Annotated in this window: 56 protein-coding genes (2 of these 56 running past the window's edge); 32 read left to right on the top strand and 24 right to left on the bottom strand. The window is 68.6% G+C overall.

Annotated elements, in window-relative coordinates; all coding sequences use genetic code 11:
• Window positions 1-961: the 3' portion of a M20 family metallopeptidase gene (locus tag Amac_RS28025; RefSeq protein ID WP_155357403.1), read on the top strand. 128 nt of this gene lie to the left of the window's left edge; 961 of the gene's 1,089 nt are visible here — the last part of the coding sequence; its start codon lies off the left edge, out of view; the stop codon is at window positions 959-961.
• Here the strand turns inward: Amac_RS28025 and Amac_RS28020 are convergent.
• Entirely contained in the window at window positions 902-1,666 is a 765-nt protein-coding gene (locus tag Amac_RS28020; protein ID WP_218041318.1) for a TetR/AcrR family transcriptional regulator, read from the bottom strand. The genes Amac_RS28025 and Amac_RS28020 overlap by 60 nt on opposite strands.
• A 294-nt stretch (window positions 1,667-1,960) precedes the next feature.
• On the opposite strand from Amac_RS28020, the gene Amac_RS28015 reads away from it, so the two are divergent.
• Genes Amac_RS28015 through Amac_RS27990 form a run of 6 tightly spaced genes read left to right on the top strand, consistent with a single transcriptional unit; the run spans window position 1,961 to window position 9,113 of the window.
• Complete coding sequence (locus Amac_RS28015) at window positions 1,961-3,526, top strand: peptide ABC transporter substrate-binding protein (RefSeq protein ID WP_155357401.1); 1,566 nt, start codon at window positions 1,961-1,963, stop codon at window positions 3,524-3,526.
• A gap of 6 nt (window positions 3,527-3,532) precedes the next feature.
• The gene (locus Amac_RS28010; RefSeq protein ID WP_155357400.1) at window positions 3,533-4,498 is read left to right on the top strand and encodes an ABC transporter permease; all 966 of its coding nucleotides are present in this window, start codon (window positions 3,533-3,535) and stop codon (window positions 4,496-4,498) included.
• Window positions 4,495-5,361 carry an ABC transporter permease gene (locus Amac_RS28005; RefSeq protein ID WP_155357399.1) on the top strand — a complete coding sequence of 289 codons (867 nt, stop codon included), beginning with the start codon at window positions 4,495-4,497 and terminating at the stop codon, window positions 5,359-5,361. Before Amac_RS28010 ends, Amac_RS28005 begins: the two co-directional genes overlap by 4 nt.
• A complete protein-coding gene (locus Amac_RS57735; protein ID WP_155357398.1) occupies window positions 5,358-6,329 on the top strand; it encodes an ABC transporter ATP-binding protein in 972 nt (323 codons plus the stop codon). The genes Amac_RS28005 and Amac_RS57735 overlap by 4 nt, the downstream gene beginning before the upstream one ends.
• Window positions 6,326-7,294: an ABC transporter ATP-binding protein gene (locus tag Amac_RS57730; protein WP_155357397.1), complete on the top strand. Its 969-nt coding sequence runs from the start codon at window positions 6,326-6,328 to the stop codon at window positions 7,292-7,294. Before Amac_RS57735 ends, Amac_RS57730 begins: the two co-directional genes overlap by 4 nt.
• Window positions 7,284-9,113, top strand: a complete 1,830-nt coding sequence (locus tag Amac_RS27990) for a S9 family peptidase (RefSeq protein WP_218041317.1) — start codon at window positions 7,284-7,286, stop codon at window positions 9,111-9,113. Before Amac_RS57730 ends, Amac_RS27990 begins: the two co-directional genes overlap by 11 nt.
• A gap of 2 nt (window positions 9,114-9,115) precedes the next feature.
• On the opposite strand, the gene Amac_RS27985 is transcribed toward Amac_RS27990, so the two are convergent.
• The 3 genes from Amac_RS27985 to Amac_RS27975 all read right to left on the bottom strand — a co-directional run bounded on the left by Amac_RS27985 (window position 9,116) and on the right by Amac_RS27975 (window position 11,991).
• Complete coding sequence (locus Amac_RS27985; protein WP_155357396.1) at window positions 9,116-10,003, bottom strand: alpha/beta fold hydrolase; 888 nt, start codon at window positions 10,001-10,003, stop codon at window positions 9,116-9,118.
• Between the two features lie 7 nt (window positions 10,004-10,010).
• Entirely contained in the window at window positions 10,011-11,039 is a 1,029-nt protein-coding gene (locus Amac_RS27980; protein WP_155357395.1) for a tartrate dehydrogenase, read from the bottom strand.
• Between the two features lie 70 nt (window positions 11,040-11,109).
• Complete coding sequence (locus Amac_RS27975) at window positions 11,110-11,991, bottom strand: LysR family transcriptional regulator (protein ID WP_155357394.1); 882 nt, start codon at window positions 11,989-11,991, stop codon at window positions 11,110-11,112.
• A 209-nt stretch (window positions 11,992-12,200) separates the two neighbouring features.
• Between Amac_RS27975 and Amac_RS27970 the strand changes: the two genes are divergently transcribed.
• The gene (locus tag Amac_RS27970) at window positions 12,201-12,965 is read left to right on the top strand and encodes a hypothetical protein (protein WP_155357393.1); all 765 of its coding nucleotides are present in this window, start codon (window positions 12,201-12,203) and stop codon (window positions 12,963-12,965) included.
• A gap of 185 nt (window positions 12,966-13,150) precedes the next feature.
• Complete coding sequence (locus tag Amac_RS27965; RefSeq protein ID WP_170322688.1) at window positions 13,151-13,939, top strand: relaxase domain-containing protein; 789 nt, start codon at window positions 13,151-13,153, stop codon at window positions 13,937-13,939.
• Here Amac_RS27965 and Amac_RS27960 read toward each other — a convergent pair.
• Window positions 13,917-14,159, bottom strand: coding sequence for a hypothetical protein (locus Amac_RS27960; RefSeq protein WP_155357391.1), 243 nt, complete (start codon window positions 14,157-14,159; stop codon window positions 13,917-13,919). The genes Amac_RS27965 and Amac_RS27960 overlap by 23 nt on opposite strands.
• Before the next feature lie 117 nt (window positions 14,160-14,276).
• The gene (locus tag Amac_RS27955; protein ID WP_155357390.1) at window positions 14,277-15,209 is read right to left on the bottom strand and encodes an oxidoreductase; all 933 of its coding nucleotides are present in this window, start codon (window positions 15,207-15,209) and stop codon (window positions 14,277-14,279) included.
• A gap of 82 nt (window positions 15,210-15,291) precedes the next feature.
• On the opposite strand from Amac_RS27955, the gene Amac_RS27950 reads away from it, so the two are divergent.
• Window positions 15,292-15,834, top strand: coding sequence for a TetR/AcrR family transcriptional regulator (locus tag Amac_RS27950; protein ID WP_155357389.1), 543 nt, complete (start codon window positions 15,292-15,294; stop codon window positions 15,832-15,834).
• A 425-nt stretch (window positions 15,835-16,259) separates the two neighbouring features.
• On the top strand, window positions 16,260-16,637 hold the full coding sequence (locus Amac_RS27945; protein WP_155357388.1) for a VOC family protein: 378 nt from the start codon (window positions 16,260-16,262) through the stop codon (window positions 16,635-16,637).
• Here the strand turns inward: Amac_RS27945 and Amac_RS57435 are convergent.
• Window positions 16,615-16,737, bottom strand: coding sequence for a hypothetical protein (locus Amac_RS57435; RefSeq protein ID WP_281356349.1), 123 nt, complete (start codon window positions 16,735-16,737; stop codon window positions 16,615-16,617). The genes Amac_RS27945 and Amac_RS57435 overlap by 23 nt on opposite strands.
• 255 nt (window positions 16,738-16,992) lie before the next feature.
• Between Amac_RS57435 and Amac_RS27940 the strand changes: the two genes are divergently transcribed.
• Together Amac_RS27940 and Amac_RS27935 are read left to right on the top strand one after the other, a co-directional pair.
• Window positions 16,993-17,568, top strand: coding sequence for a carbohydrate ABC transporter permease (locus tag Amac_RS27940; RefSeq protein ID WP_155357387.1), 576 nt, complete (start codon window positions 16,993-16,995; stop codon window positions 17,566-17,568).
• A 228-nt stretch (window positions 17,569-17,796) separates the two neighbouring features.
• Window positions 17,797-18,291: an HIT family protein gene (locus tag Amac_RS27935; protein WP_155357386.1), complete on the top strand. Its 495-nt coding sequence runs from the start codon at window positions 17,797-17,799 to the stop codon at window positions 18,289-18,291.
• Window positions 18,292-18,506: 215 nt separating this feature from the next.
• On the opposite strand, the gene Amac_RS27930 is transcribed toward Amac_RS27935, so the two are convergent.
• Window positions 18,507-18,680: a hypothetical protein gene (locus Amac_RS27930; RefSeq protein ID WP_155357385.1), complete on the bottom strand. Its 174-nt coding sequence runs from the start codon at window positions 18,678-18,680 to the stop codon at window positions 18,507-18,509.
• Window positions 18,681-19,594: 914 nt separating this feature from the next.
• Here Amac_RS27930 and Amac_RS27925 point away from each other — a divergent pair.
• Window positions 19,595-20,011 carry a DUF6461 domain-containing protein gene (locus tag Amac_RS27925; RefSeq protein WP_155357384.1) on the top strand — a complete coding sequence of 139 codons (417 nt, stop codon included), beginning with the start codon at window positions 19,595-19,597 and terminating at the stop codon, window positions 20,009-20,011.
• 91 nt (window positions 20,012-20,102) lie between these two features.
• Window positions 20,103-20,285, top strand: coding sequence for a hypothetical protein (locus tag Amac_RS27920; protein WP_155357383.1), 183 nt, complete (start codon window positions 20,103-20,105; stop codon window positions 20,283-20,285).
• A gap of 180 nt (window positions 20,286-20,465) precedes the next feature.
• Here Amac_RS27920 and Amac_RS27915 read toward each other — a convergent pair whose 3' ends face one another.
• Window positions 20,466-20,882 (bottom strand): hypothetical protein, encoded by a 417-nt coding sequence (locus tag Amac_RS27915; RefSeq protein WP_155357382.1) that lies wholly within the window; start codon window positions 20,880-20,882, stop codon window positions 20,466-20,468.
• Between the two features lie 281 nt (window positions 20,883-21,163).
• Here Amac_RS27915 and Amac_RS27910 point away from each other — a divergent pair, with 281 nt between their 5' ends.
• The 6 genes from Amac_RS27910 (at window position 21,164) to Amac_RS27885 (ending at window position 29,841) form a co-directional block, all read left to right on the top strand.
• A complete protein-coding gene (locus Amac_RS27910) occupies window positions 21,164-22,345 on the top strand; it encodes a sensor histidine kinase (protein ID WP_155357381.1) in 1,182 nt (393 codons plus the stop codon).
• A complete protein-coding gene (locus Amac_RS27905; protein WP_155357380.1) occupies window positions 22,342-23,001 on the top strand; it encodes a response regulator transcription factor in 660 nt (219 codons plus the stop codon). The genes Amac_RS27910 and Amac_RS27905 overlap by 4 nt, the downstream gene beginning before the upstream one ends.
• A gap of 107 nt (window positions 23,002-23,108) precedes the next feature.
• Window positions 23,109-25,328, top strand: a complete 2,220-nt coding sequence (locus Amac_RS27900; RefSeq protein ID WP_155357379.1) for an MMPL family transporter — start codon at window positions 23,109-23,111, stop codon at window positions 25,326-25,328.
• A gap of 180 nt (window positions 25,329-25,508) precedes the next feature.
• Complete coding sequence (locus tag Amac_RS27895) at window positions 25,509-26,099, top strand: DedA family protein (RefSeq protein ID WP_155357378.1); 591 nt, start codon at window positions 25,509-25,511, stop codon at window positions 26,097-26,099.
• 362 nt (window positions 26,100-26,461) lie between these two features.
• Window positions 26,462-26,644, top strand: a complete 183-nt coding sequence (locus Amac_RS56470) for an SWIM zinc finger family protein (protein ID WP_246268742.1) — start codon at window positions 26,462-26,464, stop codon at window positions 26,642-26,644.
• Window positions 26,641-29,841, top strand: a complete 3,201-nt coding sequence (locus Amac_RS27885) for a hypothetical protein (protein WP_155357377.1) — start codon at window positions 26,641-26,643, stop codon at window positions 29,839-29,841. Before Amac_RS56470 ends, Amac_RS27885 begins: the two co-directional genes overlap by 4 nt.
• A gap of 843 nt (window positions 29,842-30,684) precedes the next feature.
• On the opposite strand, the gene Amac_RS27880 is transcribed toward Amac_RS27885, so the two are convergent.
• The 5 genes from Amac_RS27880 to Amac_RS27855 form a co-directional block, all read right to left on the bottom strand.
• On the bottom strand, window positions 30,685-31,524 hold the full coding sequence (locus Amac_RS27880; protein WP_155357376.1) for a helix-turn-helix transcriptional regulator: 840 nt from the start codon (window positions 31,522-31,524) through the stop codon (window positions 30,685-30,687).
• A 370-nt stretch (window positions 31,525-31,894) separates the two neighbouring features.
• On the bottom strand, window positions 31,895-32,467 hold the full coding sequence (locus tag Amac_RS27870) for an SMI1/KNR4 family protein (protein WP_155357375.1): 573 nt from the start codon (window positions 32,465-32,467) through the stop codon (window positions 31,895-31,897).
• A gap of 155 nt (window positions 32,468-32,622) precedes the next feature.
• The gene (locus Amac_RS27865) at window positions 32,623-33,099 is read right to left on the bottom strand and encodes a hypothetical protein (RefSeq protein ID WP_155357374.1); all 477 of its coding nucleotides are present in this window, start codon (window positions 33,097-33,099) and stop codon (window positions 32,623-32,625) included.
• A 135-nt stretch (window positions 33,100-33,234) separates the two neighbouring features.
• Window positions 33,235-33,555, bottom strand: a complete 321-nt coding sequence (locus Amac_RS53850; RefSeq protein ID WP_170322687.1) for an AzlD domain-containing protein — start codon at window positions 33,553-33,555, stop codon at window positions 33,235-33,237.
• Entirely contained in the window at window positions 33,552-34,271 is a 720-nt protein-coding gene (locus Amac_RS27855; RefSeq protein ID WP_155357373.1) for an AzlC family ABC transporter permease, read from the bottom strand. Before Amac_RS27855 ends, Amac_RS53850 begins: the two co-directional genes overlap by 4 nt.
• A 120-nt stretch (window positions 34,272-34,391) precedes the next feature.
• Here Amac_RS27855 and Amac_RS27850 point away from each other — a divergent pair, with 120 nt between their 5' ends.
• The gene (locus Amac_RS27850) at window positions 34,392-35,591 is read left to right on the top strand and encodes an alpha/beta hydrolase (RefSeq protein ID WP_155357372.1); all 1,200 of its coding nucleotides are present in this window, start codon (window positions 34,392-34,394) and stop codon (window positions 35,589-35,591) included.
• Here Amac_RS27850 and Amac_RS27845 read toward each other — a convergent pair whose 3' ends face one another.
• From Amac_RS27845 to Amac_RS27840, 3 genes are all read right to left on the bottom strand, one after another.
• A complete protein-coding gene (locus tag Amac_RS27845) occupies window positions 35,592-37,136 on the bottom strand; it encodes a DUF2079 domain-containing protein (protein WP_155357371.1) in 1,545 nt (514 codons plus the stop codon).
• A gap of 311 nt (window positions 37,137-37,447) precedes the next feature.
• Complete coding sequence (locus Amac_RS57430) at window positions 37,448-37,576, bottom strand: hypothetical protein (protein WP_281356348.1); 129 nt, start codon at window positions 37,574-37,576, stop codon at window positions 37,448-37,450.
• A 392-nt stretch (window positions 37,577-37,968) separates the two neighbouring features.
• Window positions 37,969-38,709 (bottom strand): alpha/beta hydrolase, encoded by a 741-nt coding sequence (locus tag Amac_RS27840; RefSeq protein WP_155357370.1) that lies wholly within the window; start codon window positions 38,707-38,709, stop codon window positions 37,969-37,971.
• Window positions 38,710-38,783: 74 nt separating this feature from the next.
• Between Amac_RS27840 and Amac_RS27835 the strand changes: the two genes are divergently transcribed.
• Window positions 38,784-39,347: a PadR family transcriptional regulator gene (locus Amac_RS27835; protein WP_155357369.1), complete on the top strand. Its 564-nt coding sequence runs from the start codon at window positions 38,784-38,786 to the stop codon at window positions 39,345-39,347.
• Here the strand turns inward: Amac_RS27835 and Amac_RS27830 are convergent.
• Window positions 39,317-39,889, bottom strand: coding sequence for a 4-hydroxy-2-oxovalerate aldolase family protein (locus Amac_RS27830; RefSeq protein WP_155357368.1), 573 nt, complete (start codon window positions 39,887-39,889; stop codon window positions 39,317-39,319). The genes Amac_RS27835 and Amac_RS27830 overlap by 31 nt on opposite strands.
• A 10-nt stretch (window positions 39,890-39,899) precedes the next feature.
• Here Amac_RS27830 and Amac_RS27825 point away from each other — a divergent pair, with 10 nt between their 5' ends.
• A complete protein-coding gene (locus tag Amac_RS27825) occupies window positions 39,900-40,124 on the top strand; it encodes a hypothetical protein (RefSeq protein WP_218041316.1) in 225 nt (74 codons plus the stop codon).
• A 24-nt stretch (window positions 40,125-40,148) separates the two neighbouring features.
• Here the strand turns inward: Amac_RS27825 and Amac_RS27820 are convergent, their stop codons facing one another.
• On the bottom strand, window positions 40,149-41,867 hold the full coding sequence (locus Amac_RS27820) for a T6SS phospholipase effector Tle1-like catalytic domain-containing protein (protein WP_155357367.1): 1,719 nt from the start codon (window positions 41,865-41,867) through the stop codon (window positions 40,149-40,151).
• 162 nt (window positions 41,868-42,029) lie between these two features.
• The gene (locus tag Amac_RS27815; protein ID WP_155357366.1) at window positions 42,030-42,989 is read right to left on the bottom strand and encodes an NADP-dependent oxidoreductase; all 960 of its coding nucleotides are present in this window, start codon (window positions 42,987-42,989) and stop codon (window positions 42,030-42,032) included.
• A gap of 138 nt (window positions 42,990-43,127) precedes the next feature.
• Between Amac_RS27815 and Amac_RS27810 the strand changes: the two genes are divergently transcribed.
• Window positions 43,128-43,997, top strand: coding sequence for a LysR family transcriptional regulator (locus tag Amac_RS27810; protein WP_155357365.1), 870 nt, complete (start codon window positions 43,128-43,130; stop codon window positions 43,995-43,997).
• Between the two features lie 49 nt (window positions 43,998-44,046).
• Here the strand turns inward: Amac_RS27810 and Amac_RS27805 are convergent, their stop codons facing one another.
• From Amac_RS27805 to Amac_RS27795, 3 genes are all read right to left on the bottom strand, one after another.
• Window positions 44,047-44,535, bottom strand: coding sequence for a GNAT family N-acetyltransferase (locus Amac_RS27805; protein WP_155357364.1), 489 nt, complete (start codon window positions 44,533-44,535; stop codon window positions 44,047-44,049).
• 85 nt (window positions 44,536-44,620) lie between these two features.
• Window positions 44,621-45,271 (bottom strand): response regulator, encoded by a 651-nt coding sequence (locus Amac_RS27800; protein ID WP_155357363.1) that lies wholly within the window; start codon window positions 45,269-45,271, stop codon window positions 44,621-44,623.
• Window positions 45,268-46,527, bottom strand: a complete 1,260-nt coding sequence (locus Amac_RS27795; RefSeq protein ID WP_170322685.1) for a sensor histidine kinase — start codon at window positions 46,525-46,527, stop codon at window positions 45,268-45,270. Before Amac_RS27795 ends, Amac_RS27800 begins: the two co-directional genes overlap by 4 nt.
• Before the next feature lie 109 nt (window positions 46,528-46,636).
• Between Amac_RS27795 and Amac_RS27790 the strand changes: the two genes are divergently transcribed.
• From Amac_RS27790 to Amac_RS27770, 5 genes are all read left to right on the top strand, one after another.
• Window positions 46,637-47,161: a hypothetical protein gene (locus Amac_RS27790; protein WP_155357361.1), complete on the top strand. Its 525-nt coding sequence runs from the start codon at window positions 46,637-46,639 to the stop codon at window positions 47,159-47,161.
• Complete coding sequence (locus Amac_RS27785; RefSeq protein ID WP_155357360.1) at window positions 47,158-48,231, top strand: peptidoglycan-binding protein; 1,074 nt, start codon at window positions 47,158-47,160, stop codon at window positions 48,229-48,231. Before Amac_RS27790 ends, Amac_RS27785 begins: the two co-directional genes overlap by 4 nt.
• Complete coding sequence (locus Amac_RS27780; RefSeq protein WP_246268740.1) at window positions 48,228-48,917, top strand: ABC transporter ATP-binding protein; 690 nt, start codon at window positions 48,228-48,230, stop codon at window positions 48,915-48,917. The genes Amac_RS27785 and Amac_RS27780 overlap by 4 nt, the downstream gene beginning before the upstream one ends.
• Window positions 48,905-50,101 (top strand): ABC transporter permease, encoded by a 1,197-nt coding sequence (locus Amac_RS27775; protein WP_218041315.1) that lies wholly within the window; start codon window positions 48,905-48,907, stop codon window positions 50,099-50,101. Before Amac_RS27780 ends, Amac_RS27775 begins: the two co-directional genes overlap by 13 nt.
• A gap of 218 nt (window positions 50,102-50,319) precedes the next feature.
• A complete protein-coding gene (locus Amac_RS27770; protein ID WP_218041314.1) occupies window positions 50,320-52,200 on the top strand; it encodes a pectate lyase-like domain-containing protein in 1,881 nt (626 codons plus the stop codon).
• On the opposite strand, the gene Amac_RS27765 is transcribed toward Amac_RS27770, so the two are convergent.
• Complete coding sequence (locus Amac_RS27765; protein ID WP_155357359.1) at window positions 52,185-53,177, bottom strand: helix-turn-helix transcriptional regulator; 993 nt, start codon at window positions 53,175-53,177, stop codon at window positions 52,185-52,187. The genes Amac_RS27770 and Amac_RS27765 overlap by 16 nt on opposite strands.
• Before the next feature lie 63 nt (window positions 53,178-53,240).
• Between Amac_RS27765 and Amac_RS27760 the strand changes: the two genes are divergently transcribed.
• On the top strand, window positions 53,241-54,353 hold the full coding sequence (locus tag Amac_RS27760) for an epoxide hydrolase family protein (RefSeq protein WP_155357358.1): 1,113 nt from the start codon (window positions 53,241-53,243) through the stop codon (window positions 54,351-54,353).
• A gap of 229 nt (window positions 54,354-54,582) precedes the next feature.
• A protein-coding gene (locus Amac_RS27755; protein WP_246268738.1) for an FAD-binding oxidoreductase crosses the window boundary here: on the top strand, window positions 54,583-55,206 show its 5' portion. The gene runs 585 nt beyond the window's last position; 624 of the gene's 1,209 nt are visible here — the first part of the coding sequence; its start codon is at window positions 54,583-54,585; its stop codon lies beyond the right edge, outside the window.

Below are 55,206 nucleotides of genomic sequence, written 5' to 3'. Positions count from 1 at the left end.
GCCGGCGGAGATCGTCGAAGTACGCGGAACGCCGCACATGCTGTGGCGTGCGTCCGGCGAAGGTGGGGTGCTGCTGCTTGGTCATGTCGACACGGTGTGGCCACTCGGCACGACCGCCCGCCGTCCGTTCCGCATCGAGGGCGGCCGCGCGTACGGTCCGGGTGTCTTCGACATGAAGGCCGGGCTGGTGGCGGCATTCGCCGCGCTCGCCGAGTGTCGTGATCCTGCCGCGGTGAGTGTTCTGATCACCGGCGACGAGGAGGTCGGCTCTCCGACCTCGCGGGCACTCGTCGAAGACGTGGCCGGTTCCCGCGGTGCCGTACTCGTATTGGAGCCAAGTCAGGCAGGGGCGGTCAAGACGGCCCGCAAGGGTGGTTCGTTCTACAGCATCGACATCACCGGCAGGGCGGCCCACGCCGGGTTGGAGCCCGAACGCGGGGTGAACGCGTTGCTTGAGCTTGCGGCGCAGGTCTTGGCCGTATCGGCACTGGCCGACCCCGAGCGCGGCACCACGGTCACCCCGACCGTCGCGCGCGCGGGCACCACCACGAACACCGTGCCCGCGCAAGCGCACCTGCGCGTGGACGTCCGCGCCTGGGACCTGGCCGAGCTGACGCGGGTTGACGAGCGAATGCATGCGCTCTCCTCCAGCGTCCCGGGGACGGCGGTCCGGGTCGACGGCACGATCAACCGCCCGCCGCTGGAGCCCGCGGGCTCCCGGGAGCTGTACGCGACGGCCCGCAAGGTCGCGGCCGATCTCGGCCTGCCCGAACTCGACGAGGTGGCGGTCGGGGGAGCGTCGGACGCGAACTTCACGGGCGCGCTCGGAATCCCCACCCTCGATGGGCTCGGCCCGCTGGGCGACGGCGCGCACGCGGAGCACGAGTGGGCCGATATGGCCTCACTCGCCGAGCGAGCGCTCCTCGTCGCCGGACTGCTCGACGCGTTGACGCGCCCGTGACCGTTCGGCGCGCACCTCGATCGCGTCGAGCATCATCTCCAGGCCGATGTCGAAGGCGCCCGGGCCGCCGAGGCTCGGGAGCCGCTCCGCGTAGTGGGCGATCGTGGGGTACGAGTCCGGGTCGAGCTGGCGGTATTCCACCTGCCAGGCGAGCTCGTCCCTGCGCCGCACCTCGGGGTCGAGCGCGTGGACGGCCGCCTCCAGGCTCGCCACGGCGCGCACGAAGTTGCCGAGAGCGCGCTGCACGAGCGCCACCTCGTCGTCGTCGACTCCGGCACGCCGTACGGCGTCCAGAGTGAACTCGACGTTGGAGAACTCCACCGGACGTCGCGTGGTGCGCATGACCATCTGCTGCGCGAACGGCGCGTAGCGGAGGTAGTGCTCGCGCACCCGCTGGGAGATCGCCCGCAGATCGGCACGCCAGTCGTCGGTAGGTGTGAGGGTGCCACCGTATGACCGGGCCCTCAGGCCGTCGACCAGCTCAAGAAGCAGTTCGTCCTTGTCCTTGAAGTGGCGGTAGAGCGACGTCGGATGTGCCTCAAGCTCGGCTCCAAGCTCCTGGAAGGTCAACCCGTCCAAGCCATCCCTCAAGGCGATCTTCTCGGCGGCCGCGAGGATCATCTCCCTGTTGAGGCTGTCGCGGGCGCGGCGCGGCCGGGTCTCCCCCTTTGACCGATTCTCCTTTGACTGGCGTGCTGATGCCACCAAGAGCCTCCCTCGTCGACCAAAAGCCACCGCTGGTGCACGCATTTTCGCACCGGCTGACCGCCCTGCCGGACTTCAGCATAGTCAATGAGCATGACTAGAAACATGCCTAAGGCCCTTGCCTGGTGCCTGGCTTGCCCATACTCTCCCTTCATCACCTGCCAGAAAGGTCAGAGTATGAGCACTCGGATCAGACTCGGAGCCGCAGGGCTTACGGTCCTAGCTCTCACAGCCGCGTGCACGAGTGGGGGAGGCGGCCCGAGCCAGGGTTCCAGTGATCGCCCGTCCACGACCATGACGGTGCGTCAGGGCGGGAGCATCGTGATCGGCGCCGAACAGGAACCGGACTGCACCGACTGGATCGCGAGCTGTGCCGGCTCGATCTGGGGCACCTTCATCATGGACATCCCGACCATTCCACGGGTGTTCGAACCCAAGAAGGTCAATGGCGCGTGGACGCCGGTGGCCACGAACGTCATGGCATCGGAACCCGAGCTCACGGCAGGTCCGCCGCAGAAGATCACCTACCGGATCAACCCCGACGCGGTGTGGTCGGACGGGCAGCCGATCACGTCGGCGGATTTCGAGTACACCGCGCTGGCGATCCGCGACGGCAAGGATGTGCTGAACCGGACCGGGTACAGCCACATCGCCAAGGTCGACACACCTGATCCGAAGACCGCCGTCGTCACCTTCTCCACCCCCTACGCGAACTGGAAGGGCTTGTTCAGCGACAGCAGCGGGCTGCTTCCCAGCCACCTGCTCGCCGACAAGGACCGCAGCGCGCTGATGAAGGACGGCTATTCCTGGAGCGGCGGCCCCTGGAAAATCGAGTCTTGGACGAAGGGGGCCTCGGTCGTCCTGGTGCCGAACGAGAACTACTGGGGGGAGAAGCCAAAGCTGGACAAGGTCACCTTCCAGTTCACCGCCGACACCGCGGCGGCATTCCAGGCATTCAAGACCGGCCAGCTTGACGCCCTCTACCCCACACCGCAGCTCGACTCCATCGACCAGATCCTGAGCGGGCTGCCCAACGCCGACTCGATCGTCGATCCCGAGTCCGGCAACCTCGAAGCCGTCTGGTTCAACAACACCAAGCCCCCCTTCGACTCCGTGACGTTCCGCCAGGCCGTGTCGTACGCGCTGGACCGCAAGGCCATCGTCACCCGCCTGTACGGCGCGCTCGGCGTCACCGAACCCGCCCAGAGCGCGCACACCCCGCTCGTCGGCCGCTACGGGGCCACCGATTTCGCGCAGTACGCCCCCGACCTCGGCAAGGTCGGCACCCTGATGCAGGGCGACGGATGGGCCAAGGGATCCGACGGCATCTGGGCGAAGGCGGGAACCCGGGCGAAGTTCACCGTCAGCACGATGACCGGCAACAAGCGTCGCGAGCTGACCGAGCAAATCCTGCAGGAACAGCTGCGGACCGCCGGTTTCGAGCTCACCATCGACAACACCTCGGCCGGGGATCTGTTCGCCAGCAAACTCCCCAAGGGCGACTTCCAGATGGGCCTGTGGACCCTCGTCGACACCTTCCCCCAACCCTCGCTTGAGGCATCGTTCTCCTCAAGCGCGATCCCCACCGCCGCCAACGGCTACTCCGGGCTCAACATGTCGCGCATCGACGTGCCCGGTCTCGACCAGGTGCTCGACACCGCGGCGTCGACGCTTGAGGAGGACAAGCGGATCGAGGTGTCGCGGCAGGCCGACAAGCTCCTGGCCGACTCGGCCGCCTTGCTGCCGCTCGACGTGATCCCCAACATCCTGCTGTGGAACCGCAAGATCGGCGGGCCGTTGGCCATCGACCCGGCCCGTGGTCCGTTCTGGAACCTCGCCCAGTGGGGCCTGGTGGGCTAAGAGCCGATGTTCGCTTACGTGGCACGGCGGCTGCTCTACTCAGTCCCCGTCATACTCGTCGCCTCGTTCCTGCTCTTCTGGGCGGTGAGGGTCACGTTCGACCCGCTGTCGAAGCTGCGCGGTGGGCGGGACCCGGGCGCGCTCGCCCGCGCGGCGGAGCGCCTCGGGCTCGGCCAACCGATCCCCTACCAGTACTGGCGGTGGCTCACCCAGTTCGTCACCGGCGACTGGGGAGTCAGCTCACGTACGGCGGGCTCGGTCCAAGGGCTGATCCTGCCCGCCCTCGGCACCACTCTGCAGCTGATCGTCTGGGGTGTGCTCGCCGCCGCGGTGATCGCGCTCGCCGTCGGCGCCTACTCGGCGGTGCGGCAGTACTCCGCGGGTGACCTGGTCTTCACCGGGCTCTCCTACCTCGGTGTCGCGATGCCGCCGTTCTGGCTCGGGCTGATCCTGATCCAGATCCTGGCGGCCTGGCCCCAGGAGTTGCTCGGCCTGACCGATCCCCCGCTCTACTTCGTGGGTCTGCACTCGCCGGACGGCGGCGGTCCGCTCGATTACGCACGCCATCTCGTGCTGCCTGTGCTGACTCTCACCGTCGGTCTGGTGGCGAGCTGGAGCAGGTTCACCCGCGCGACGATGCTGGATGCGCTCACCAGCGAGTATGTGCGAACCGCACGGGCCAAGGGGGTGCCGAAAGGCCGGATCGTCGTACGGCACGCCCTGCGCACGTCGCTCGGCCCGTTTGTCAGCGTCACCGCCGTGGACGCCGGCCTGCTGTTCGGCGGGCTCGTCGTCACCGAGCAGATCTTCGCCATCCAGGGCATGGGCAGGTTGTTCCTCGACTCCCTGCTCACGGGGGACGTGTTCGTCCTCGTGCCGTGGACGCTCGTGATCGGGCTGGTCGTGATCGTGTTCAACCTGCTCGCCGACATCGTCTATGCCGTACTCGACCCGAGAGTGAGGCTCGGATGACGACCGTCACGCCCGAACGAACCCAGTGGCAGCGGGCCCGCCGGCGGTTCCTGCACCACCGGCTCGCCGTCGCCGGGATCACCGTGCTCACGGTCCTGCTGATCTGCTGCTTCGGAGCGGACGTGGTCGCCCCGTACGAGCGCGGCGTCCAGAACCTGATGCTCGGGCCGACGCCACCGTCGGCGGCGCACTGGTTCGGCACCGATGAGCTGGGGCGCGACTACCTCACCGAACTGCTGTTCGCCGGGCGGATCTCGCTCGCGATCGGCCTGTCGGTCGCCGTGCTCGCGACCGCCGTAGGCACCGCGCTCGGTGCGGCGGCCGGGTTCTTCGGCGGCTGGGTGGACGAGATCATCATGCGGGTCACGGACCTGTTCATCGTCCTCCCCGCGATCGTGGTCCTGGCGGTCGCGCTGCAGGGCGCCGGCCGCTCCCCGGCCGTGATCGTCCCGGTGCTCGCGGCCATCGGCTGGACCACCGTGGCCAGGGTCGTCCGCAGCCAGGTGCTCTCGCTCCGGGAGAAGGAGTACATCGCCGCGGCGACGGTGCTGGGCGTCACCCGGCGGCGCATCATCGTGCGGCACATCCTGCCCAACCTCACCGGCGTCATCGCCGTGAGCACCTCGCTGGGCGCGGCGAGCGCGGTGATCGTCGAGTCGACGCTCTCCTTCCTGGGGTACGGCGTGCAGCCTCCGGAATCGAGCTGGGGCAACATGCTGAGCCAGGCGTCCGGGCTGATCGGCACCGAGAAGGTCTACCTCCTGTACTTTCCCGGCCTGTTCATCCTCCTCACGGCGCTGGCCATCAACTTCCTCGGCGACGGCCTCCGCGACGCCTTCGACCCGAACGGAGCCCGATCATGAGCGCCCTCCTCGAAGTCGACAACCTCACCGTCGAGTTCCCGGGCCCTGTCATGGCCGTCTCCGGGCTGTCGTTCGCGGTCGAACCCGGCCAAACCCTCGGAATCGTCGGGGAGTCGGGGTCCGGCAAGAGCATCACGTCGATGGCGGTGCTGGGGATCCTGCCCAGCCGGGCCCGCGTCACGGGGTCGATCCGGTTCCGCGGCGAGGAGCTGCTGGGCCGGTCGGAGGCCGAGCTCCGCACCCTGCGGGGCCGCCGCATCGCGATGATCTTCCAGGACGCCTTGACCGCGCTCACCCCGGTGCACACCGTCGGTGCGCAGATCGCCGAGGCCATCAGCGTGCACGACCCGTCGATCTCGCGGTCGGCGCTGCGTGATCGGGTCGTCGAGCTGCTCGACCTGGTCGGCATCCCCTCGCCCGCCAAGCGCGCCGACCAGTACCCGCACGAGCTCTCCGGCGGCATGCGGCAACGTGTCATGATCGCGATGAGCATCGCCAACGAACCCGATCTGCTCATCGCCGACGAGCCGACGACCGCGCTCGACGTGACCGTGCAGGCGCAGATCCTCGAGGTCATCCGCAGGATCCAGCAGCGCACGGCGACGGCACTCATGCTGATCACACACGACCTCGGCGTGGTGGCCGGCATCGCCGACCGCGTGCTGGTGATGTATGCGGGCACGAAGGTGGAGGAAGCCGCTGTCGAGCCGATCTTCTACGAACCGGCTCACCCCTACACCAGGGGTCTGCTGGCCGCACTCCCACGGCTCGACGCGCGCCACGGTGAGCGGCTCTACCAGATCCCGGGCCACCCCTCGCGAGCACCGGGGTGTCCGTTTCACCCGCGCTGCGAACACGTCCTGGCCGGCCTGTGCGACGCCACCGTCCCCGCGCCGGTCCTGATCGCGGCCGGACACACCGCGTCGTGCCTGCGTGCGGCAGAGCTGAAGGAGGTGCGCCGGCGATGACGGCGTTGCAGGTCACCGACCTCGTCAAGACGTATCCGGTACGCCGTGGGGTCTTCGGTCGCCGAGTCGGCACCGTACAGGCCGTATCCGGGGTGACGCTGCGGGTGGAGCGGGGCACGACGCTCGGGCTCGTCGGAGAGAGCGGCTGCGGGAAGTCCACGCTGGCCGCATGCCTGGTGCGGCTCGTCGAACCGACCTCGGGCCAGGTGCTCCTCGACGGCACCGACTTCACCGCGCTGCCGGCCGCCCAGTTGCGTACGGCACGGCGGCGCATCCAGATGGTCTTCCAGGATCCGTACGCCTCGCTCAACCCTCGCATGACCGTCGCGGCGATTCTCAGCGAAGCGCTCGAAACCCACGGCCGTGACCTCGGGCGCGTCCCCGAACTGCTCGATCTGGTCGGGCTCGACCCCCAGCACGCCAGCCGGTTCCCGCACGAGTTCTCCGGTGGGCAGCGCCAGCGCATCGGCATCGCCCGCGCGCTCGCCGTCGAGCCTGACGTGATCGTGCTGGACGAGCCGGTCAGCGCGCTGGACGTCAGCGTCCAGGCGGGCGTGATCAACCTGCTGGAGGACCTCCAGGACCAGCTCGGGCTGACCTACCTGCTGATCGCCCACGACCTGTCTGTGGTACGGCATGCCAGCGACGAGGTGGCCGTCATGTATCTCGGCCGTATCGTCGAGCAGGGACCCCCGGACGAGCTCTACCAGCGTCCCCTGCACCCCTACACCCAGGCGCTGCTGTCCGCCGTGCCGATCCCCGACCCGCGGGCCGAACGCGCCCGCCGCCGGATCATCCTGACCGGCGACGTCCCGAGCCCCACAGACCCGCCGTCGGGCTGCCGGTTCCGGACGCTCTGCCCGAAGGCAAGCTCGATCTGCGCCGCTGAGGTCCCGCCGCTCGTCACGGATGCGCAGGGCCACAGCGTCGCCTGTCACAAACCGGAGTTGATCAATGTCCTCTGAAGCTTGGCGCGACCGCTTCCGCACCTCGATCGTCGAAGACATCCGTCCTTGTCCCGGCGCCCTCAACCTCGAAATGGTCTACGCGGCGGGCCTCAGCGATGCCGAGGTGTCCATCTGGAATCCGGCCACCGGGGAAAACCTGCGGCTGCCAGACCTGCCGCCACACGTCGCGAACCCGCTGCCCGCCGCGGACGGCAGCTCCGTGCTGGTGCTGCACGACGAGGACGGCGGTGAGGTCGGCCATCTGTGGTCCTACCCGGTCGACGGCAAACCCGTCGACCTCACCCCCGAACTGCCTCCTTACACGCTGCGCGGAATCGACGTCGCGCGCAACGGATCGGCCATCGTCATCTCCACGGTCACCGACGAGGGATTCACGCTCTACCACCTGGCCGACGGAGCCGCCCACCGTCTGTTCCGCAGCCGGAACGAGGCGTGGAACAGCCGGATCTCCGCCGATGGAGCACTGGCGAGCATCGACACCACAGACCACAACCCCGGCATCCGCCGCTTCGCCGTAACGGTGCTCGACACCTCCGACGGCGCGGTAATCGCGTCGGTCTCGGATGGGCCCCTCGCGCCGGTGCGCGGGGTCCGGTTCTCGCCGGTCTCGGGGGACCCCCGGCTGCTGGTGAGCACCGAACGCACGGGGTTCGCGCGGCCGGCCGTGTGGAATCCCCGCACCGGTGAGCGGGTCGATGTCGACGCGCCCGAACTCTCGGGTGAACTCGTCCCGCTCGACTGGTCGGACGACGGCGCCCGGCTGCTGCTCGTGCACGTCGACCGCGGCATCCACCGGGTGTACGAGTACGACATCCAGGCCGAGAAACTGCTCCGCGTTCCGCATCCCGACGGCGCCTACTTCTTCCCCGAGGTGGCGTGCGCGGTGACCAACCAGTGGGCGTCGCACTACGGGCCCGGCGGTCAGATCCGGCTGCTGCGGCAGCGCGCCGACCTGCCTTTCGACGTGCTCGCGCTCGACCGCGGCGAGAGCGAGCCGCGCAGCATCCTCGCCCCCGAGGCCGTCGTGGCGGGGATTCCGCTGCGGTCGGTCTCCGTCACCTCCAAGGACGGGACCGCCCTGCAACTGTGGGTCGCGGCACCGCACGGCGCGAGCGGGCCGGTGCCTCTTGTCCTGAACGTGCACGGCGGCCCGAACCTCGCGGAGGTGGGCGGGTACGATCCGGTCGCGCAGGCGTGGCTCGCGGAGGGCTTCGCCTACGCGTCGCTGAACTATCGAGGCTCCGTCACGTTCGGCAGGACGTTCCGGGAAGGATTCTGGGGCGCCGTCGGCGACCGGGAGCTGGAGGACGTTGAGGCAGCCTGGCAGTGGCTCGTCGGTGCGGGCGTCGCCGACCCCGCGGCCGTCTTCATCACCGGCGCCTCCTACGGAGGTTACCTGACGCTCCTCTCGCTGGGCCGGCTCCCCGACCTGTTCGCGGGCGGGTTCGCGTTCATCGCGCTCGCCGACTGGAAACTCGCCTACGACGACATGCACCCCGCTCTGCAGGCGGCCTGGCGCAGTTTCCTGGGCGGCCGCCCCGAAACCGCGGAGGAGCGGTTCCGGCTCAGCTCACCGATGACCTACGTGGAGAACGTGCGGGCGCCCGTCCTGATCTATCAGGGACGTTACGACACCCGCACGCCCGCACGGCAGGCCGAGGAGTACGCGCGGCGGCTGCGTGCCGCCGGAGGCGATGTGCTCCTGCGGTTCTTCGAGGGCGGGCACGGACCGATCGGCAACGAGGGCGTGGTCGGCAAGTTCGAGCTGGAGCTGGAACTGGCCCGCAAGGCGCTGCGCGAGGAGCCCTGGTCCTGAGCTCACCGGGGCAGGAACTTCTCCAGCTCCCGGATGACGAGAGCCGGCGCCTCCTCGGGTAGGTAGTGATCGCTCGGCAACGCCGTACCGCTGACGTGTTCGGCGTATTCGCGCCAGACCTTCAGGACGTCGTAGGTGCGGCCGACGAAGCTGTGCTCGCCCCAGAGCGCCAGCAGCGGGCAGCGCACGCGCCTGCCCGCTGCCGCGTCGGCCTCGTCATGTTCCAGATCGATGCCGGCCGCCGCCCGGTAGTCGGCGCATGACGCGGCGATCGCGGCAGGGTCGGAGAAGCACCGGACATACTCCCGAACCGCGGCCTCGTCGTATGCGGCGCCACCGGAGTGCCGGGCCGTCATCCGGCTGCGAATCCAGAACTCCGGATCGTGGCCGATCAACCGCTCCGGGATTCCGTTGTTCGCGGCGAGGAAGAACCAGTGGTAGTAGCCGAGGCCGAACGCGGCGTCGGCGTGCGCGAACGCGTGCCGGGTAGGCACGATGTCCAGGACGGCGAGAGCCTCGATCGCGTCGGGGTGGTCGAGGGCCATCCGGTGGCCGACCCTCGCCCCCCGGTCGTGTCCGACCACGGCGAAGCGGTCGAATCCCAGCTCCCGCATCACCCTGATCTGATCGCGGGCCATCGCCTGTTTGGAGTAGAGGCCGTCGGTAACCGGCTCCGGTTTGGCGCTGTCGCCGTACCCGCGCAGGTCCGGCAGCACGACCGTGTGGCGAGAAGCGAGCGCCGGGGCGACTTCGTGCCAGATCAGGTGCGTCTGCGGGTAGCCGTGCAGAAGCAGCACCGGCGGCCCGCCACCCCCGATGACCGTGTGGATGGCGACACCGTCCGCATCGATAGTGCGGGACCGGAACGAGCTGGGCAGTGGGACGCTCATGCTTCCTTCAGAGGGCTTCGACGATCGCGAGGGTCATGTCCGCGGTGGTGGCCGTGCCGCCGAGGTCGGGGGTGCGCACGGAACTCTTCGCGAACACACTGCCGATGGCCGCCAGGATATTCGCTGACGCCTCGGGGTGACCCAGGTGGTCGAGCATCATCGCGGCAGTCCAGATCGCGCCGACCGGGTTGGCGATTCCCCTGCCCACGATGTCCGGCGCCGACCCATGGACGGGCTCGAACATCGACGGATGCGCACGCGTCGGGTCGATGTTCGCGGCGGGCGCGAGGCCGATGCTGCCCGCGACGGCGGCGGCGAGGTCCGAAAGGATGTCGCCAAACAAGTTGGACGCGACGATCACGTCGAACTGGGCCGGATCGAGCACCAGTTTGGCGCACAGCGCGTCGATGTGCTCGGAGCGCATGGTCACGCTGGAGCGCTCGGCGACCCGTTCGGCGACGATCTCATCCCAGAACGGCATCGTGTGGATGATCCCATTCGACTTCGTCGCCGAAGTCAGCCGTCCGCTGCGCTGCTCGGCCAGGTCCAGGGCGTAGTCGACGATGCGGGTGACCCCCGTCCGGGTGAACACCGACTCCTGCACCGCCATCTCGGCCGGTGTCCCCCGGTACAGGCGCCCGCCGATCTCGCTGTACTCGCCCTCGACGTTCTCGCGCACCACCACAAGGTCGATCGCCTGCTGCCCGTCGAGCACCCGGATCGGACGCAGGTTTACGAACTGCTCAAAACCCCGGCGGATCGGGATCAGCAACCCCCACAGGGACACGTGATCGGGCACGCCGGGTGCGCCCACCGCGCCCAGGAAGATCGCATCGTGGTGGCGGATCAGGTCGAGGCCGTTGGCGGGCATCATCGCGCCCTCGTCCAGATAGCGCGCGCAGGACCAGTCGAACTCGTCGTAGGTGAGGTCGATGGCGTGTCTGCGGCCGACGGCGTCAAGTACGGCGCGGGCGGCGCGGCATACTTCGGTGCCGATTCCGTCGCCGGGGATCACGGCGATGCGATGCGATTTCATGGCACCGATTCCAGCAGTCAAGTCCGTCCCAAGTCCAAGATCGGCTTCCTGCCCGACCGATCGGCGACTCCTATCGTTCCTGGTCCGTGGCCATGCGCAGGAACATGCGCGCCGCCGGACCGAGCCCACCCGCGTGACTCACGTAGGCGACCTCAAGATGGACGGGCGGATCGAGGTCCACGACGACGGCACCGGCCCGCTCAGCGGTCTCCCGCCACGAGTCGGCCAGTACGGCGATGCCGCTCCTTGCGAGCACCAGGGGCAGAATCGCCTCACGATGCTCGGTCTCCACGGCGATCGTCAGCTCGACGCCGGAGCGGATCAGCTCATCGACGACCGCACGCATTCCCGTGCCGGTCTGGCCGGCGATCACGCGCAGGCCGGACAGATCGTCCGGCCCCACCCTCGCGCCGGCGGGGAACGGTCCACCGGCCGACGTCACGACAACGAATCGTTGCCGAGCGACCGGGTGCAGGCCCACGCCAGGCCGTTGCGGGAGCCGTACACCCGCCAGCAGGCCCAGCTCCGTCCGGCCGGTGCGCACGGCCTCCACCACCTGGTCCGCGGTCGCGCCGGCCCGGACCACCACCCGAACGCCGGGGTACTCCGCGGTGAAGCGGGAAATCACACCGGCGAGCGGGGCGATGGCTTGCGACGGCATCGCTGTGATCTCCAGCCGCCCGGTCCGCAGCCCGTGCACCGCCTCGACGGACTCGATGGCCAGGCGCAGCGTGTGGACGACCGCCCGCGCGGGCTCGACGAGCGCCCGTCCCGCCTCCGTCAGCACCACACCGCGGCCGACACGGTGGAACAGGGCATCGCCCAGCTCGCGCTCCAACTGCTTGATCGACTGCGACAACGACGGCTGCGCGACGTAGAGCGCCTCCGCCGCGCGGTGAAACCCGCCGTGGTCGACAACCGCGAGAAAGCGCTCCAGCTGCCGGAAGTCCACCGGAGGATCATCCCGTTCCCGGCGACACAGGTCCAGGATGCGCGCAACCAGACCGGTTACCCGCGCCCAGTGAGGCCTGGGTCTTGGGGCAATCCTTGCGGAGTCGAAGCCCTACGCGGACGCTTGCAAGGAAAGATCGATGCCCTACTCTGGCGCCCATTGGTCCGGTATGTAACCCATCCGGGGCCTGAACTCCCCGAGGAGAGACCATGCACGTCATCAACCTGACCCCGCACCCCGTCACCCTCTACAGCGCGGACACCCCGGACGTGACCGACGACCCCAGCGTGGGCGTCCTCGCGGTCTGGGAGGCCGCCGGACCGACGGCCCGCCACACGGAGACCCGGCGGCCCGCCGGGTCCATCGCCCTCCACACCCCCGGCGGCGAAGTCGTGCACGCCCCCCTGTCGGAGGTCGGGTTCGGGGAGGTCACCGGCCTGCCGAACCCGACTGACGAAGTGACGTACATCGTGTCCCGTGCCACGGCCGAGCGCGCCACCGGCCGCCTGGACGTCGTCTACCAGGACCGTCCGGTCCGCTCCACCAGCGGGCAGATCGTCGGCTGCCGGGCGCTGGCCCGCGCTGCAACCCAGACTCTGCCGGACACCTACCGCTTCCAGCACAAGGACCCGCGCCGCGTCCTCGGCGGGAAAAGGTGGGAGGACTACACCGTTGGGCAGTTCGTCACCGTCCTGTCGCCGGACATCGCCAGCCAGTTCGGCACCGTGGTCGTCCGCGTCGGCACCGCTCTTGCGCACCTGCGCGGCGAGGTGGCCCGCCAACTGCACGAGGCGCTCGGCTACGCCCGCCGCCGCGCCGGCCGCCAGCAGTGCCCCGAGTGTCCGGAGTTCGGGGAGCCGATCGCGGGCAGGTGGCCGATGTGGCAGTGCCCGGCTGGGCACACGTTCGACGTGGAGATGGAGCTGTCCCGGATCCGGCCCTGCACGGAGTGCCACGGGTACGGCAACCTGTAGGCCACACGCGACGCGCTGGGAACGGGAGGACCTGAGCAGTAGCCGGGCAGTCCTGCTCCTCCAGGTCGGCCAGATCAACGAACCGGGCCACCTCCTCGGGCTGGCACAGTAGCCCTCCGTGTGGGGGGTGGGGCATTCGCCTGATGATCTACTCGAATCGCCCGGCGCTGTGGCAAAGTACCCCCGTGCTAACGACACGCACGGTCCTGACGCCGGTCGGTGACGCGAGGACGCAGGCCATGGCCCAACTGGTGCTCATGGACGGCCTCGCGCCCTCCACCTTCCACCGCCAGGGCGACCCGCCCCCACGAGCCGACGCGATGTGGCTGGGAACAGCGGACGCGCTGCGGCAGCTGGGTGTCGAGCGGGGCACCCAGGCGATGGCGGCGCCGCTCGCCCAGGCGTGGCAGGGGCGGCACGCCAAAACGCACGTGCAAGTGATCCGCCCGGGCTGGTCCCCCGCTCTGGGCGGCGACGCGGTACGCAGCCACGAGATCACCTTCTGGGCGCCGGGCTCGGTCTCGGTTATCTGGAGTCACTCCGAGGGCCTGCTACGCCAAGAACTGGAGCAGGCCATGATGGCGGGAGCAGACGTCGCTCTCGCCGAGCTGCTGGCGTCCCCGCGGTTCGCGGCCGCCGCAGTCTTGCACGCGGTGACGCAGGCGCCGCCGTACGCCAGGACGGTGCCGCCGCCGGTCCTGCACGTGCACTGCTATCTGGTCGGCGTCACGGACCCGGGCGGGCAGCTGGCGTCGTCCCGTAGGCAGTTCGGCGAGACGGTCCGGTCGGGTGGAGCGGCCGGCCGATTGCGGCTGGCGGAGAAGTTGCGCGGCCTTGGGTTCCAAATTGAGGCCCTGACAGGTCCCGGGGGCCGCTTCTTCGAGGTGGCTGGTGTGCCGCCGCAGCTGGCTGAGGAATCGTCGGTCTGGCATCGCGCGGAATGCCCCGCGATCACGCATTTAGGGCGCTACTAGTTCGGAAGGCGATGACCTCGACGAGGTCCGCGAGGTCAACGTGCCGGGCGACCTCGCTCGGGCTGGTGCAGTAGGCGACCAGTATGCGGCCGTGGGAGTAGACCCGAGCCGTACTCGCCGTACTCGCCGCGGCGGCCAGTATCACCGCCTGCTCCAGCCAGCCACCGTCGCCCCCGCCGGCCGCCGCCTCGGCACCGGCCGCTCCGCCGTCGAAGAGCATTCGTACTCGCGCTGGGCCACCGCACGACGGTAACGGATGTTGCGCAAAGCATTACAACAGGGCCAAGACCTGGGCGGATGGAATTATCGGCAGGCGCAGACGTCGCGACCGAGTCGGTCATCCTGCCGACGGAGCTGGTCGTGCGGGAATCGAGCTGAACACGACTCCGGTCAGGCGCTCCGACTCCGCCCACAGCCGCCGCTGCGCGTCGGCGTCGTAGGACGCCAGGCTCGACTCGATGCGCTCGGGATGCCCGGTGAACTGGCTCCGCCCCGGAGGGCCGTAGAACTCGCCGCCGCGTACCGAAGGATCGACCGCCGCCCGTACCGCCGCCAGCGCCCCCACCTCCGGGTCGTGCATCAGCCACCACGTGAGCGGCCGCATGACTGGTCGCATCATGAGCCGGACGAACGGCGACATGTCCCGGCCGAACTCGGTGCGCGCGTTTCCCGGATGGGCCGCCACCGAGATCGTCGCGGCTTCCGCCTCGGTCAGCCGCCGGTGCAGTTCGTAACTGAACAGCAGGTTGGCGAGCTTCGACTGGAAGTAGGCCTTCTGATAGTCGTACCCGCGCTCGAAGTGGAGGTCCTCGAAGTTCATGGTGCCGCGCCGGTGGCCGATGCTACTGACCGTCACCACCCGCGACCCCGGGACGGCCAGCAGCCGCTCCAGCATCAGCCCGGTGAACGCGAACGTGCCCAGATGGTTGGTCGCGAACGTCAGCTCAAACCCTTCCCCGGTCACCGCGTGCCGGGGCCGGATGCCGCCCGCGTTGTTGATGAGCAGATCGACGCGCTCCCCTTCGAGTTCCCTGGCCGCCGACCTGATCGAGCCGGGCGAGGCCAGGTCCAGGTGCAGCGTGCGCGCCCTCGGGGAGCCGAGCCGCGAGGCCGCCCGCCGGGCTTTGGCCAGGTCGCGGCAGGCCAGGATCACGGTCGCGCCCTTCTCTGTGAGCAGCCGGGCCGTCTCGTAGCCGAGCCCGGTGTTGGCCCCCGTCACCACGGCCGTGCGGCCGGTCTGGTCGGGGATGTTCGAGGTGGTCCAGCGCATGATGGTGTCCCCCTAGAATCGGGATGATCGTCCCGTTTCGACTATACGGGACAGCCATCCCGCTTATCAACGAGGGGGTGCCATGCGCGCGGACGCCCAGCGCAACCGGGCCAGGGTGCTGGCCGTGGCGGCGGAGATCTTCGCCTCGGAAGGCCTGTCCGTGCCCGTGCACGAGATCGCCCGCCGGGCCGGCGTCGGCACCGGCACCGTCAGCCGCCATTTCCCCACCAAGGAGGACCTGTTCGCGGCTGTCCTCCTCGAACGCATGAAGGAGCTCAGCGAGCAGGCCGACGCCCTGACCGGCAGCCCCGGCGCGTTCTTCACCTTCTTCGCCACCCTCGTCCGCGAGGCCGCCGCCAACCGGGGCCTGGCGGAGGCGCTGGGCGGAGCCGGCTTCGACGTGGAAGCCGCCGCCGCCCAGGCCGGATACGACGTGACCGCCCGGCTGAACGCCCTGCTCGCCTCGGCCCAGGAGTCGGGCGAGGTCCGGCCCGACATCACCTATCCCGACGTCAAGGCCCTCATGGCCGGGTGCCTGTCGGCCGACCTGTCCGATCCCGCCACGCTGGACCGGCTCGTCGCGGTGGTGTCGGGAGGGCTCAGAGGAACCGCCAGAGATAGTTGACCGACCCATTGTCGCCGACCAGTACCACCTGCAGCCCTTGGGCGGTCCAGGACCAGCCGATGCGGACTCCGCTGGAACCCAGGAGGGCGGCGAGGACGCGGTCGCCCGCGGCCTGGCCTGGATGGCGGTGCCGGACGCCGAAATCGACGATGCCGCGCTGGAACTGGCGGCTGCCGTACCCGCCGACACCGCCCTAACCCGCGCGACCACTCGACCTATTCCGGCTCGTGACCAGCCCACCGGAGACCAGCTGGTCCGCCGCCGCCGAAATCGAACGCTCGGCCCAAATCTGGTCCATGCGCCGCTGCTCCGGCTAGTACCCACCCGGCCTGACGGCCGCGCCTACCATGGAGATGAGGAGGCGAAAGACATCGCGGCCCCTGTCGTATCCCCTGCGGTCGGGACCTTCTGGGAAGGAGATCGACATGTCAGTGCGGTTGAACCACACGATCGTGGCAGCACGTGACCGCGAGGAGACCGCCGCGTTTATGGTGGAAATTCTCGGTCTGCCGCCCGCAACGGCCTTCGGACCGTTCCTCGTCGTCGACCTCAGCAACGAGGTGTCCCTCGACGTCGCCGGGACCGACGGTCCCGTGCATCCCCAGCACTATGCCTTCCTGGTCACCGAGGAAGAGTTCGACCAGATCTGGGGCCGGATCAAGGACCGCGGACTCACCTTCTGGGCCGACCCGTTCCACCAGCGGCCGGGTCAGATCAACACCAACGACGGCGGTCGCGGCCTGTACTGGTCCGACCCCAACGGCCACAACCTGGAGATCATCACTCGCCCGTACGGAGGGTGAGCACGGAATCCAGCCCGGCCAGGAGTAATCGCTGCTTGGCCGATCGCAGAGGAATCGCGCCATCGTTGGCCATGAGGGTCAGCGGGCCGAGGACCCCCATCCCCATAACGGGAAACCCCTGCCTCGCGCGTGTAATAGATCGAAGGAACCCAGCGAGATACTGCATGGTTCTGAGGCTGCCGGGCTACGTACGTTGCTCCACACAAAGAAAACTCGCCGATACAGCACCGTAACCTTTTGCACTCCTGATTCGTACTCCACGGCATGAAGAGTGCATACGGCGTAATACGGCTGAAATCCGACGAAGAAGGGAGCTGGCGATGTGGCATCGCTCCCCCCGGAGGGTGGCTGAGAGGTGACGACCATCACGCTCGAAGCTGAGCGTCGCCGACGCAGGCGCGGCCGGCGGCTGGTGGCCATCGCCTTCGCCCTCCCCGCTCTCGCCCTCAACCTGCTGGTCATCGCCGGCCCGGCGGCGAGCAGCTTCTACTACGCCTGGACCGACTGGAACGGCTTCAGCTTCCCCGAGTTCACCGGCCTGGAGAACGCGAAAAGGCTGGTGGAGGACGCGACCTTCTGGAACGCCCTCGGCCACAACTTCATCTGGCTGGCGATCTTCCTCTCCGTACCGACGATTATGGGATTGGTCGGCGCGTTCATGCTGTCGCGCATCAAAAGAGGCGCGGCGCTGTTCCGGGTGGTGTTCTTCATCCCGTACGTGATCGCGAGCGTCGTCAACGCGCAGATCTGGAAGAGCCTGCTCGACCCCGCGACCGGGATCGCCGCCCAGCTCGACAAGCTGGGCATCACCTTCCTCAACGACGTCTTCTTCTTCGGCGACTCGAACCTGTCGCTCTACAGCGTCGCCTTCGTCGACAACTGGCACTACTGGGGCTTCCTGGTGGTGCTGTTCCTGGCCGCCATGCAGTGACGGCGAGATAAGCCAGGCGAAAGAGCACGGCCGAACATCATGCCGCACACCCGCCCCTCCCTGACGGCCGGAGATCACGTATGTCAGGCGAAGCCATGGCCAAGGCCAGGACCTGGGGCGGATGACATTGTCGGCAGGCGCAGAGTCCACGGACCTTCTCAAGGGTGTAGGGGCGGTGAGGCGGGTAAATCGCTTCGCTTCTTCGTATCTGATTGCGATCATCGTGGGATGGGTGCTCACGATCAGGAACAGTGCATCTTCTGTGCCATCGTCGCGGGTGAGGCTGAAGCCAGCGTGGTCTTCTCCGACGATCGCGTGGTTGCCTTCATGGACATCGGCGCTGTGACGCCAGGGCATGTTCTCGTCGTGCCACGTCGGCACGCTGTGGGCCTGGAAGATCTAGATGAGGAGACCAGCACTCACGTCTGGCGTGTAGGTCACCGCATCGGCCAAGCGTTTCGACAGTCCGGTCTGCGCTGCGAAGGCGTCAACGTGTTCCTCGCCGACGGCGCGGCCGCTTTCCAAGAGATCTTTCATTTCCACCTGCACGTCTTCCCTCGTTACAAGGACGACGGCTTCCGCATCCATGCCGACTGGGCCACCCGCGACCGCCACCTACTCGATGAAGAGGCGCTCTACGTTCAGCGAGGACTTGCGGCTCTCGACCTCGCCGGGAGAGCGGAGCCAAACGACCCACGGCCTAGAGAGCATCACGAGATGTGAGCCAGCCACACAATTGGCCGTCGTTGACACGCACTTCGTCGAGCCTCGACAACAAGGGCCTAAAGGTGTCCGGCGTGCAGTCCCGGCACTTCGCAGACGATCCGCACGTAGAGCATGCGGTGCGAGAGAACGATCTTTATGGCCCGATTTCCTGGGCAGCTACTTTCAGCGCCTCTAGAAGTAGCTGAGCGTGCCCTCGATCTCCCGGCGGAGCTTCACCGCCGTGGATCGTCGAAATCGGCCAGCGCGAGCTCCCACTGAGTGCGCGCCTCAGGGAAGCGTTGCATCGCGTGGAGGGCTTTGGCTATGCCGTCCAGGCTGAGCGCCTGATGCCAGCAGTCGCCCAGGTCGCGATCGACGGCTTCGGCGGTGCGGTGCAAGTCGATCAAACACGCGACAATAGAGAGCTTAGGAATCCAGTTTGGCAAGGCGTTCGGCCGCCAATCTCCTTATCCGCTTCGTTCTTCCCGAATTCGCCAACTCATCGAGAACGACGGCGCTCTCACTCCGCCGAGCAAGCCGTAGTTGGAGCCAGTCCGATCGCTCCTGAAGAGCTTGCCAAGCATTCTCCGAAATAGCGCCTTGCAAAATTGATTCCAGCATCCCGATATCAAAGGATCGGGCGCTCGCATACTGATGGCTTTTACTAGTCCGCAGCCTGTCTACCCAGGCATGACGCTCAACCTCCGGCACTTGCTCCAGCACGTGTAGAACCACAGTGAGCGCTAGGGCGTCATCCTCATCCCGGCCAATTACCTGGTAAAGTACATCCCTAAGATCAGGCCTTTCACTATTTATCACCCGTTGGTACAGATGCCATCTGTGATGCTCGTCCCTAAAGTCGACAATCTCTTCTCCGGCCAGATCCGCAAGGGATCGTATGGCCTCCTCAAATTCCCCCATCTTAACAGTTATTCCTCCTGAATTCTGCCATCTTCTTCTTAAGGCTTGAACGAATCAGGTTCTTATATTCGACACCGACGGCAACATCGATGGCGTGTGGTGGCCAGAACAGTTCGACCACATCCAAAAGGCACTGACAAACCCGAACACCACCACCCGAGACTCGGTGGGCTGAGTTATCCGGCATCAGCTGGGCGGACGGGAAAACGCATTCTCAAGCTTATTTATCCATTCTGGATCAATACTAAACTAGCTGACACGGGTCCGGTTGGCCAGACCCTCACCTGCATCGTCACGGTGGAGGCCATTTGATGAGTAGACCGCTACCAGATTTCTCGTGGCTGGTCGATGACCTGATGCTGGGCGAGGTCGGCGATTCACCTTCATCAGGGGTGTAGGGGTGGATGAGGCGCTGGCGCGCCGGGATGTACGGGCGGCGGGAATCGTGCGGATGACCCTGGATGAGCTGATGGAGGATGACGAGTCCACTGTCACGATGCTCGCCCGCGACTTCGGTGAGTGGACGGGCCTGTTTGAGGTTTTCGCAGGAGAATTCCCTGATCAGGCGGCGCTGGCGCGGATGGCCCGCGACACGGCTGTCGTGGTCGTTCTCAGTAATCCCAATGGGGTGGATTATTTCGTGTACGCGGAGAACGGTGACGTCGTCGTCGCCTTTGATCCGGTTGAGCCGGACCGGCTTTTTAGGCGGAATCTGCTGGCACGGATGGGTGAGGTGGGAATCGACCCGGGCCGTGAACCGGGTGGCCCCGGGCGGGTGGCCGGTGTGGTCGCTGACCGGAGTCGTCCTGACCTCTGATCTCCTGACCATGGAGATGTCCGGGGTCCGGGTGGGTGGGTAACCGGGTGGTTTGAACCGTGTGGGGCTCAACACTGGGATTCAGTGTCCGATGAACGACAGAGCGCCGCCGTACTTGCCGGTGGTGGACTGGCTCGTGCCGCTGACCGTGCCGTGGTTGCCGTTCCCGGACGAGTCGGTCACCGTGGTGCCGGACGTTTCGTTCATCCCGTACGCGGCGACGAGCCCCGGTGAGAACGGAGACGGGGATGGCGAAGGGGAAGGACTCTCGTGAGACTTGCATTGACTTCGCCACCACCGGTAACGGGATCGACGGCGTCAAGACAGCCTGGAGCAGGTCGAGTGGAAGATCGCCAGCGGCAAGGTCGTCGTTCCCGCCTCGTGATCGGCGCAACGGCGTCGGATGGCGCCCGGGCTGCTGGGAGCGGCCCGGGCCGCCGTTCGGCCGGCCAGGTCAGAACCCGTAGTTCCAGTCCCCGTCGGCGAACACGCCGTTGACGTAGAGATCCGTGCTCACCATGCTGACCCTGGCCCAGCTCGCGGATCCGCCGAGGGTGGTGACGTGCCGGGTCGAGCCGATCGAGCCGCTGTTGGTGGCCGACTTGCAGCCCAGCAGGCCCCAGCTGCCGTTGCTCAGGGACTGCCAGCCGCAGACCTCCAGCTTGATCGAGGCGCTCGAGTCGCGGTAGATGTACGCATCCACGTTCCACGAGTAACTGTTGAAGGTGACCGTGCCCCAGCTAGCGCTGCCCTCGGAGGCCGACTCGCTGAAGCTGCGGGTGACGGCGGCCTCGGCAGGCGAGGCGGTGAGGACGCTGAGGCCCAGGGCAGCCGTGGTCGCCGCGGCGACGAGCATTCGGGTGGTCTTCATGATGTCTCCGTTTCTCTCGTGTCCGGGGAGATCATCGCCAGGGCGGCTTGACACGGGCTTGCCACTCGCGGAAGTCAATGAGGTACGGCGGAGGCGATTTCTCCCGAGGCCAAGTGCTCGAAATTCAGCACCAAGCCCTTCACGTAAGCGCCGTCCGGGCGGAGCGGATCGAGCACCAGTGAATATCGGGAGTCCGCCGACCGGCCGATGAAGCTGGAGGTCTCGGGCGCCGCGACAACCCGGCGACAGCCGGTCCGGTCGCCTGTAACAGAATCGTGAGTATGTTGCCGGAGTCGACCGACCTCTCCTCGCGAAGCCCCGTCTGGTTTCGCCAGCCGGAGGTTCTGCACGCCGGAACGTACGTGGTCATCGCCCTGGCCGCGGTGGTCGAGGCCGTCCACGTCGTGGCCGGCGGCGGTGGTGCCATGGTGCTCGGCTCGCTGCTCCTCACAGTCGCCGGTGCCGCCCTCGCTTGGTGGCATCCGTGGCCGGGCCTCCTCCTCGCGGTGGCGGGATGTGTGATCGCCGCAACCGCCGGGTGGCTTCCGCTGGTGGAGTGGAGCATCACCGTATTCACACTGTTCTCCTTCACCCTGAAGGGCAGGCCTGCCGTCCGGGGAACGCTGGTCACCGGTGCCACCCTCTACGCGGCGGTCGTCATCGCCGAACGTTACGACTTCCTGAGCATCACCGCGTTCACGGCCATGGCCACCGCGATGGCGGCGGGCGCGATCGGCAGCGCGCTCCGCATCCACCAGCAGTACTGGCGATCCCTGGAGCAACGCGCAGCCGACGCCATCGCGACACGTGACATCGAGGCCACCCGGCGGGTGGCAGAGGAACGGCTGCGGATCGCTCGCGACCTGCATGACGTCGTCGGTCACCAGATCGCCGTCGTCAGCATGCACCTGGGCATCGCCGAGGTCAGCCTGCCTCCCGAAGCCCATCCCGCACGCGCCGCGCTCGCGTCCGCCCGGACCGCCGTGCGGTCTGTGCTCACCGAGACGCAACGCATCCTGTACGTCCTGCGCCGCGGCACTCCCGACGACGACGGGGCTCTCCACCCGGCGCCGGACCTCGCCCGGCTCCCCGAACTGATCGATTCATTCCAGCGCATCGGGCTGCGCGTCAAGTCCACCATCGACGAAATGCCCAGGGAGATCGATCCGATCGTGAGCGTGACCATCTTCCGGATCGTGCAAGAAGCTCTGACGAACGCGCACCGCCACGGCAACGGCACCGCCGAGGTCAGCGTGACGATCGCGAACGGGCACATCCTGATCGACGTCGCCAACGGGCGGCGGCGTGACGGAACCACCCGGCACGCCGGCAGCGGCTACGGTCTGCTGGGCATGCGCGAACGGGTCTCCTCGGCGGGCGGACGGCTGACGGTGATCGATGACGACGGCGACCGGTTCCAGGTGAGCGTGACTCTGATGACCGACGGGAGCAACGTTCGATGACCCGCATCCTCATCGTCGACGACCAGGAGATGATCCGCATCGGCCTGCGGACGATCCTGGGCACGCATCCCGGCTTCGACGTCGTCGGGGACGTCGGCGACGGCCTGGAGGCCGTGCGGTTCGTGCGGGAACAGCCGGTCGACGTCGTCCTGATGGACATCCGCATGCCCGGTGTGGACGGCGTGGAGGCCACCCGGCGGATCCGGGAAACGCATCCGGCCGAACGGACGCGGATCGTCATCCTGACCACGTTCGAGGAGGACGAGACCGTGCTGGCCGCGCTCCGCGCGGGAGCCAACGGATTCCTGAGCAAAGCGGCCGGTCCCGCCGAACTCACGGCCGGTATCAACGAGGTCGCCGCCGGCGGCGGCGCACTGTCCGCCGCGGCCGCCGCCGCCCTCATCGGACATGTCACGGAGCAGCCGGCCGTCACCGTGGACGCCGCGATGGCCGACCGGTTCGCCGCGCTCACGCCACGGGAGCGCGACGTCGTCAGCGCGATCGCGTCCGGGCTCGACAACGACCAGATCGCTGCGACGATGTTCATCTCGCCCTACACCGTCAAGACCCATGCCAACCGGGCGATGGCCAAGGTCGGCGCCCGCGACCGCGCACAACTGGTGGCGTTCGCCTACCGGGCAGGCATCGCGCGCTGAGGCACCTACTGCGAACGCAGTACAAAGAGCGATTCGAACGTACGACGTACAAGAGCATGCACTTTCCGAGGATGAACAGGTCCTTATCCCTCATCCTCAGGAGCACCATGCCGCACCTCCTCGCCATGGTCGGTCGCTTCAGCGCCCGGCATCCCGTCATCGTCATCGCGGCGTGGCTCGTCGCCTTCGCGGCCCTCACCGGGATCACCGCGACGTCATCGAACTCCACCGGTGGAACGGCGAGCGTCTCGATGCCCAGCACCCCGGCATCCGAAGCATTCGACATCGTCCACGAGAAGTTCCCGTCCAAGGGCGGCGGCCGCGACACGACGGGCAAGACGCTGCAACTGGTCCTGCAGACCCGCGGGAACGCGAAGGTCACCGACACCGACACCGCCGCCCGCCTGGCGCGCATCCTGGCGAAGGCCGAATCGATCCCGCACGTCAGCGACGTTAGCGATCCTCTGGACCGAGCACACCCGTTCATCTCCGCGGACGGCACCACCGCCGTAGCGATTCTGTCCTTCGAAGGGCTGACGGAGGAGAACCAGGAACGCGTCTACGATGACGTGCTCGCCTTCGCCCACGAGGCCGGTGCGAGCTTCCGAGCGGAGGTCGGCGGTGAGCTCTTCGCTGACGACGTCCCGGAATTCGGCGCCGGAGAGATCCTCGGCGTCGGGGTCGCCTTCCTCGTCCTGTTCCTGACGTTCGGGTCGCTGGTCGCGGCCGGAGCGAACATGCTCGTCGCCTTCACCGGGGTCGGCCTCAGCACCGTCGGGGTGCTGGCCTACGGCGCGATCAACCCGATCCAGCCCACGACCATCACGCTGGCCACCATGCTCGGCCTCGCCGTCGGCATCGACTACAGCCTGTTCATCCTGACCCGCTTCCGCGCCGAACTCCGCGAGGGACGCGGTGTCCAGGACGCCATCGGCCGCGCGACCGGCAGCGCGGGTACCGCCGTCGTCTTCGCCGGCCTCACCGTCATCATCGCGCTCGCCGGCCTCAGCGTCGTCGGCATCAGCTTCATCCGCGACATGGGTCTCGCCGGCGCCTTCGGCGTCCTCATCGCGGTGCTCATGGCGCTGACCCTGCTCCCCGTACTTCTGCGTGCCCTGGGCCGGCGTGCGCTCCCCCGCCGCGAACGGCGCACCCTGGCGCCCGCCGCCACGTCGCCCACCGGCCCCGGCCGCACGCCCTTCCTGCGGAAGTGGGCCGTCCTCGTCGTCGGGCGGCCGGTGACGTCCCTGCTGAGCGCGGTCATTGTGATCGCCATCATCGCCATCCCCACGCTCAGTATGCGCACCGCCTCCAACGTTCCCGGCGGCATCGACCCCGGCTCCACCCAACGCCACGCGTACAACCTCATCGTCGACAAGTTCGGCGGCGTGCAGAGCCCCCTCATCGTGCTCGTCCGCGGCCAGGACGTCGCACAGAAGATCGCCGCGGTCGAGGCGGAACTGCGCGAACTCGACGGCGTTCGGCTGGTCAGCACCGGCGCGGTGACCAAGCAGGACGACGCGGCGCTCGTCACGGTCATCCCCGACGGCGGCCCCATCGACGACACCACCGAAACCCTCGTGACCGACGTCCGAGACCACGCCCGCACCATCGGCGGGATCCGCCTCGACGTCACGGGCGAGACCGCGATCGGCATCGACAACGACGCCATGCTCCACGATGCCCTCATCGAGTACGTCATCATCATCGTGGGCCTGTCGTTCATCCTGCTCATCGTGATGTTCCGGTCGATCCTCGTGCCCCTGATCGCGACCCTCGGCTACCTGCTGTCCGTCGGCGCCTCCTTCGGCGCCAGCGTGGCCGTCTTCCAGTGGGGATGGCTCGATCCGATCATCCCCGCGCCTCAGGGCGACCCCATGCTCAGCGTGCTGCCCATCATCCTGGTCGGCGTCCTCTTCGGCCTCGCGATGGACTACCAGGTCTTCCTCGTCTCCCGCATCGAAGAGACCTACCGCAAAGGCCTGCCGCCCAAGGATGCCGTGATCACCGGGTTCGTCAAGTCCGCCCCGGTCCTCGTCGCGGCAGCCGCGATCATGACGTTCGTGTTCGCCGGGTTCGCCTCCAGCCCCATGGCGGTCGCCGCTTCCATCGCCTTCGGCCTCGTCGTCGGCGTCATGGTGGACGCGTTCATCGTCCGCATGGTCATCATGCCCGCGATGCTCTCCCTCCTCGGACACGCCGCCTGGTGGCTGCCGAAGTGGCTCGACCGCATCGTGCCGCGCCTCGACACCGAAGGACACGCGCTCGACCGGCCCCACCCCATCGCGCCCGACCAAGACCATCCGATTCTCACTCACTCCAGGTAACTCACTCACGAACGTGGGGCGGGGCTTCATGAACTCCTCGCCCCACTCGTATGCCGTCGCCTCGGGTGAGGTGCCGGGCGCCTGGTAACGCGCAGGACGGCCGCGCCGCGAGACCCGACAGGTCCGCCAGGAAAGCGCCGATCAGGCCGCGGCCGTACGTCTCCTCGAAAGAACACCAAAATGATGGACATCGCACTCCCTGCCGCACCCCTGGCCATCTATCTGGTCGTCTGGGTGGTCGCCGCCCTGGACCTGTTCATCCCGATCCTTCCCACCGGCGCCCTGATGATCGCCGGTGGCGCCCTCACGGCACAAGGAGAGCTGGCTCCCCTCTTCCTCATCGCAGCGGGAACACTCGGCGCCTGGATCGGCGACCTCGGCGGCTACCGGCTCGGCCGACGGCTCGCCCGCGGGTTTGCCCACCTCGCCCCCCGCCGGACTCAGCCGGACCGTCCCGCCTGGCACCGGCACTTCGCCCGGCATACCGTCCTGAGCCTGCTCGCGGCCCGCTGTCTGCCCGCCGGCCGCACGATCGCCGCCGTCACCGCCGGACGGCAGCGCTTCCCTCAGCGCGGATACGCCTTGGCGGCGCTACTCGCCGAGACGGTCTGGGCCGTCACCACCGTCACCCTCGGCCGCCTCGGCGGCTGGTTCATCCCCCCGACCGCTCTCCTGGCCGTCACGCTTGTCGGCCTCGCCGTGACCGCACTCACCCCCGTGATCCTCCGACTTCACCACCCGAAACCCTCATCCACAATCCGTGAGTCGTGAGCTCAAGTCCCGCGCCGCCCTACTCTCCGACGCCGCGTTGACCTGTGGGTTGACCGACTTCGAGCGAGGTCCAACGCGCGCGGTCCGAGGGCCGCCAGCCCGCAGGGCAGCTCGATATGAATCCAGCTTTGTGCCGTGCCAAAACTCGCGCATCGGCTCCAACCTGGTGTTTTACAAGATCCCTAGGCTGCTATCCGGTACTCGTTTATCAACCCTGCGACAGCCCGTCGGCGCTGGATCGGAGCGGTCAGGTCGATCACCGGGCCGCCCGGGTGACTCCGGCCGTAGGGCTGTCCCTCGACTGAAACCTCTCATCAATCTGCCGCGCCGGTTTGTCGGTGGGGTGATCTAATGTCCCGGCCATGACTTCAGCGACGCAGGCGTACACGTACGCCGCGCCCTCCTCCCTTGTCGACCGGGTCTCGCTGGCCGACGGCTCCTGCACCTGCGAGTGGTGGTGGGACCATCGTGTCTCCCGTGGGCCGTGCAAACACGTGCTGGCCACCCGGATCGTCGCCCGCGCCGCCGTGGAGATCTCCCGATGACCCTCTGGACGGAGATCTGTGACCTGATCACCCGGCATCAGGTCACCCGACTGGCCGACCGGCTGGTCACGCTCACCGAGGAGGAGCGCGCCGAGCTGGGCGGGCGGTTGCCCGGCCTCGTCAAGGAGCTCCGTCGCGCCCGCACCGAGCGGGTGCGCGCCGACCATCCCGACGACTTCGAGGAGATGGCCTCCTGGGAAATCGGCGATCTGCTTGACGAACTGGCCGACGCGCTGCTGCTGACCGGGGTAGGCGTCATCACCGGCCCGGCCGCCGCTGTGACGTGGATGACCAGCCGCGACGTCAACCGCCGCTGGGCCGAGGAGCCCGACGTCGCCCAGGTGTGCCGGGTGGCGGCCACCCGCCCCCGGGAGTGGCGTCGTGATGTCGCGGTCCGGCTGGCCCAGCGGGTGCGCCGTCCCGCCGACCGCATCGCGCCGCTGGCCGTGGCGCTGCTGCGGGAGTCCGGCGCTGTGCCGCCCGACCACGACCCGCTGGTGGCCGCCTGGCTGGCCGCGCCGAGCGTGGCCGATGACCCGCTGACCCCCGTGCTGCTGCCTCGGGTCTTCGACGCCGACGGCGCGGGCCGCGCCCTCCGTGACGAGCGGCTGGAGCCCCGGCCAACCCGCTGGCTGGCCGCCGCCTCCCGCGAGCTGCCCAGGGAGCAGGTGCTCGACGGTTGCGTGAGCCGTTTCCTGCGCGGCGGCGAGGCGCAGGACCTGCGGTTCTTCGTCCGGCTGCACACGCTTCTCGACCCCACGCCCGCGGAGTCCGCGCCCCGCTTGCGCGACTACCTGCGGTTGTTGCCGTCGGCTCCGGGCACGGTCGCCGAGCTGGCCGCCGGGCAGGTGCGCGGGGCGATGCCGCTCGAGCACGCCGACCTGGTCGAGGCGGTCGACGCGCTCACCTTCCGGGACGAGGCCAAGCTCGCCGCCACGGGCCTGCGCTGGCTCGACCAGGCGATCCGGGCCACGCCCGAGGCGGCCGCCGATTTCGTGACCGCGCTGACCATGGCGTACGCGCACAAGTCCTTCGACGTGCGCACCCGCGCAGCTGAGCTGACCCTGAAGCACGCCGACCTGTTCGCGGAGCACGCCGAGGCGATCCTCGACGGGATCCCCCAGCTCCCCGCCGACCTGGGGGTGAGGCTCGCCGCGCAGTTCGGCGGTGACAGGCCCGTCGAGGACCTGATCGAGGCCAAGGAGTTCCCGCCGCTGCCCGAGGCGCCCGCGCCGGAGCGTTTCCCCGAGCCGTCGATCTTCCCGAACTACCACGAGCGGTGGATCGGATGGGAACGCTGGATGGCGGCGTTCGTCGCCGGGGTCGCTGAGAACCGTACGAACCTGCGCCGCGGGCTGAGGCCGCACGTCGACCAGCGAACGGAATACCCGCGGGACAGAAAGGAGATCGCCGACCCCGACGAATGGCAGGCCGTACTGGCCGAGGAGCTCGTCGTCCCCGGCAGCCTGCCGGAGATCCCGCCAGTCGGCCCGGAGAAGTTCTGGGACGGCGCGAGTCACTCGGTCTCGGTCCGCCCCGTCCTCCGGGGCGAGGAGATCGAGCTGGAGCCGCCGAAGCGGAGGATCACGGTGAGCGGTGCCTGGCGCCCCGGCCGCTACCTCGACGACGACACCCCGCTCCGGGCCATTTTCATCACGTGGACCAGCGACGACGGCCCGGCCGGGGCCGTGGCCGTCGAGGCCGGCCGGCGGATCCCCTTCGCCAACGGCCGGGTCTACCTGTACGGACAGCCGTCCGACGACGACCAGGCACTGGACCCGGGCTCCGACGAGTTCGATGACTATGAGGACGTGGCCGACGCCGTCCCGGATCGCCGTCCGGTGGAGCCCGGTGTCCGCTACGACGACTCCGTGGCGGCCATGCCGTCGCATGCCCTGCATGGCGCCTACGAGCGCATGGCCGATCTTGGCGTGAACCCCGACCGGATCGCGGCCATGCGGCAGGGCCTGCCGGTGCCCCCGCCCGGCCCGGACGAGCCGCTGGTGGCGGTCACCGTCGGCTTCGTCCCGCCCCGGCTGCGTTCCTTCCAGCCCCGAGCGCTTCCTCCCCTGCACGAGTGGCGGCGGCGGCACCGGCTCCCGCACCCGAACCATCTCTCGCCGCCGACCGACTTCCTCGTCAACCGCTACGCGGAGCTGTACGGGGCCCTGCGCGCCGGCACGCTGCCGCCGGTGCTGCTGGCCACGCCGACGTGGATGACCGGCCACCTCGACCCCGACGTGCTGGTCGACCGGCTGGAGACGTGCGCCGCCGCAGGCGTGGAACCGCTGCGGGCCGACCTGACGCAGGCGCTGCTGCGGCTGCCTCGGGGCAGCCACCCGGCCGCGGCCGACCGGGCCGCGAAGATCGATTCCTCGGCGGCGCGGAGGGCCGCGGAATGGCTGGAAGGGGAAGGCATGCCCGACCCGGAGTGCGGTCTCCAGTGGACCCACATGGTGAACGCGTCCATGGTCGAGTTCGGCGACGGCGAACCCGAGCACTTCACCGAGGTCCGCCTGACGCCGGTGCTGCGGGCCACGCCCACCGGCGACGAGCTGATCGACGAGGTGCTGCTGCGGCAGCCGTTCGACTGGTCGGGCGAGGGCCTGGGCAGTGGGATCGGCGGGTGGCCGGCCATGCTGCCCTCGCATCGCGAGGTGGTGGCCGTGAACATGCTGCCGTTCGTGCTCCACAGCCGCTGGTACGCGAGCGTGACCCCGGCGGAACTGTCCCGCCTGGCCGCCTGCGACGGCCCCATGAGCGAGGCGACGGCGGTGATCATCGCTGTCCTGCTGGGGAGCGGCGTGACCGGGACGATCCCGGTGGTTTTGCGGATGGCGGCCAGGGGCGAGCTGCCCGCCGAGGCGATCGGCCGCCAGCTCGCGCTGGTGCTGCGCCGCACCTGGCGGGAGACCCGCCCCGCCATCGCGGCCCTGACCGAGCTGGCCGACGCCGGCGGCCACCACGAGGTGTGGCGCATCCTGCGCGCCCTGCTGCCCGGGATGCTGCCGGGCGAGGGGCAGCGCATCACCGTGACCCACGCCGAACTCGTCGCCTTCGCCGCCGACGTGGCACGCTGGACCGGCGCGCGCGGGGAGATCCCGGTCGTCGGCGAGTACGCGCAGAGCCGCCGGACGATCCGCTTCGTCCACGAGTGCAAGCGCCTCCACGCCCAGCTCACCGGAGCCACGTCATGACCTCTGGAGATGTCCGGGGACCGGGTGGTTTGAACCGTGTGGGGCTCAGAGCCTCCCGGAAAACCGTGGCCCTTTCGGCGCGGGCCTGGTTCCCCAGCCTTGTGGGGTGCGAAAACCCGGATGCAGGATCTGGCCTGCGGTTATCCACTGCGTCTATGCGGCCAGCTGGTGCTGGTTGATCGACCTCCCGGGAACGGATCGCCGGCCGCTACCCGAAGCGCGCCGGCGATCTGGCTTATCCACGGACTCGCGCTCCCTGGTTCCCGTTCCGGCGAGGCCGGAGAGTATCCGAAGGAAGACCACACCACCGCATCAGCAGAGACCGGAGAGACGCATGCGACTCGGCATCCACTTCATGAGACCATCCTCGGCGGCCCCGACCCCCTCACCGACACCGACGCGTTTCTGGCAGAAATGGAACGCTACGCGGCGATCGGCATCGACCACGTACAGCTCGTGCCATCGACGTCCGACCCCGTCGCGTTCGCTGAACACTGGGAGAACGCGTCATTCCCCGCTTGGCCGACATCACGGCCTGACGCGGTCCTCCCGGATCGCCGCCCGGCGCGTCACTCCCCGACCCGAAGCCGGCAATCCCATAGCAGGCAGTCGTGGCGCTCGTTCAGCTCCATCGGCCTGTCCCGCTCGACTCCTCCGCCTCGCACCCGCTCATCGCTGCTTTCGGCATTCGTTGGGCACCGTCGTCCCTACACGGGCGGACATGCTCCGTCAGAGCCTCAACAACGGTGCGACATTTCGGCGACGCTGAGAGACGCGCGGAGGTGAGGTAAGACGACCAGATGCTGTCAGATCGCCCACGTTGTCCTGTGCAAGTGTGAGCCCTCAGCCAAGGGCCTGCGTCCCGATGACAGACAGCAGGTGCAGCTTGTCGTGGCTCTCGCTGCCAGGGATGGCGGTGTAGACGAGCAGCGAGTGGGCCTGGCCAGGGTCGACCAGTCTCTGGCACGTCAGCTCCAAGGAGCCGACTTCCGGGTGGATGAAGTGCTTGACCTCGTGGGGGCGTATCCCGATCTCGTGCTCGTCCCATACCCGCCGGAACTCCTCGCTGCGGGCGAGGAGCAGGTCGGCGAGGTACGCGGCTCGGGAGTCGGGGCCGCGGAGGGTGACGATCTCGCGCAGCCCCGAGGCGTACATCCGGGTGAGGAACGGATGTTCCTCGGGCGCGTGGAGCTTCCGGGCGGCTGGATCGGTGAACCACCGGTACCCCGTGCTGCGGGCGGGTCCGGTGTACCGCGTCGTGTCGCCGGTGAGCGCGACGCCCATCGGGGTCTGCCGCAGGGTCTCGCCGAGTTCGGTGACGATCTCCGCAGGAGTGTCGTTCAGGCGGTCGAGAACGCGCAGCAGGCCGGGGCTGATGTGCTCGCTGACTCCGCCGCGGGCGGGTGGATTGTGTCCCGCGAGGCGGAACAGATGGTCCCGCTCGTCGAGCGAAAGGTGCAGCCCCTGCGCGATCGAACCGAGCATCTGGCTCGACGGCTGCGGCCCGCGTTGCCGCTCAAGGCGGGAGTAATAGTCGGTCGACATGTGGCACAGCGACGCGACCTCCTCGCGCCGCAGCCCGTCGGTCCTGCGACGGAAACCGCGCGGAAGGCCGACGTCCTCGGGTTGCAGCGCCTCCCGACGACTTCGGAGGAACTCCGCCAGCCCGGCGCGATCGATCATGGCACTCCCGTCATCTCGCGGTGCTGCTTCGTTTCTACCGCCTGCGGGCGGAGGCAGCCACGGACCGCCGATCCCACTCTCCGGTCGAAGGGGGCCTGGTGAGCCGGGGATCGGGAGGTCAAGGAGCAGAACAATGCCACGGCAAGCAATCGACATCACCATCCCGGACCTAACCGGCAAGCGCGCGATCGTCACCGGCGCCAGCGACGGAATGGGCCTGGGAATGGCCGCCCGACTCGCCGCCGCAGGTGCGGAGGTGATCATGCCTGTCCGACTCGACACGAAGGACGAGCATCCGCACCGGCGACTGAGCGACGCGCGAAGCGTCGGTGCCGGTTGTGAAACTGTTCGTACTCGCACCGATCTCTGGTCAGGACGGGTGGCCGCGGAACGTGTTCTCCATCAAATGCCAGAACGACCGGAAGCGCCTCCCGCCGATCGCGGATGTGGTGTCGAGAAACCACGCCTCCCACTCACCGCCGGAGGTGACGACGTACGGATCGAGCAGATAGATGAGGCCCTCGACGTCTTCGGAAATGTGCAGCGTGTGCGGAATGTGGTCCCCGACTTCGAAGTAATCCGGGTCCTGCGGCGCGTCATAGTCGAAGAAATAATCGCTGGGCATCTCGCGGATCGGGGTTCCCGGCGGGGGACCCCATTTCGCGAGATGCGGGTCGACATCGCGAGTCCAGCCGACCTCGGCTATGGGCAACAGGTGAAGACTGGTGCTGGACTGTTCATCCCAGCCGTTGCTCACCTGGAGAAACTCCCGGTAACTCGGTGGCAGACGCCGACCGAGACGCTCCTCGTGCCGACGGATCTCGGCTTCGCTCGCAGGATCCATGCCCACCCAATCAGGCGGATACGGTAGAGCGTCCGGCCCGGCATAGGCGGTACGGAGACGCTCAGCCCAAGGGTAGCGGAACGTATCAGGGGCATTCATGGGAAATATTCTACGGTATGTGATCAAGAAAGGCTCACCAGGGAATTCCCCGCGGAGACCAGGAAACACGTGAATGGACGCAGCTCGGGCATGCCGTCGGGTACGAGATCGGCCGCGCCAGCACTGCGCGCAGCGACGAAGTTATGGACAACGGCTTAATCAGCGAACCATGCCACGACGAGGACCGGGTCAGGTTGGGACGGGGGAGCGAACGCGTACACGTTCATTATGCGGTCGCCCACCTTACCCGACACTGCTGCCACTTCCTCTCCTCGTTCGGCCTGCGCTTGGGCTTCTTCGGGTGGGATCTTCTGCCACTTTGGGGGCCGGAAGTTGGCTAAGGCTGCCTCAATCGACGAACCGTGGAGTTCGATCGCTATGGAAGCGCCCTCCTCAGGAGGTATGCAACCCTCATCGCCATCGACTGGATCAGCGTTCTCTTTGGGAAGTTCGACGACGACTACGTCGGTCAACGTCTTAATATCCAGGGTGTGCTGTGATACGCACGCGGGATCGGGCCTTTCGAGGAGTGCACGCAGCCAGGCCTGTCCTCTCAGCACAACCACAACGCCCAATACCGCAATAATGGTCAGCCAGGCGGCGGCTATAAAGAATATTGTTCGCGTGCGCATAACCCGCCGACTCTACTCCGTTCGCAGGTGCTCCAGGACTTCACCGATGGGCAGCTCGGCGATCAGCGTGGCGTCTTCCTCAATGCCGCACGACCGCCGGCGTGGCCGGTGGTGCGCATGGTCTCTCCAAGTACGTCAGGCGGAAGTCAACGCGGTCAAGATCCATAAGGTGGGGAGCCCGGCGAGCATGCCCGCGTACGCCGAGCCAGTGCGGGCCACCGCGAGCACCGCCACGGCGGCGGCGGTGAGCGGGGCACTCGCCTGGAGCGCTCCGCCGTCGAGGGCGGCGCCGGCGATGTCACTCACCGCGAGGGCGGCGAAGGCGGACGGCGCGACCAGCCCGGCGGCGTCGTCCAGCCGCGCGGGCGGCCGGAAACGATCGGCGGCTCCGATCATGCTCACGCGCAGGAGGTAGCTGCCGAGTCCGGCGGCGACTATGACGGCCCAGGCGTTCACGGGTGAGCATCCTGGGAAGGTGGGGCGGAGTTCGCCCGGGTGAGCGAGCCCGCGGCGACGCCGGCCACGATGGCGGCGACGACGCCGAGGTGCATCGGCGCACCCAGGCAGAGCAGCGCGACCGCACCGGCGACGAGCACGGCCCTGCGGACCACCGCCTGCCGCGACTTCGGCACGATCTGGCCGATGAGATAGAGCGGAATGAGGAACTCCAGGTGGAGCCAGGCGGGGACCCGCGCGCCTGCCGTGACGCCGACCGCGATGGCCGTGAGCCAGGTCACCCAGAGCACGACAGCGCCGCCGAGGTAGTGGGCGTGCGCTCGGCGCCGGTCCGGCGCGTGGGCGTACCTGTCGATCCCGACGACGAACGAGGGGTCGATCAGCAGGTATCCGGCCAGCAGCCGCCACCACAGGGGGGTGCCCCGCCAGTAGGCGGCCATCGCCGCCGAGTAAAGGATCAGGCGCACGTTGATGACCAGCACCGTAACGATCACCGTGAGCGGAGCGACGCCGGCGTCCAACATCTCGATGGTGGCGACCTGTGCGCTGCCGGCGTAGATCAGCGGGCCGGTGAGCCATCCCGCGAGGGCGGGAATGTCGGCTTGGGCCGCGCTTACCCCGATCACTAGCCCGAACGGAGCCACGCCGACGAGCCAGGGTGTCATGGCGCGCATGCCGGCGCCGAACTCTCGCCGATAGGCCGTGTAGCTGATCATGGTGATGTCCTTCTCCGCAAAGCTCCGCAGGTAGGTCCATCACTGTCCGGGAATCGCCAAAGGCGTACTTGGAGGCAGAATGGAGGAATTCTGGAGATCGGGTGGCGCGAGGAGAAGTTTGTGGTCTTCGAATTCGCGGGTGGTGAACTCGATCTCGACCGTTACGAACTGCGTCGTGACGGCCAGGTGGTGCGGGTCGAGCCGCAGGTGTTCGACCTCCTGGCCGTCCTGCTGCGCTTGCGGCAGCGGGTCGTCTCCAAGGAGGAACTCCTCGACGCGGTCTGGGGCAACCGCTTCGTCACCGAGTCGGCGTTGACCAGCCGGGTCAAGGCGGCGCGGCGGGCCATCGGAGACGACGGGCGCGGACAGCGCCTCATCCGGACCGTCCACGGCAGGGGATACCAGTTCGTCGGGACCGTGATCGAGCGGGCGACGGCCGGAACCGCGGTCTCCGCCCCCGCGCCGCCCAGCCAGCAGATCCGGTTCTGCACGGCCCGCGACGGCACCCGTCTCGGGTACGCGTTGACCGGCGCGGGGGCGCCGCTGGTGAAGGCGGCGAACTGGCTCAGCCACCTCGATTACGACTGGGAGAGCCCGGTGTGGCGGCACTGGCTCGGCGAGTTGTCCAGCCGCTTCCAGCTGCTGCGCTACGACGAACGCGGCTGTGGACTCTCCGACTGGGACGTTGAGCGGTTCGCTTTCGACGACTGGGTCGAAGACCTGGAGACCGTGGTCGACGCGGCCGGATTGCAGCGTTTCCCGCTACTCGGCATCTCCCAGGGCGGGCCGGTCGCGATCGCGTACGCCGTGCGCCATCCGGAGCGGGTGAGCCACCTCGTGCTGCTCGGCTCGTTCGCGCAGGGACGGCGCAAGAGGGCCACCACACAGGAGGAGGCTCAGCTCGCGGACGCCCGCGTCGAGCTGGTCCGGCTCGGGTGGGGCCGACCGGACCCGACCTACCGGGCGACCTTCGTGGCCCGGTTCCTGCCCGAGGGCACCCAGGAGCAGTGGCGCGCCTTCGACGAGCTGCAACGCCGCTCGACCTCGGCCGCCAACGCGTGGCGTTTCCTGGACGCGTTCGCCGACATCGACGTGGCGGATCTCGCGCCACGAGTCACCGCCCCAACGCTGGTTCTGTGTGCCCGGCGCGAGCCCGACAGCCTGTTCGAGCAGTCGCGCACCCTGGCCGCGCTGATTCCGGGCAGCCGTCTGGTATCGCTTGACAGCGCCAACCATCTCCTGCCGGAGCAGGATCCGGCCTGGCCGCACTTCCTCAGCGAGATCGACGCCTTCCTCGGCAGCGCTGCCGAGGAAGGCTGACTACCTGCGAAATAGCACCAGATAACCGTTCGATTCAAATTGTTTTTCGTATCCCTGGGTCAGCAGAAATCTGACCCGCGAAATCTGCTCATCCAGTGAGAGAAATGGGAAGGTCTTTTTCCCCGCATCTGCCAATATCCATGGCGCCCTGCGGGGAGTTCGATCCCAGAGTAGCGTCTGTGTCCGGCTGGATAGGGCGGGAGCGAGATTGTTGCTCGCCTCTACAAGGACTCCGTCGGGGATTCTCGAAACCGCCTCTGCCGCTGCTTTCTGGCGCTCTGAAATGGAGTAGAAGCCGGGGGTGAAGAGCTTTCCCAGCGAAGAAAACGGAACGATGGCCACGCCGACCGCGATGACACACACGGCCCACCGATTGATGAACTTCGCAGCCATGTCATCGGCAGAGCCATCTCCCTTGGCCTGGGCGCGGGCGCTGACCCGTCTACTTATCCGGCAGGCACCGTCCACGCCACCGATGAACACGATCATCACGATGAAAGCGGTGTAATGATATTCGGAGACCCACCAGTTGGGGAACGAATTCGACAACATTCGTTCCAGGACCAGGGGAACCAGCGCGATGGTGATCGGGGAGAAGAGTGGAAGAAGGAGCACCGGCGCCAAGGTGAGCAGAAGCGTCTGCATCTTCATCGGAGGGGTCCAGAGCAGCTTGATCGTCTCAATGGGATGGAGCACGGCATTGACGATCGCCTCCTGAGCGTCGCCGCCCAGCGCAGAGTAGGCCCAGTAGTAGTTCGACCTTCCGCCGAAGGCGGGAATCAGGACTTGGGTGGCGATGTATGCCGCCAGAATTCCCGTGACAACAAATGCGGCCCCGAGTCGGCGGCTCCCCCGCTGCACGAGAAAGCAGAAACCCAGTCCGGCCACCAGTAAACCCATGTCTTCTTTGACCAGAAGTATGCCGGCCGCCGCCAGAATAACATGCGATCGCCGCCCTGCCTGGTGACTCTCGAGAAGAATCGCCACAAGCAAGGGAACGAATGCCGCCTCATGAAAGTCGAAGGCTACCGTCTCAACAACCGGCCAGGAGATAGCATATCCGAACGAAACAGCATAGGCTACTAATCGAGCATTCCGGACGCCGAGCAATCGCCCATCCGCTAGAGCCCGAAAGGTATACAGCCAAAGGAACGGTATCGCCGCGGCCAGAAGTACCGCTTGCGCGACAAGAAGCGTGCCCGGACCATCGTGGATCCAGTACAGGGGAGCAAGCAGACTCAGGAGAGGAGACCAATGATCTCCCAGCAGGGTGAAGTCCACACCGAATTCGTTGTGCACACCCTTGATAATCGACACCGGGGCTTCGAACCTGGAGTAGGAGCGAATACCTTGGTCGAAAATCACGAGATCATAGGCACTCGCTCGGAATCTGGCCAAGGAGACGAGTGAATAGGTGGCGTAGACGGCAGCCGAAGCACAGGTCAGCAGTGCGAGCCGAATCCTGTCCCGACGTCCTCCCGGAATAAGCGCTGACCCCCCGCGCCGCCCTTCGGCGTCCTTCTCCGCAGAAACAGACGCTGACATTCCCCGCCCCCGTACCCACTCGCGAAATCATGACCTGTTCACCAGTGAACAGAAGACTGCCCACCGGCCGGAGCCAACGGTGCAGCCGGTCAATGCGGAAGATCAACTAACTGTTGGATTCTTCCATAGGCGTGGGCCTTGTCCGCTGCCATAACTGATGTCGAGCAGGATCAGCGGGCGGTTCATGCGGCGACCTTTCGGAGTCGGGCGGTGTACCACGGTCCGACACCCCGACATTAGCGGTGGTTACAAGCGCGGAATGGACCATTTGCTTGCCGTGGGTCGGCTCCAGGCCCGCCGGGCGGCATATGTCAGCTGGCCGGGAGCCCGCGTGCGGCCCGCATCTCCACCACCTTCTCCCGGATGTTCTTCCTGCTCAGCCGCGCCTGCAACCGTGCGAGCCAGCCCTCGAACGTCGGGCGGTCCGGGTCGAGGTCCATCGGCACCCAGTCCTCGGCGACGGAAACCGGTCGACAAGAAGGTCAGGGCCGGTCGGAGATCACGCGGTGGCCCGTGCCGAGGTAGGGCCGACCCGCTCGACAAGCTGGGTGACGGTCAGGCCGGAGGCCTATTTTGTCTTGCAAGTTTTCAACGACTTGCGCAAAGTTCTCTAGAGAAGTTCATCCTCCCTTCCCTGCTGTGAGGGCGGAAGGAGGGATCAGGTCGACGCATCCACCCTGTGGGTAGGCATCCAGACCATTCGACATGATATTCTAACTTGGAGTTAAATGTGTAGTCAATATCCGCCTCATTGGCCGGCGAAAGCGCGGCGCCGACATAGCCGCGGCGCCGACTAACACGACAGCCTGGCCGACGTCGCGCCCGCCTGGGGTCAGCCGTCGTGCTTGGCGAGGAAGGCCATGATCGTGTCGAGCACCATCTGGCTCTGAGCCGTCTCGAACAGCCTTGAGGCGTGCGCGCCCTCACCCCGGACGATGACGACGGGTCGATCGGGCGAGTCCACGGCGGCGCGGGCGACTTCCTCGACGATCGACGGGGTCGGTGAGCGGTCGTTCTCGGCCGTGATCTGCAGCAGTGGCACGTCGAGGGGCGCCACCTCTTCGGCTAGCGCGAAGCCGGAGAGACTCACGACCGCCGCCGCGGGCTTCTTCAGCCGGGTCGCGGCGACGATCGACATGTGGCCGCCGATCGAGCCCCCGACCAGGAAGAGCCGTTTGACGCCCTCCTTTCTGAGCCGCCCGGCCATCTCCACGATCAGGTCCTCCCCGAAGGCGGCGGCGCCGCTGCGGTCGTACAGCAGGACCCGGTAGCCGGCGGCCTTCAGGCGGTCGGCAAGGGGCCGCCAGGCGCAGACGTCGCCACCCCGCTCGTACGACACGACCGCTCCGACGGGACCGGTTCCCATGATCACGCCGGTGTACCCGTCGCCGTAGCTGAAGATGCCGCCGTCGGCTTCGGTGAAGCATCCCCCGACGTTCGGCCCCGTCGGTGAAGGAGAGGCCGTGGGGGATGCCGACGGGGCGGAGGGGGACGCCGCAGTGTCCTTGCTGACCGTGCCCCCGCAGGCGGTCAGCGCGAAAAGGACGGCGATCAGGCCGAGCTTCCGTGGCATCCGGTACTCCCCTCTATGTCAGAAATGACATAGTGAATGGAGATCGAGCCCCGAGTCAATACGCTGTGAACGCCATGACTGCGACGACTTCCACGCTGGGATTCGCGATACTCGCCGTGCTCGCACGGGCCGACAGCACCGGATACGAGATCGCCGGGCGGATGCGCCACCCGATCGGCCGCTTCTGGACGGCCAGCTACAGCCAGATCCACACCGACCTCCAGCGCCTCCTCGCCGCCGATCTGGTCGAATACGCCACGGCTCCCGGGCCGGGGCCTCAGGACAAGAAGGTGTACTCCATCACGGCCAAGGGGCTCGGCGCGCTGCGGGACTGGGTCACCCAGCCTCCCCGGCCGCAGCCCGAGCGCGACGAACTGGTCCTCAAGACCTACGCCGCCTGGCTCGCGGACCCGGCCACGCTGATCGAGATGTTCCGTACGGCACTACGCCAGCACGAGGAGCGCCTGGCGGAGTACGAGTCGGCTTGGGTGGCCGTGGAGGAACGGGCGCCTGCATTCGGCACGCCAGGGTTCGGGAACATGGCCACCCTCAGGTGCGGGCTCACCTACGAGCGGCACCGGGCGGAGTGGTGCCGCTGGATGATCGATCAGCTGAGCCGCAGCTTGGAGCCCTCGTAAGACGACAGACGGACCGCGATGTCGATGATCATGTCCTCCTGGCCGCCGACGTACCCGGCCGCACCGACCTCGCGGAGGATCTCGTGGGCCGGCACGCCGTACCGCTCCTCGGCCCGCTCGGCGTGGCGCAGGAACGACGAGTAGACCCCGGCGTAGCCCTGCACGATCGCGTTGCGTTCGGCCCACGGCAGTCGTGGGATGAACGGCAGCGCCACTTCCGCCGCCGCGTCGAGCAGCGCGGGCACGTGGAGGCCGGTCCGTACCCCCATCTTCGCGAACACGGCGGCCAGCACCTCGGTCGGCGAGTTGCCCGCGCCCGCGCCGAGCGCGCACAGCGTGCCGTCGATCTGCCGGGCGCCTTCCTGGTAGGCGACCAGCGAGTTGGCGACGCCTAGGCACAGGTTCTGGTGCCCGTGCAGTCCGGTCTGCGCGTCCTGGCCGAGTTCGGCGACCAGCGCGGCCACCCGCGCCCGCGTGTCGTCGGGCAGCAGCGCGCCCGCGGAGTCGACCACGTACACGCACTGGCAGCCCGCGTCGGCCATGATCCTCGGCGTGGGGGGTGCGGTGGTGGACACCGCGACGGGAGCGGCCGTCCAGGGCCACCCGGCGCGGGCGCTCGCGCTCGCCGCGAACGCTCTCGCCGAGCGAGGGCTGGCCCTGGAGGAGGGCTGGATCGTCCTCACCGGCGGGATGACCGATGCCGTCCCGCTGGAACCGGGCCGCCCGGTCACCGCCGAGTTCACCCACCTGGGCACGCTCACGGTGTCCTGCGGCTGACCCCCTCAGGTAGCCAGCCGCAAGCTACCCTTGCTTACCGGCACGACGTCCTCGGCCTGCACCGGCCAACTCCGCTTGGCGATTTCCCGAAGGTGTTCTCTCTTTACCGGCGGGTACGGCTTGCTGTTGACTCCGTTCTCGCCGGGTGCGAGCGGGACCGGCCTCGGAAGGCATTCTGGTCACGGTGAGGTGCACGCTGCCTCGGTTGTTCCCGTAGAAACCCCAGGCGTCGTTGGCGAAGGCGTACAGATACCCGCTCCTGGTCACCCGGCAGGATGTGCCGGCGCCGACGGCGATGCGCTCGTGGGACTTGAACTCACCGTCGACGGATATCGCATCGTTGGCGACGACGCCGACAAGCGACATCCACGGCATGTCCTCCTCCCGGCGCGAGCCGATGAAGTCCGCCACCTTGTTCCCCGTTACAAGCCGGAACAGCTTCTCGCCCTGGCCCAGCAGTGTGCCCACGAGCCGGAGCCTCTCGACCAAGGGGTTGAAGCGGCGCAGGCCCGTGGTACCGGCGGGACCAGACAGGATGTCAGCGTCGCGCCACTGGCCCTCGGCCATGAAGTGATAGTCGCCGAATTCGAGGTAGAGCCCTGTCTCATTCCACGGCTCGTGGGCGAACACCTCGATCGTCCTGCTCTGACCAGGAGCAAGCACCTGGGTAGCCCGGTAGGGCCCGCTGGTGATCGGTGGAGTCTGGTATCGGTCGTATACCGACTGGTGAATCAGCGGGATCGTTGCGTCCGGGTCGATTTTGGGCACGGCACGCGGCCGCGGCTGCTCGAAGATCTCGAGCAGCGGCCCGAGTTGCGGGTCGACCAAGGGTTCGAGGACGCCGACCACGCCGTGGTCGTCGTTGTGCAGAACGTCGAGCGGATTGGGAGTGATCTGGTCTTCCACGGTCGTCTTGTAGAAACCGATACCGACCGCCTCGCGCGCTTCGTCGATCATCCACCGCAGTGAGCAGTCGCTCAATCCCCGCTGAAGATGACCACCACCGACGTCCATGTGGCTACCGGGGAACCACACCTGCTTGACGACCTGTTCGGTCCCGTACGGCTCCGACCACAGCGCGGGTGTATAGGGACTGCGGCGCTCGTCCATGGCCACGGCGTGGCGACCGTGCTTGATATACGGGTTGAGCCGCATGTCGTGAAAGTCGTGCCGATGCAATGGGTCCAGAAGGCTGAGCCAGCCCATGTAGGCTGGAATACCGAGCGCGCCGACGGTGTCCCACACCCCGATGAATTGTATTGGAATCTGGTCGTAATCGTCCGGGTCCCAGCAAAAGGCGAGTCCGTGCCGCCATTCACGACCTAGGGGGTCGCGCTTCTTTTGCCGGTAACCGCGGTTGTACAGATCTTTGATCTGAGGCCAGAGCTTTTCCTCGTCCACCTTGGTGGTGTCGATTAGCCCGCACGCCGATATCATCCCGGCGAGGCTTCGGGCCGTGTAGGCACCGCGGCTGAATCCGAACAATGAGATGCGATCTCCCGGGGCGTATCGCGTGGTCAGCCAGAGGTAGGCGTCCATCACATTGTCGGACAGACCAAGCCCGAAAGCTCCTCCCAGCAGCCTGTTGCGCAGAGTGCCCACGCCGGGCTGGTAGTAAGCCAATTGGCGGTCGCCGTCCACGCTCGTCTCGGTGAGAGCGTTATAAAGCCGGCAAACATTGGTGACCGACTCGATCTCCGGAGTATTCCAGGTGCCATCGCAGCATACGATGAAATGGGTCATGATCCCCCCGTGATCCGCCAGAGCCTTGTCGAGGCCGTGGTAATACGTTTCCCGAGCGGATCCCCAGAGAAACTCGCTAAGAATTCAAGGTTGGTCGCCTTTCACCAACCCCCGGGAAGAGGAACTCCGCCAACGACAAGATCCTCTACGGTTGGCCGCCAGTCAGCGCACGTGCAGCACGGTCTTGCCGCGCAGCCCCATGACCTCGACGTCGCCGATGAGGGCTCGCGGCGCCTCCTCGATGGGGAGCTTCGCGCCGATGACAGGCCGGATGGTGCCTGCGGTGACGAGCCTCGCGAGCTCGGCGAGCCGCTCGGGCTTGCGATCGAGCCGGTAGTTCGCGGTGCGGATGCGCTCGTCGGCGAGGAGCTTCCCGTCGAGGCCGAAGGCGGTCGAGAACAGCGCCCCGCCGTCCCGCACGGCGCCGGCCACGCTGCTCACGATGGACTGGTCGCCGACGACGTCCAGGATCGCGTCGACGCCCTCGGGCGCGAGCCTCCGCAGGGCCAGGTCGAGGGGCTCCGCGCCGCGGACGACGATCTCGACGGCGCCGAGTCCTCGCACCTGCTCGGCGACCTGGGCGGAGGCCGTCGCGATGACCCGGATTCCGCGGGCCGCGGCGGCCTGCACCGCGAAGGTGCCGACGCCTCCCGTCGCGCCGATGACGACCAGCGTGCCGCCGTCGGGCACCCGCGTGTGGTCGATCGCACCGAGCGCGGTCATACCGGCGGTCGGCAGCGCGGCGGCCACGTGGCTCGGCAGCTCGTCGGGGGTGGCCGCCAGCGCGCCGAACGCGGGCGCGGCCTGCACCACGCAGACCTCCGCGAAGGTGCCGAACTGCAGCGGCTGGCTCCAGAACTGGCCGAAGACGCGATCCCCCACCCGGAACTCCGTGACGCCATCGCCGATCGCGGTCACGGTGCCGGCGCCGTCCATTCCGAGCGTGAGCGGAAACCGGTACTCCCCCAACGCCGCCAGCGACCCGGAGGCGATGGCCAGGTCCAGCGGGTTGGTCGCCGCCGCCTCGATGGCGACTTGCACCTGGCCGCCGGCGGGCTCGGGCACAGGCAGCTCCTTGAGCCCCGGGGTGCCGCCGAAGCGCTCGATGACGATTGCTCGCATGCTCTCTCCATTCCACGGTGGGCCTTACTGCCGCACCAGCCTGCGGGAGAGGCGAGGTCTCGAGGAACGACCGATCCGGCACCGACTATGACCGGAAAGGCATCAATCGCTATGCCGATCAGGCAATAGTGTGGGGGCATGGCAGCGGAGTCCCGGCCCTTGCGGTACTTCGTCGCGGTGGCGGAGGAACGCAGCTTCACGCGCGCCGCAGGACGGCTCGGCATCGCCGCCCCCGCGCTGTCGCGAGCGATCCGCAAGCTCGAGGCGGAGCTCGGCGTGCGCCTGTTCGAGCGCTCCACGCGAGTGGTGGAGCTGACCGAGCCCGGCACGGTGCTGCTGGCTCATGCGCGGCCCGCCCTCGAGGCTCTCGACGCGGCGGCCCGCCGTGCCATGCGTGCCTCGGCACCGCATCGCAGCGTGCTGCTCGCCGTCAAGGCGGATGCCGACGGCGGCCTGCTGGAAGACATCCTGGCCGCAGCGGCCGCCGAGCCCGATGCCGAGCCCGTCGCCGTGCGCCTGTGCGGCTGGCGGGAGCACACGCGGCTGCTGCGGACGGGTGAGGCCGATGCCGCGCTCATGTTCGAGCCCTACGACCCGGGCGGCATCGACGCGGATGTCGTCGCGGTCGAGCCTCGCGTAGCGGCGCTGCCCGCGGACCATGCCCTCGCCGGGGCCTCCCGGCTACGGCTCGCCGACCTCGGAATCGGCCCCGAGGAGGTCGGCGAACGGGCGGAGCGCGACATCGGCGACCAGGGCGTGCACGACCTCGCGCAGCTGCTCGCGCTCATCGGCCTCGGCACGACGATGACCCTGCTTCCGAGGTCGGTCGCCGCGAGATACCCCCGGCAGGCGGTGGCCTACGTCCCCGTCGAGGACTGCCCTCCCGCCTCGCTGGTCATCGCCTGGCCGGAGCGCTCCCGCAGCCGCGGCGTGGCCGCACTGGTACGCGCGGCGGCTGCCGTCGCCGAGTCACGGGGAATGGGTGCGTCCGCCGAAGCGTCGCGGTGAGGGGCGCGCTGTCACAACTCGCGCACGGGCTCCAACCTGATTTCGCGGCTCAGAGCGCTCGGTGCATGATGTGCAGCCCGACGTAGCCCTTCGACGGGTGCCGGAAGCCCTCCGGCAGTGTGCCCAGCACGTCGAAGCCGAGCGACCGGTACAGCTTCACCGCGTACACATTGGTCTCCACGACCGCGTTGAACTGCATCGCGCGGAAGCCCGCCGCCCGCGCCCACTCCAGCGTGTACTCGCACAGCGCTCGGCCTATGCCCCGCCCGGAGCGCGCCGGGTCGACCATGTAGCTGGCGCTCGCGATATGCGAGCCATTGCCCCAGCTGTTGTTGTTCATCTTCGCCGTACCCAGGACCGCCCCGGCATCGTCGACAGCGACCACCGTCCGGTTCGGGGCTGACAGAAGCCACCAGTCGCGGCCCTGCTCCTCGCCGAGATCGATCGGATAGGTGAAGGTCTCGCCTTCAGCGACGATCTTGTGGAAGAAGGGCCAAATGGCAGGCCAGTCCTCAGCGGTGGCTTCCCTGATCAGCATGCGAGCAGGATGCCAGCACATACCGCGCGGCCACCAATGCATTTCGCTTCGCCCCCCGCCGGCGACTGGCGGGCGGGCATCCTCGTCACGCTATGCCGCTCTGGTACGCGCAGATGACGGCGTGGATGCGGTCGCGCAGCCCCAGCTTGGCCAGGATCCGGCTGACGTGGGTCTTGACCGTGCCCTCGGTGATCACCAGTCGGCCGGCGATCTCCTGGTTGGACAGCCCTTCGGCGATGAGCTTGAGCACGTCGCGCTCGCGGGCGGTGAGCGCGTTGAGTGGTGTGGTGTCGGCGAGCCGCGGGCCGGTGGCGACGAAGTGCTGGACCAGCCGGCGGGTGACGGTCGGCGCGGCGACGTTGTGCCCGCCGGCGACGGCGCGTACGGCCTGCAGCAGCTCGCCGTCGAGCGAGTCCTTGAGCAGGAACCCGGCCGCGCCCGCGCGGAGCCCCGCGTAGACGTACTCGTCGAGGTCGAACGTGGTCAGGATGATCACGTGTGGCGGCTCGTCCGGCGGGTGTGCGGCGCGGAGCCGGCGGGTCGCCTCGATGCCGTCGATGCCGGGCATGCGTACGTCCATGAGCACCACGTCCGGCCGGGTCTCGGCGGCCACGGTCAGGGCCCGCAGCCCGTCGGCGGCCTCGCCCACCACGGTCATGTCGTCGGTACCGTCGAGGATCATGCGGAAGCCGGCCCGGACGAGGGCCTGGTCGTCGGCGATCACGACGCGGATCACGCGACCAGCTCCGGGGATGTGCCGACGGCGACCGGGAGCCGCGCCGAGACTTCGAAGCCGCCGCCCGCGGCCGGGCCGGCCCAAAGGTCACCGCCGAGGGCATGGACCCGCTCGGTGATGCCGCGCAGCCCGTTGCCGGGTAACGGCGGCGGGACCGGCTCGCCGCTGTCCGCGATCCGGATGTCCAGGCCGGCGGGGCCGAAGTCGAGCGCGACCGTGCAGCCGGCGCCCGGGGTCGCGTGCTTGAGCGTGTTCGTGAGTGCCTCTTGCACGATGCGGTAGGCCGCCAGCTCGATGACGGCCGGCAGCGTCGCCGGCTCGCCGGTGACCCGGAAGTCGACCGGCGTGCCGCTGTCGCGTACCCGGTCGACCAGCTCGGGCAGCCTGGCGAGGCTCGGTTGGGGTTCCAGTTCGGCGCGCGGCTCGGTGCGCACCAGGCCGAGCAGCCGGCGCATCTCGGCGAGCGAGGCGCGGCCGGTGGTGACGATGTTGGTCAGCGCGGCCTCGGTGCGCTCCGGTTGCCGGGCGAGTATGGCTTTGGCACCCTGTGCCTGGACGACCATCACGGACAGGCCATGCGCCACGACGTCGTGCAGCTCGCGGGTGATCCGGCTGCGCTCGGCGGCGACCGCGAGCGCGGTGCGCTGCTGTTGCTCGCGTTCGAGGTCGTCGGCGCGGGCCTGCAGGGTGGCCAGGTGGGCGCGCCGGGTCCGTGCGCTGTCGGCGACCGCCCAGGTGGCGGCGAGCAGCAGGGCGGGTACGGCCGCCGCCTTCGTCGCGTTCAGCAGGATGGACAGCGCCTGCCCCGGCACGATGGCGTCCATCACGTTTTTCAGGCACCCGGCGAACAGGACCGCCTCGGCGGCGACCAGGACGGCGATGACGTTCCGGCGGGTATGGGCCGAGCCGGCCAAGGTGTACATGGTGATCAGCACGGCGATGTCCATCGGCGGGGACTTCATGACCGGGTCGAGCAGGTGGGCGCCCACCGAGCCGGCGGCCATGAGCGTGGCGGTGAGCGGCCAGCGGTGCCGCAGGACGATCGCGACGGCCGCGGGCACCCCGGCCAGACACCACCAGATCACGTGGGTGCGCCAGGCGTCGACCGATCCGAACGTGACGAGCAGCTTTTCGTCCGGCTTGCCGAACATGAGCAGGGAGTCGCTCCAGAGCAGGGTGGCGGCGGCGAGCAGGAGGATCAGCGTCGCGTCGAGCCAGAGCCGACGCGCCGTCACGCGAAGCGTCGTCGGCTGCATCGCCCCAGCGTACGTGCGCGGCAGCGGCGCGACATCTGTCTCACGACAGACCCGGAGATCGGCCCGCGGGCAGACGCGAGGGCTGGCCCCGAACGGCAACCTGTGAGCCATGACTTACCGAGCTTTCGTCGTATCCGCCGTGCTGGCCGGTGGCCTGGCCGCCTGCGCGTCCGGCGGCACGGGTTCCCCCGGCGCGTCTCCCGGGGCGAGCGCCGACGCCCAGCAGGCGCTGGAGATCGGCCGCCGTTTCGCGCAGTGCGGGCGCGACCACGGGTACCCGAGCTTCCCCGATCCCGTGATCGACGGCACCAAGCTGAAGTACGGGGACTGGGGGCCCGAGGTCCAAGAGCAGAGCCGCGCGGTGAGCGAGGTACCCGAGTGCAAGGCGATCCAGGACCAGCTCCGGGCGCTCGGCGACGCCAACGCGGCCCCCAGCGCGGCCGACCTGGAGAAGCTGAAGCAGTTCGCCCAGTGCCTGCGTGACCACGGGATCACCGGCTGGCCCGACCCGAAGGCGGACGGCAGCTTCCCGATCATCGGTACGCCGCTCCAGGCGGATGCCAAGTCCGATCGCTCCCGCGCCGCCCAGAATGCGTGTAAGCAGCACTGGGACCGCGGGTTCCGGGTCTCATGAGGATCCGGTGGTGGGTGGCCGCCGGCGCATTGCTCGCCGCGGCGGGCGTGGCCGGCTGGGCGGTCACCCGGGCACCGTCGGCCGCACCGGTCGCCGGGCCGCAGGTGCGCACGACGACGGCCCCGGTGACCCGTGGCGACGTGGCGGCCCGCGTCCAGGTTGCCGGGGTGCTCGGCTTCGACAGGGCGTACACCGTCGTCAACCACGGGCCCAGCGGCGTGGTCACCGCCGTGCCGGCGCCCGGGACCGCGGTGATCCGCGGCGCCGACCTGTACGCGGTGGCCGGCGTGCCGGCGATCCTGCTGTACGGGACCACACCGGCGTACCGGGATTTCACCGTCGGCATGACCGACGGCGCCGACGTCCTGCAACTGGAACGGAACCTCGTCAAGCTCGGCATGGACCCCTGGCGCCGCATCACGGTCGATCGGCACTTCAGCTACGCCACGGCGAGCGCGATCCGCCGCTGGCAGGCGGCCCGCGGCCTGCCAGTGGCGCAGCGGACCGGGCGGCTGGGGCTCGGGCAGGTCGTCTTCCTGCCCCGCGCCATCCGTGTCGGGCAGGCCCTCGCCGAGGTCGGCACGTCGGTGCGCCCGGGCGCGCCGGTGCTGGCGGCGACCGCGACCGCCCGGGTGGTGCGGGTCGCGCTCACCGCCGACCGGCAGACGACGGTCCACCCCGGCGATCCGGTCCTGGTCACCGTCCCAGGCCTGGCCGAGCCGCTCACCGGGACGGTCCGGGAGATCGGGACCGTGGCGACGCCGCCCAGCCAAGGCCCGGGGCCGGCGACGGTACCCATGGTCGTCACCGTGCAGCTGCCGACCGGCGCGCCGAGGCTCGACCAGGCGCCGGTGCAGGTCGCGATCACCACCGCGCGGCGGCGCGACGTCCTGCTGGTGCCGGTGACCGCGCTGCTCGCCGGGGCGTCCGGCGGCTATCAGGTGGCCGTCGTCGACGACGTCGGCCGGCGGCTCGTACCCGTGCGGCCGGGCCTGTTCGACGAGGCCGCCGGCACGGTCGAGGTCGACGGGCTGACCAAAGGCATGCGGGTGGAGGTGCCGGTGTCGTGAGCGACGTCGTGCTCTCCTTGGCGAACGCCGGCCGGACGTACCCCGGCACGCCGCCGGTCGAGTCGCTGCGCGGGGTCGACCTGACCGTGCGCGCCGGCGAACTGGTGGCCGTCGTCGGCCCGTCCGGCTCCGGCAAGACCACGCTGCTCAACCTCGCCGCCGGCCTGGACCGCCCGACCACCGGCTCGGTCCGCCTCGCCGGGCAGGCCGTCGAGAACCTGTCCGACCGGCGGCTCTCCGGCCTCCGGGCGTACGCGCTGGGCGTGGTGTTCCAGCAGTTCTTCCTGATGGACCACCTGTCCTCCGTGGACAATGTGGCCAACGGCCTGCTCTACCGGGGCGTACCGGCGGACGAGCGCCGACGGGCAGCGGCGGCCGCCCTGGACCGCGTGGGTCTGGCGCACCGGGCGGGCCATCCGGCCGGCAAGCTCTCCGGCGGCGAGCGCCAGCGCGTCGCCATCGCCCGAGCCCTGGTCGGCTGGCCGGCGCTGATCCTCGCCGACGAGCCGACCGGCAATCTGGACAGCGTCAGCGGCGCGCAGATCCTCGCGCTGCTGCGGGACCTGCACTCCGACGGCGTGACGCTGCTCGTCATCACGCACGACGCCACCGTCGCGGAGGCCTGCCCGCGCCGGGTCGACCTCCGCGACGGCCGGATCGTCGCCGACACCGGATGGACCGAATGATCTCCCGGGTACGCGCCGCGGACCTGCTCTCGCTGGCGACCATCGGCATGCGCAGCCGCCCGCTGCGAGCCGCACTGTCCATACTGGGCATCGCGATCGGCATCGCCGCCATCGTCGGCGTCCTCGGCATCACCCGCTCAAGCCAGGCCGACCTGCTGGCCCGCATCGACCGGCTGGGTACCAACCTTCTCACCGTGGCCAACGGGCAGCGGGTCGGCGGTGACGCGGCGCGGTTGCCGGAGCACGCCGCCACCGGTGTCGCCCGGACCGACGGCGTGCAGCGGGTCACCGCCACGGCCGATCTGGCCCAGGTACAGGTGTTCCGGACCGACCGGGTACCCGCCTACCGCACCGGTGGCATAGAGGTCCGCGCCACCGACCCGTCCCTCCTCGGCACGCTCGACGGGCAGCTGGCCACCGGCGTCTTCCTCAACGAGGCCACCACCCGGTACCCGGTCGTGGTGCTCGGCCACGACGCCGCGTCCCAGCTCGGCATCGACCGCGTCGACGCCGGTACCCGGGTCTGGCTGGGCGGGCACTGGTTCACCGTCGCCGGGGTGCTGCGCCCGCTCGAGCTCGCCCCGGAGGTCGACCGGGCCGCCCTCATCGGGCTGCCGGTCGCCGCCGAGCACTTCGGCTTCGACGGCCACCCAACCCGCCTGTACGTGCGGGCGGACACCGACCGGACCGCGCTGGTCGCCACCATGCTGGCCCGGGCGGCCAACCCGGCCGAGCCGAACACCGTCGATGTCAGCCGGCCCTCCGACGCGCTCGCATCCCGGCTGCTCGTCGCCGACTCCATCACCTCGCTGCTCCTCGGCCTCGGCGCGATCGCGCTGCTCGTCGGCGGCGTCGGGATCGCCAACGTCATGGTCATCTCGGTGCTCGAACGCCGTACCGAGATCGGCCTCCGGCGGGCACTCGGCGCTGCCCGCCGGCACATCGCCGCCCAGTTCCTGAGCGAATCGCTGCTGCTCTCCGCACTCGGCGGGGTGGCCGGCGCGGTACTCGGCATCGCGGTCACCTACGCCGTCGCCACGTCGCGCGGCTGGCAGACCCTGGTACCGGTGACCGGCGTCTGGGGCGGCCTCGCGGCGACGCTCGTCATCGGTGCCGTGGCCGGCCTCTACCCGGCCGGCCGGGCCGCGCGCCTCAACCCCACCGACGCCCTCCGGACATCGTGATCTCGCTGCCGGAAGCCCGTAGCTGCCGCCCACCGTTCGTGTACTTGTGCTCTGACGAGTTCACGCGATAGAAACATCTCAACCATTCCTTCAGTCCTTGATACAAGTATTGCCCTTCTTCGAGAGAGCGCTCTCGCGATCCGGCGGTGTCGGCCGCCCGTCGAAGGGTCTCAGCCCCCCAAATGACCGCTGCACGCGCAGCGGAAAGGACGAACCGTATGACGACCAAGCCTCCCGGCGACGGGAGTGTGACGAGGCGGAGCCCCCGCCGCCGGCAGATCGGGCGGGCGTTCACGTTCGGTCTCGTGCTCGCGACCGCCGTCATGACGGCGGGCACGCCCGCCACCGCCGCATCCGATGGCGCTCCTGATTTCGGGCCGAACGTCACCGTCTTCGATCCGAGCATGCCCGTCAGCTCGATCCAGGCGACTCTCGACGCGAAACACGCCGCTCAGGTCGACAACGAGATGGGCACCACGCGTCACGCGTACCTCTTCAAGCCCGGCACGTACGGCACCGCCGAGCAGCCGCTCCAGATCAAGGTCGGCTACTACACCGAGATCGCCGGCCTGGGCGCCTCGCCCACCGACGTCGTCATCAACGGCAAGGTCGAGGTCTACAACCGCTGCCTGGCGGACGGCGGCACCGGCAACTGCCTCGCGCTGGTCAACTTCTGGCGCACCCTGTCCAACCTGTCGATCAACATCAACGCGGCCGGCCAGGACGGCTGCCGCTCGTCGGCGAACTTCTGGGCCGTCTCCCAGGCGGTGTCCCTGCGCCGTCTCAACATCAGCGGCGGCAACCTGTCGCTCATGGACTACTGCACGGCCGGCCCGCAGTACGCCAGCGGGGGCTTCATCGCCGACTCCAAGCTGCCGTCCGTCACGAACGGATCGCAACAGCAGTGGCTGACCCGCAACAGCGAGGTCGCCGGTTGGTCGAACGCGGTGTGGAACCAGGTCTTCTCGGGCGTCGTCGGCGCACCGTCCGAGGCCGGGTTCCCGAGCCCTCCCTACACCACCCTCGAGACCACTCCCGTCAGCCGCGAGAAGCCCTACCTGTTCGTCGACGCGCAGGGCGATTACAACGTCCGCGTACCCGCCGCCCAGCAGGGCACACGTGGCATCACGTGGGCCAACGGCATGACCCCGGGTTATACGCTGCCGATCAGCGACTTCTTCATCGCGAAGCCGGGCGATTCGGTGAAGGTCATCAACAAAGAGCTCGAGCGCGGCAAGCACCTGCTGCTCACGCCCGGCGTGTACGACATCGAGCGGAGCATCGATATCAAGCGCGCGAACACGGTCGTCCTCGGCATCGGGCACGCCACGCTCACCGCCGTCAACGCCTCGACCCCGGTCGAGGTCGACGACGTCCCCGGCGTGATCGTCGCCGGCGTGACCATCGACGCGGGTCTCAAGAAGTCGCAGGTTCTGCTGAAGGTGGGCAAGAAGGACAAGAGGAGCCACAGCTCGGCGGACAACCCGACGACTCTGTCCGACGTGTACTTCCGCATTGGCGGACCGCACGTCGGCAGGACCAACACCGCGCTCGAGGTCAACAGCGACCACGTGCTCATCGACCACACCTGGGTGTGGCGCGCCGACCACGGTGTCGAAGGCTTCACCGACACCCAGCGGTGGAACACCAACACCGGCCGCAACGGCGCCATCATCAACGGCGACCACGTGACCGCGACCGGCCTGTTCGTCGAGCACTTCCAGCGGCACAACACCATCTGGAACGGCGAGGACGGCACGACGATCCTCTACCAGAACGAGCTGCCGTACGACCCGCCGACCCAGGCCGACTGGATGGACGGCGACGTCGAGGGCTATGCCGCCTACAAGGTCGGCAGGAGCGTGAAGAGGCACCTCCTCTACGGCGGTGGGGTCTACGTCTTCAACCAGAACAACCCGTCGATCCACACCGAGAACGGCTTCGAGGTGCCCAACACCCCGGGCGTCAAGCTGCACCACATCATGACCGTCAACCTCAGCGCCGGAATCATCGACCACGTCGTCAACGGCGTGGGCGACGCGGCCGACACGACCAAGATCGGTGCGCCGGTGTACATCACGGATTACCCGGCCCCGTAAGACCTGCCCTGGTGGGCCGGAATCTCCGGCCCACCAGGGATGGCGTCGGCGAGTCGGGTGGTGAGCGCGCGGATGTGCTCGATCAGCTCAGGTGGCTCGTGAACGGTGAAGGGCACCCCCGTCAGTGCCACCCAGAGGGCCAGCTCGTCAAGCGAGTTGGAGCCGCATGTCAGCACGCACGTCCCCGCGTCGATGGGCTCGACCGTACCTGTCGTCGGGGCGATGCGCTCGGCCACGACCGCGGCGGGCGCGTGCATGGTGAAGCGGCCCTGGTATCGGTAGGGCGCGCTCGATATCGCGTGGGAGGTGTATCCGGCCAGGTCGGTGGCGGGCGGGTCGCGCGGGACGAAGCGCGGGCCGTTGGGAACGTGGAGAGTGAGCCGGTCGAGGCGGAAAGTGCGCCAGTCCGCACGCTCGGTGTCGTAGGCGACCAGGTACCAGCGGCGGCCGGTGGCCACGAGGCGGTACGGCTCCACCAGGCGTCTGCTCTGGCCTCCGTCATGGGTGCGGTAGTCGAACCGCAGGGTTTCGTGGTCGCGGCAGGCCGCCGTGACCGCGATCAGGGTGTCCGGATCGACCGCGGGCCCGCCGGCCGTCATGGGAACGGTCATCGACTGCAGCGCGCGGACGCGGTGGCGCAGCCGGGACGGCAGCACTTGCTCCAGTTTGGCCAGCGCTCGCGCCGAGCTGTCCTCGATGCCGGTCACGCCCGCGGCAGTACGCAACCCCACGGCGACCGCCACCGCCTCCTCATCGTCCAGCAGCAGCGGCGGCAGGTCGGACCCGGCGCCGAGCCGGTACCCCGACACCCCCGCGACTGCGTGCACGGTGTAACCGAGTTCCCGTAGCCGGTCGACGTCGCGGCGGACGGTACGCGGGCTCACGCTGAGCCGATCGGCCAGTTCGGCGCCCGACCATTGGCGATGGGTCTGCAACAGCGACAGCAGTCGGAGCAGGCGAGCCGAGGTTTCCACCATGTCATCCAATGTGCCGTACACCTAGGACTCATCCTGGCCTAGGCGGCTCATAGCGTCTCCGGCATGGACAACGAGATTCACCCCCTTCGCATCGATATTCCCCAGGCAGAGCTGGATGACCTGCGCGACCGGCTCGCCCGTACGCGCTGGCCGAGCGAGATCGGCGGCCAGGGCTGGAGCCGTGGCGTCCCCGTCGGCTATCTGCGGGAGCTGGCCGCCTACTGGGCCGACGGCTACGACTGGCGGGCCTGGGAAGCGAGGCTGAACGCCTACCCGCAGTTCACCACTGAGATCGACGGCGAGAACATCCACTTCCTCCATGTACGCTCCGACAGCCCCGACGCCCTGCCGCTGATCCTCACCCACGGCTGGCCCGGCTCGATCGTGGAGTTCCTCGACCTGATCGAGCCGCTGTCGCGGGACTTCCACCTGGTCATCCCCTCCATCCCCGGCTTCGGGTTCTCCGGCCCGACCCGCGAGGCAGGCTGGACGACCCGGCGCGTCGCCGCGGCCTGGGCCGAGCTCATGCGCAGGCTCGGTTACGACAGGTACGGCGCCCAGGGCGGCGACTTCGGCAGCGGGATCTCTCGCGCGCTGGGCCTGGAGGCCCCCGACAACGTCGTCGCGGTGCACGTCAACGGCGGCACGACCTACCCCAGCGTCGGCGAGGACGATCCCACGCTCACCGAGCGCGAGCGCGCCAGGGTGGGACGGATGAACGAGTTCATGAACGAGGCGGGCGGATATATCGCCATCCAGTCCACCCGGCCGCAGACCCTCGCCTACGGCCTGACCGACTCACCCGCCGGCCAGCTCGCCTGGATCATCGACAAGATCAGGGACATGACGGACCTGGCCAAGGAGCTCCCGCACGAGGCGATCAATCGCGATCTGCTGCTCACCCACGTCACGATCTACTGGCTGACCGGCACAGCGGGCTCCTCGGCCGCCCTCTACTACGAGGACGGGCACGCCTGGGGTGAGCAGGAGCCGTCTCCCGTGCCGACGGCCGTGGCGCTGTTCACCGTCCAGGACATCGCCCTGCGCCGAGATGAGGAGAAGGTCAACAACGTCGTGCGCTGGTCTGACTTCGACCGCGGCGGACACTTCGCCGCGATGGAGGCCCCCGACCTGCTGCTCGGCGACATCCGCGAGTTCTTCGCCGCCTTCAGGTGACCGGGCGGAGTCGTCCTGGGCGGCCAGCCACCGCACCTGCCCCGCGTCCTGGTACGACTCTCGGGATCGCCGCGGGCCCATTCGACCGGCGACGGTGGTCGTTGAACCCTATTCCCACGATGTCCAGGCGGGTGCTGACCTGCGGCGTCGCGATTTTGTCGGACCGGCCTGAGTAAATGTGTCGAGAGCGACGGTCCTGGTTCGTCGTTGGGATATGGGGAGAATTGAAATGTTCCGTGTGATGGAGCGGTGTGTCTATTTCGGCCCGGGCGATCCCGGCTATGACGAGACACGCCGCACGCTCAACCCCGGCCTCGACCCCCGCCCTGCCCTGGTGGCCGAGGCGCGGAGCGCGGCGCATGTGGCCGACGCCGTGCGCACCGCCAGGCAGCTCGGCCTGGCGCTGACCGTGCAGAGCACCGGCCACGGCACCCACGTGGCCGCCGACGACGGCGTCCTGCTGCTCCGGACCTCCCGGATGGACGCGGTCAGCGTCGATCCTGAGCGCGGGGTCGCCCGGGTCGGGCCGGGCGCGCGCTGGGGCCAGGTGATCGCGGCGGCCGCTCCGTACGGTCTGGCGCCCCTGGCCGGGTCCGCGCCCGACGTCGGCGTGATCGGATACACCCTGGGCGGCGGGCTCGGCTGGCTGTCCCGCCGGTACGGCTTCGCCGCCGACAGCGTGATTCGGGCCGACGTGGTCACCTCGGACGGGCAGCTGATCACCGCCGATCCGGATCACCACGCGGACCTGTTCTGGGCGCTGCGCGGGGGTGGCGGCGGCTTCGGGGTGGTCACCGCGCTGGAGTTCCGCCTGTATCCGGTTTCCCAGGTGTACGCGGGGACGGCCACGTTC

Origin of the sequence: Acrocarpospora macrocephala (genome assembly GCF_009687865.1) — a bacterium.
GTDB lineage: Bacteria > Actinomycetota > Actinomycetes > Streptosporangiales > Streptosporangiaceae > Acrocarpospora > Acrocarpospora macrocephala.
Note: the sequence above shows the minus strand (reverse complement) of the source record. Positions and strands in the feature narration are given on the sequence as shown.

Excerpts from the sequence above, each read along its gene's own strand:
- Amac_RS27970 (WP_155357393.1), top strand. The coding sequence starts at position 12,201 with ATGCACGTCATCAACCTGACCCCGCACCCCGTCACCCTCTACAGCGCG.
- Amac_RS28005 (WP_155357399.1), top strand. The coding sequence starts at position 4,495 with ATGACGACCGTCACGCCCGAACGAACCCAGTGGCAGCGGGCCCGCCGG.
- Amac_RS27840 (WP_155357370.1), bottom strand. The coding sequence starts at position 38,709 with ATGCCACGGAAGCTCGGCCTGATCGCCGTCCTTTTCGCGCTGACCGCC.
- Amac_RS27905 (WP_155357380.1), top strand. The coding sequence starts at position 22,342 with ATGACCCGCATCCTCATCGTCGACGACCAGGAGATGATCCGCATCGGC.
- Amac_RS27865 (WP_155357374.1), bottom strand. The coding sequence starts at position 33,099 with ATGCGCACGCGAACAATATTCTTTATAGCCGCCGCCTGGCTGACCATT.
- Amac_RS27810 (WP_155357365.1), top strand. The coding sequence starts at position 43,128 with ATGGCAGCGGAGTCCCGGCCCTTGCGGTACTTCGTCGCGGTGGCGGAG.
- Amac_RS27870 (WP_155357375.1), bottom strand. The coding sequence starts at position 32,467 with ATGAATGCCCCTGATACGTTCCGCTACCCTTGGGCTGAGCGTCTCCGT.
- Amac_RS28010 (WP_155357400.1), top strand. The coding sequence starts at position 3,533 with ATGTTCGCTTACGTGGCACGGCGGCTGCTCTACTCAGTCCCCGTCATA.
- Amac_RS27980 (WP_155357395.1), bottom strand. The coding sequence starts at position 11,039 with ATGAAATCGCATCGCATCGCCGTGATCCCCGGCGACGGAATCGGCACC.
- Amac_RS57430 (WP_281356348.1), bottom strand. The coding sequence starts at position 37,576 with ATGGACCTCGACCCGGACCGCCCGACGTTCGAGGGCTGGCTCGCACGG.
- Amac_RS27805 (WP_155357364.1), bottom strand. The coding sequence starts at position 44,535 with ATGCTGATCAGGGAAGCCACCGCTGAGGACTGGCCTGCCATTTGGCCC.
- Amac_RS27895 (WP_155357378.1), top strand. The coding sequence starts at position 25,509 with ATGATGGACATCGCACTCCCTGCCGCACCCCTGGCCATCTATCTGGTC.
- Amac_RS27880 (WP_155357376.1), bottom strand. The coding sequence starts at position 31,524 with ATGATCGATCGCGCCGGGCTGGCGGAGTTCCTCCGAAGTCGTCGGGAG.
- Amac_RS57730 (WP_155357397.1), top strand. The coding sequence starts at position 6,326 with ATGACGGCGTTGCAGGTCACCGACCTCGTCAAGACGTATCCGGTACGC.
- Amac_RS27790 (WP_155357361.1), top strand. The coding sequence starts at position 46,637 with ATGACTTACCGAGCTTTCGTCGTATCCGCCGTGCTGGCCGGTGGCCTG.
- Amac_RS27950 (WP_155357389.1), top strand. The coding sequence starts at position 15,292 with ATGCGCGCGGACGCCCAGCGCAACCGGGCCAGGGTGCTGGCCGTGGCG.
- Amac_RS27990 (WP_218041317.1), top strand. The coding sequence starts at position 7,284 with ATGTCCTCTGAAGCTTGGCGCGACCGCTTCCGCACCTCGATCGTCGAA.
- Amac_RS57735 (WP_155357398.1), top strand. The coding sequence starts at position 5,358 with ATGAGCGCCCTCCTCGAAGTCGACAACCTCACCGTCGAGTTCCCGGGC.
- Amac_RS27785 (WP_155357360.1), top strand. The coding sequence starts at position 47,158 with ATGAGGATCCGGTGGTGGGTGGCCGCCGGCGCATTGCTCGCCGCGGCG.
- Amac_RS27775 (WP_218041315.1), top strand. The coding sequence starts at position 48,905 with ATGGACCGAATGATCTCCCGGGTACGCGCCGCGGACCTGCTCTCGCTG.
- Amac_RS27900 (WP_155357379.1), top strand. The coding sequence starts at position 23,109 with ATGCCGCACCTCCTCGCCATGGTCGGTCGCTTCAGCGCCCGGCATCCC.
- Amac_RS27935 (WP_155357386.1), top strand. The coding sequence starts at position 17,797 with ATGGGTGCTCACGATCAGGAACAGTGCATCTTCTGTGCCATCGTCGCG.
- Amac_RS27945 (WP_155357388.1), top strand. The coding sequence starts at position 16,260 with ATGTCAGTGCGGTTGAACCACACGATCGTGGCAGCACGTGACCGCGAG.
- Amac_RS27765 (WP_155357359.1), bottom strand. The coding sequence starts at position 53,177 with ATGGTGGAAACCTCGGCTCGCCTGCTCCGACTGCTGTCGCTGTTGCAG.
- Amac_RS27885 (WP_155357377.1), top strand. The coding sequence starts at position 26,641 with ATGACCCTCTGGACGGAGATCTGTGACCTGATCACCCGGCATCAGGTC.
- Amac_RS27815 (WP_155357366.1), bottom strand. The coding sequence starts at position 42,989 with ATGCGAGCAATCGTCATCGAGCGCTTCGGCGGCACCCCGGGGCTCAAG.
- Amac_RS56470 (WP_246268742.1), top strand. The coding sequence starts at position 26,462 with ATGACTTCAGCGACGCAGGCGTACACGTACGCCGCGCCCTCCTCCCTT.
- Amac_RS28015 (WP_155357401.1), top strand. The coding sequence starts at position 1,961 with ATGACGGTGCGTCAGGGCGGGAGCATCGTGATCGGCGCCGAACAGGAA.
- Amac_RS57435 (WP_281356349.1), bottom strand. The coding sequence starts at position 16,737 with ATGGGGGTCCTCGGCCCGCTGACCCTCATGGCCAACGATGGCGCGATT.
- Amac_RS27820 (WP_155357367.1), bottom strand. The coding sequence starts at position 41,867 with ATGACCCATTTCATCGTATGCTGCGATGGCACCTGGAATACTCCGGAG.
- Amac_RS27910 (WP_155357381.1), top strand. The coding sequence starts at position 21,164 with ATGTTGCCGGAGTCGACCGACCTCTCCTCGCGAAGCCCCGTCTGGTTT.
- Amac_RS27960 (WP_155357391.1), bottom strand. The coding sequence starts at position 14,159 with ATGCTCTTCGACGGCGGAGCGGCCGGTGCCGAGGCGGCGGCCGGCGGG.
- Amac_RS27915 (WP_155357382.1), bottom strand. The coding sequence starts at position 20,882 with ATGAAGACCACCCGAATGCTCGTCGCCGCGGCGACCACGGCTGCCCTG.
- Amac_RS27770 (WP_218041314.1), top strand. The coding sequence starts at position 50,320 with ATGACGACCAAGCCTCCCGGCGACGGGAGTGTGACGAGGCGGAGCCCC.
- Amac_RS27795 (WP_170322685.1), bottom strand. The coding sequence starts at position 46,527 with ATGCAGCCGACGACGCTTCGCGTGACGGCGCGTCGGCTCTGGCTCGAC.
- Amac_RS27985 (WP_155357396.1), bottom strand. The coding sequence starts at position 10,003 with ATGAGCGTCCCACTGCCCAGCTCGTTCCGGTCCCGCACTATCGATGCG.
- Amac_RS27835 (WP_155357369.1), top strand. The coding sequence starts at position 38,784 with ATGACTGCGACGACTTCCACGCTGGGATTCGCGATACTCGCCGTGCTC.
- Amac_RS27845 (WP_155357371.1), bottom strand. The coding sequence starts at position 37,136 with ATGTCAGCGTCTGTTTCTGCGGAGAAGGACGCCGAAGGGCGGCGCGGG.
- Amac_RS27830 (WP_155357368.1), bottom strand. The coding sequence starts at position 39,889 with ATGGCCGACGCGGGCTGCCAGTGCGTGTACGTGGTCGACTCCGCGGGC.
- Amac_RS27955 (WP_155357390.1), bottom strand. The coding sequence starts at position 15,209 with ATGCGCTGGACCACCTCGAACATCCCCGACCAGACCGGCCGCACGGCC.
- Amac_RS27855 (WP_155357373.1), bottom strand. The coding sequence starts at position 34,271 with ATGATCAGCTACACGGCCTATCGGCGAGAGTTCGGCGCCGGCATGCGC.
- Amac_RS27920 (WP_155357383.1), top strand. The coding sequence starts at position 20,103 with ATGAACGACAGAGCGCCGCCGTACTTGCCGGTGGTGGACTGGCTCGTG.
- Amac_RS27760 (WP_155357358.1), top strand. The coding sequence starts at position 53,241 with ATGGACAACGAGATTCACCCCCTTCGCATCGATATTCCCCAGGCAGAG.